The sequence below is a fragment of the Aminobacter aminovorans genome, from assembly GCF_900445235.1.
Classification (GTDB): Bacteria; Pseudomonadota; Alphaproteobacteria; order Rhizobiales; family Rhizobiaceae; genus Aminobacter; species Aminobacter aminovorans.
In genome coordinates this window covers 1568970-1615000 of record NZ_UFSM01000001.1, presented here as the reverse complement: position 1 = coordinate 1615000, position 46031 = coordinate 1568970, and the positions used below count along the sequence as shown (strand labels likewise).

The following is a 46031-nucleotide window of genomic DNA, read 5'->3' as shown; positions in this document are numbered from 1 at the left end:
TCGAGAGCGAGATGAGCCTCAAGACCGTCGACTTCCCGGTCGAGACAGCGGCCTTCGACGAGAGCTCAGCACTTTCCGCCAATGAGGTCGAAAAAGTGGTGCGCGATGCCGGCGGCGACCTGACGGAAGGCGACATCCAGGTTGCCTCTCTGCACTATGTCGATCCGCAGCGCTTCGGCGACGCCTTCGCCGACCAGACGCTCGCCGGCTCCTACGGCATCAAGATCGTGCCCGAGAACGTCTCCGTCACCGCGCGCGCCGACGTCGATCCCGAAACACTCTCCTATGCCGAAGACATCATCGCCTTCGAGAAAGACCGCAAGATCGTCGATGCGCTGGCTGACTCCGGCTATGCCGGCGAGGATGCCCAGGGCATGGCCAATGCTGTCTCGCGGCTCCTCAATGCGACCGCGCTCAAGGCCGGCACCGTTCTGCGCGTCGGCCTCGAGGTCCGCGGCGATGTCGGCAAGATCGTACGCACCAGTGTCTACGATCGCTCGCAGCACATCCTGACGATCGCGCTCGATGACCGCAATCAGTTCGTTCCCGGCGACGAGCCGGAGCCGAACCCCGAAATCGCCACCGCATTCGAGGATACGCCGACGGTGCCGACGACCTCGCGCGGCGCGCTGCCCACCGTCTATGACGGCATCTACCGCGCAGCCTATTCCTACGGCATGTCGCAGGACATGACCAAGAAGCTGGTCCGGCTGCTGTCTTCAGACGTCGACTTCCAGTCGCGGCTCAACCCATCCGACCGGATCGAGGTGTTCTTCTCTCAGCCAGACGGTGACGACAAAGCTTCGGCCGATTCCGAGCTGCTTTATGTCTCGGCGAATTTCGGCGGCAACACGCGCAACTTCTACCGCTTCCAGATGGGCGACGGCGCCATCGACTATTTCGACGAGGATGGCCGAAGCGCCCGCCAGTTCCTGCTGCGCAATCCGCTGCCCAACGGTAAGTTCCGCTCCGGTTTCGGCGGTCGCAAGCACCCGATCCTCGGCTACGTCAAGATGCACACCGGCGTCGACTGGGCCGCTCCCACCGGAACCCCGATCATCGCCTCGGGCAACGGTGTCGTCGAAAAGGCCGGCTGGGCCGGCGGCTATGGCAAGCAGACGATGATCCGCCATACCAACGGCTACGAGACGTCCTACAATCACCAGAGCCGCATCGCACCCGGCGTCGTTCCCGGTGCCCGCGTCCGCCAGGGCCAGGTCATCGGCTATGTCGGCACCACCGGCCTGTCGACCGGCGCGCACCTGCACTACGAGCTGATCGTCAACGGCACCAAGGTCGACCCGATGCGCGTGCGCCTGCCCACCGGCCGCGTGCTGAAGGGCGACGAGCTCGTCGCCTTCAAGCGCGAGCGCGAGCGCATCGACGACCTGCTCAAGGACGAGAACAAGGACGCGCTGAAAGTCGCCAGCACCGCCAAGGTCAGCGGCTAAGCCTTTTCCTTCCTTTTCCACGACGGCTGGGTGACCCAGGCAACGGCTGCGGCAACGAAGCACATCGCAGCCGAGATGGCGGCGATGGCCGTAAAGGCGCTGTTGGTCGCGGCCACCCGCAAGGCTTCTGCCCCGGCATCGAGCGGTGCTGTCACGAAGGCGCCGAACTCCGCACCGGGTGCCGCCGTTCCCAGGACATTTGCAAAGACCACGCCGGCGACGGCGCCGAGCGACGCCACTGCCATCAGGCCGGCGGCACGAGCGAGCGCGTTATTGATGCCGGAGGCGAGCCCGGTGTCCTCTTCCGGTGTCGCCCGCATCACCGCCGCCGAAACCGGCGAGACGACGATCGCCATGCCGAGCCCCTTGAGCAGCAGGATCGGGAAGGTCACCTGCCACAGCATCATCAGCGGCATGGTCAGAGCCAGGCCGACATAAGAAATACCGACGATCGCAGCGCCTGTTGTCAGCGGCCAGCGCGGGCCGATGGCGTCAGACAGCCGGCCCGAATAGCTCGACAGGCCGGCGATGAACAATGACAGCGGCAGAAACAGCAGGCTCGCTTCCCACTCCTTGGCACCCCAGCCCGAGACGACGGTCATCGGCAGGAAGAACAGCACGGCGTTGAAGGCGAAAAACAGGATCAACGTGTAGAGATTGGCACCGGTGAAAGCGCGCGAGGCAAACAGCTCGAGCTTGACCATCGGCGCCCGCGCCCACTTCTCCCATACGATGAAGCCGGCGAAGATTGCAGCCCCGACCGCGATCCACAGCCATGGCGAAACAGTGCGCGCCTCAGTGGGCAGCCCAAAGGCGGTCAGTCCCCAGGCCATCAGGCCAAGGCCGGCGGTTGCCAGCACGGCACCCGTTATGTCGAGCCGGCGCCTGGACGACGGCCGATCCTGCGGCACCTTCCTGAGCAGCATGGCAAGCGCCACGAGCCCGATCGGCACGTTGATGGCGAAGATCAGCCGCCACATCCAATCGGCGCCAAAGGACAACACCATGCCGCCGACGAACGGTCCCATCGCCGTGGTCAGCGATGAGAACGCCGCCCACTGGCCGATGGCCTTGCCGCGCGTCGCACTGGGATAGGACTTGGCGATGAGGGCGAGGCTGCCCGGTACCATGAGCGCGGCACCGATGCCTTGCGCAGAGCGCATGACGATCAGCATCTCGGCGTCGACGGCGAGCGCACAGGCCGCCGAGGTGACCATGAACAGGACAATGCCTGTGGCAAAGATGTTGCGGACGCCAAAGACATCGCCGGCCGCCCCGCCGAGCAGGACCAGCGCCGACAAAAACAGCATGTAGCCGTTGCTGATCCACTGCGCGTCGACGAGCGAAGCGCCAAGGTCGGCGCGGATGACCGGCATGGCCAGCGACACCACCGAGCCGTCGATGAAACCCATGCTCGAGGCAAGGATCGCCGAGACCAGCACATAGCGCCGCGCCTCCGGCGGGCAAAAGACGTGGTTGTTGTTGGCCGGGGTCGGCGTTGTGTCGGAAATGTCCATGAAGGTGAGATTATGTGGGCACGTGTTGGACGGGAAGCGACCAGGGGGACGATTTCTGGAAGCCAGGCGAATGGCTCTTCGCTCTCGCATTCTCCCCGCCGGTTCGGCTTCGCAGGCCGGCGGTGCCCTATGAAGCAAACCTTCCAGGTCGCGATCCTTCGCACCCCCCCTCTGGCCTGCCGGCCATCTCCCCCTTGCGGGGGAGATCACGCCTTCATCCATGCCCCGACTAAGCATCGCAAGGCTACTTCCTGCAACTTTGCAGGATAGGCGACGCCAGCGACGCGACTAATCTCCCTCCTTGCGGGGGAGATGGCCGGCAGGCCGGAGGGGGGTGCGAAGGATCGAGACCGAGGAGTTGCCGCGAGAAAATCGCTCCCGGATTTCGCGCAACGAGAAAAGTCGCCGACCGTCGAAATCTCTCCACGTTCAACGTCGGTGTCCGTCAGGCCAACCAATAGTTTCCACCTACAGAAACTTTCTCTTGCCAACCCCGCCAAGCTCCAATAGTTTCCCCTCAAGGAAACTTTTGGAGCTTCCGCAATGGCGTTGACGCTGTACTCCCACCCTCTCGCCTCGTTCTGTCACAAGGTGCTGATCGCGCTTTACGAGAATGGGACCGAGTTCAACCAGGTGATTGTCGACCTCGGCGACCCCGGCGAGACGGCGGCGCTGACGGCGAAGTGGCCGGTTGGCAAGATCCCGGTGCTGCATGACGGGGCGCGCGACCGTGTGCTGCCGGAGACCAGCATCATCATCGAGTATCTCCAGCAGCATTATCCCGGGCCGGTGACGCTGCTGCCCACTGAGGCCGAGCGCCAGCTCGACGCCAGGCTGTGGGAGCGCTTCTTCGATCTTTATGTCAGCGTGCCGATGCAGAAGATCGTCACCGACAGGATACGCCCCGAAGGCGGCAACGATCCGGTCGGGGTAGCTGATGCGCGGCGCACGCTCGACACCGCCTACCAGATGATCGAGAGCCAACTGGCCGGCAAGAGCTGGGCGACAGGCGAGGACTTCACCATCGCCGACTGCTCAGCCACGCCAGGCCTGTTCTACGCCTCGATCGTGCAGCCCTTCGCCAGCAGCCAGCGCAATCTCGCCGCCTATTTCGAGCGACTGATCGCGCGCCCTTCGGTACAACGCACGCTCGCCGAGGCGCAGCCCTATTTCCACTTCTTCCCCTATCGCGAAGCCATGCCGGAACGATTTGTTCATGGCCAGGGATAAGGCCAGGGATAAGGCCAGGGATAAGGCCAGGGATAAGGCCAGGGATAAGAATGGAACGCGCCGATGATCGAACCGCAACAACTGGATCGCGTCTTCATCGCCCTTTCAGATGCCGGCCGACGCGGCATGGTCGAGCGCCTGAGCATAGGTCCGGCAACAGTCAAGCAACTGGCCGAACCGCACGGCATGCGGCTGCCCTCGGCGCTGAAACATCTGAAGGTGCTCGAGGATGGCGGCATCGTCGCCTCGCGCAAGGTCGGCCGGACCCGCACTTATACGATCGAACCCATGGCATTGGCCGGCATCAACGACTGGGTGCGACAGCGGCAGACTGCGATGAACCAGGCATTCGACCGCCTCGTGCAGGCGATGAAGGATCTTCCCGAGGAGCAGGATCAATGACCGATGTGGCGCACCAGACCTTTGTCATCGAGCGCGAACTGCCGGCGTCTCCGAAACACGCCTTCCGTTTCTGGTCGGACCAAAAACTCAAGCGCGCCTGGAACGACTGCCACCCCGACTGGACCGAACTCGAGGACAGCTTCGATTTCCGAGTCGGCGGCATCGAGGCCAAGCGCTAGCGCATGCCTGATGGCGCGGAGCTTACTTTCCGCGCCGACTATTTCGACATTCTGGCGGAGCGGCGCATCATCTATGGTTTTGAGATGAGCCTTGGCGGCACGCGCATCTCGGCATCGCTGGCGACCATTGAACTTTTGCCCGAAGCCGGCCGGACGCGCATGAGATTTACCGAGCAGCTGGCCTTTCTCGGCACCGCCGAGGCTATGGCGGCGCGCATTGCGGGCACCGAAACCGGCTTCGACCGGCTGGTGGAAATCCTCACCAGGGAAACGGCGAGCGTGCACTGAGCGCTCGCCGCTGCAACTGCAGGCTCAGCTCGCCCCGAAACCGGCATGATAGACGATTTCGCCGCTGGGGACGGCATCGCCGAAGGTCAGCCGCTGGACATATTGCGTCGGCAGGCCGGCATAGGTGACGGCAGGATCGGCGACAAAGCCGAAGCGGCAGTAGTAGGCCGGATCTCCGATGAGGACGCAGCCTTTGCCTTCGATCCGGCGCAGCTCGTCGAGCCCATGGTGGATCAGCGACTGGCCGATGCCCCTGCCCTGGCTGTCGGGCCAGACCGAAACCGGGCCAAGACCATACCAGCCGGCGTCGCCGCCGACAGTTACAGGCGAAAAGGCGACATGCCCGAGTATCTTGCCGGCGTCCTCGGCGACCAGCGACAGGGTCAACGCGCCGGCATCGCGCAAAGCGTCGACGATCGCAGCCTCGGTCTGGCTGGAATGCGGGGCGTTCGCGAAGGCCGCTCGGGTGAGCGCGCGGATCGTTGCGACGTCGGCAGGCTGTTCGGAGCGAATATTCATCTGGCTACCTCAATCTGCGGATATTTGCCGGCAGCCGCGATGCAAATGCAAGACGGCAGTCAGCCCTGAACGTCGCCGCCGGTCAGAGATCGCAGCCCAGCTTCGAGTGCTGCTGCATCGCCATGATCAAGGCCGAAAAGCACGTCGAGCAGCGGAAAGGTGCTGCGATAGAAGGCGATGCGGTCCCGCATCGTAGCGATGCCAGGATAATGCGGCACCATCAGCGCCAGCAAATCGTCGCCCAGGCCGGCAAACAGGCTGGCGAGATCATAGGCGGGGTCACCCTTGCTGCAGCCGGCGAAATCGATGACGCCCGAAACCTAGCCGTTGTCGACCAGGACGTTGCCGGTGCCGAAATCGCCATGGATGATCGCGCGCGGGGTATCATGTCCATTGCCGAGAAACCGGTCGAAGCGCGCGCGGATTGCCGCGCCGGTGTCGGCAGGCAGCAAAGGCAGCGCCTTGGCGTCGAGCTTGTCGCGCAGTTCGCGCCATTCGGCCATGGTGTCGGTGGCAACGGCGGCCGGCAGGAGCTCGACCGGCATCGCGTGAAGGGCCCGCAGGAACGGCGCGAGGTCTCGAGCCAGTTCCAGCTTCTGCTTGTCCGTCATTCCAGCGAGCGACAGCAAGGGCTCGCCCGCCACCTTGCGATGGACCGCAACGACATGCGCGCCGACGCTTCGCAGTTGCGGCGCTGGCACCGGCCAAGGCAGCCTTGGCGCCAGAACGGCAAGAATGCCGGCCTCTCTTGTCAGATCGCGCCGCGCTTCGTCGTGGCGGGGTACCCGCACGATCAGATCGCCCGCATCGAGAACAAGATTGTTCTGCCCGCTGTCGATGAAGGCAGCCGACAACAGCTCAGCCGCCTGCAAGGCTTGAGCGATTTCCTGCACGGTCGGGCGCATCATACCAGCAGATTATTCGCCCGCCGTGCCCCAAAGGCCGGCCGGCCCTATTCCATGAACTCGACCGGGACACCGGCCTTGACGATCTTGGCGAGCTCGCGTGCGTCCCAGTTGGTCAGGCGCACGCAGCCATGGCTTTCAGTCTTGCCGATCTTGGACGGGTCGGGTGTGCCGTGGATGCCGTAGGTCGGTTTATCCAAGGCGATCCAGACCGAGCCGACCGGGCCGTTCGGGCCCGGCGGGATGGTCAGGACCTTGTCGTTTTCGCCCTGCTTGAAATTGAGCTTGGGATTGTAGGTGTAGTTGGGGTCGAGTGCGACGCGCGACACCGCATGGGTGCCGGTCGGCGATGGTGTGTCGCCCGAGCCGATGGTCGCCGGATAGGCGGCGACGAGCTGGCCGGCCTCGTTATAGGCGCGCACCTGCTTAAGCCCCTTGTCGGCGACGATGCGCGACACCGGCTTGTTCACCAGCTTGCCGAAATTGGCGACCTTCACGATGGTGCCCGGGCGGTTAAAATTGAGGTCCGGGTTGAGAGCCTTGAGATAGTTTTCGTCCATGTGGAAACGCTCGGCCAGCATCTCGGTGACCGATGTGAAGGCCATGCGCTCGAGCTTGGCCTTTTCACTGTAGTCGGCGGGAACCGAGGCGACGAAGGGCCCGGCCGCATCTTCCGGGGTGATGGTGTAGGAGCCGAAGGCGTCGCCGCCGGTTTCGGCCAGCGCCTGCTTGATGCCCTCGGCGTCGGTCGATTTCAGGCTGGCGCCGGTCATCTCGTTATAGGCAACAAGCGCCTTGTCGACATTGGAGCCGAAGCGGCCATCAATGACGCCGGGTGATGCGCCAAGACGATCGAGCAGGATCTGCAGCGAAGCGACATCCTCGCGGCCCTTGACGGCAATGGAGGGCTCAAGCGGGCGGTCGGTGATACGTGGGTTGGCCGGCAGTGCCGGCTGGTCGTCGGGGCTCTGCAGCGGCTCGCGCGACACGACGCGCGGCCCGCCGGGCGCCTCAGGAAACGCGTCGAGGTCGTTGTTGTAGTAATCGTCGCCATTGGGATCGGCCGGAACGGCCAGCGCGTCGTCGCTGTAATAGCCGTCATCGGCCGGGCCGATCAGCACATCGCCCTGGCGGTAGTCGCGGCGAAGCTCCTGACGGCGCATTTCGCGGCGCAAGGCCGGTCGGTTGAGGCGCGTCTCCGGTGGCTGCACGGCGATGACCTTGCCGGTGTAGGGATCGACGAGCACGCGGTTGCCTCGGCTGTCGTAGAAGACCTCGACTTCGCTCTGGGCAAGCTGGAGCAAGTTCCTGTCGGCCTGTACGCGTGGCAATGCGGGCTCGCCCGACGGCGCGGCCGCAGCCGCTGCCTGGAGCGCCGACAGGCCGGTGGCCATGGCCGAAAGCACAACGATCTTGCGCAACATGGTCGCCACATCTCTCCGAATCTCGGCCGCTGACAGCAGCCGCGGTGGAATCACCATCTTCCACCGACATCCAATAACGATCTGCTAACCTTTCCAACATGAACGGGGCATGAAAATGACCGCGTTAGGTGGATTTTGAGACCTTGGCCGGGCGACACCCGCCTTAAGTCGAGGTCCCCCCCTCGAATCGAGGTCAGGCAGGAAGGCCGAGCTGCCTGCGCATAGCCTTCGGCAGCTTCACGGCGATCAGCCGGTGGCTTTCGCCGATATAGTCGCGCAGGCCCTGGTCATCCATGGTCTCGCCGTTCTGGCGCTGGATCCACTTCATGCCGCGCGAGGCGAGATAAGGTGCGGGCCTAAGGCCGGGCTGCTCCTTCAGGATGTCGAAGGCCATTTCGGAGACCTTGAAGGTGACCGCGAGCCCGTCGCCGTCGCTCCAGCCAGCGATGGCAAAGACCTTGCCGCCGACCTTCCAGACATGCGCGCCCCCCATTGCACGACATGGGTCGTGTGGGGCAGCGAAGCGCAGAAGCTGTTGTAGTCGCCGAGTGTCATGGTCACGATACCCCCCGCAATTCTTTCAATTACTCCGCAATGGAAGCTAACTTTACTTTCACGATGCCGTGTCAGATTTGCGCATGCTTAGTCCCGGTGCGCACAAAGGAAAATCGTCGATGGAAAACGGCGGCAACATCTGGTCCACGTCGCTACGCATCATGAAGAAGGAGATCATTTACGTCCTGGCGTATTGCGCGATGATCGTGGTTTTCCTGATGATCGAAGAGAAAATGGAGAATACATCCGCGAGCTCCATCGCGCTGACGTTCGCATCCGCGATGTTGGCAATCCCTGCACATTTATCGGTTCTGTCCCGCCTCGGCACGGCAGACGCCATGCGTGAACTGCAAAGCAAGAGCTCAAGATACATCGGCAGCTTCGTGTTCCGCACAATCGTCCTGGGCGTAATTTCCTGCGCACCAATGCTGGCCCTGGTCATATTCCTGTCTGGAAACAACTGGGGAAGGACCAGCCTCATTGCCACGGCAGTTTTGGCACTGCTTTTGTCGGCAGCACTGGTTTTCGCAAAGTGGGGAACCATGCTGCCCGCCATCGTCATGCAGAGCGACAAAACATTTGCAGCCGCCGGGCGCCGCGGCAGAATGAGTTTTTTCTATGCATTCCCTCGGCTGCTCGTGTCGTTCGGCCTCTTGAGCGTTGTACAGATCCTGGCTATCGCAGCCGCAGCCAACATGCTGGGCGCAGGGGACTCCTACTTCCCGGCAGCAGGCGGCTTTGATTTCGGCCTCCTGCTCAGCGCGATGATTGGCACAGCCATCAGCAGCTACCAGATCGTCATGACTGCGGTCATTCTCTCACGCTCCTACCTGCGGGCCGAAAACGCCGCCAACGGTCGTGATCTCGTTGCGGTTGAGACGCGTTGAAACTGGCCCTTGCTGTTTCCAGCAAGGGCCAGTTCATCACATTACGCAGCCGCCTCTTCGCTCACCACCGTCGGCTTTGACCGGAAGTTGAGCCGGTCCGAGCCAGCGGTGATCTTGACGGTCGAGCCGTCGAGAATGTCGCCGAGCAGGATCTTTTCGGCGAGCGGGTCCTGCAACTCCTTCTGGATGACGCGCTTGAGCGGGCGGGCGCCATAGGCCGGGTCGTAACCCTTGTTGGCGAGCCAGTCGATCGCGTCCTTGTCGAGCGACAGCGCAATCTTGCGGTCAGACAGCAGCTTTTCGAGCCGCTTGAGCTGGATCTCGACGATCCGGCCCATATCCTGACGACGCAGGCGATGGAACAGGATGACCTCGTCGATACGGTTCAGGAACTCCGGCCGGAACGACGACTTGACCACCCCCATGACCTCGTCGCGGACCTGGTCGACATCCTCGTCTTCGCCGAGCGCCACAAGGTATTCGGCGCCGAGGTTGGACGTCATGATGATCAGCGTGTTGCGGAAGTCGACGGTGCGGCCCTGACCATCGGTCAGGCGGCCATCGTCGAGCACCTGCAGCAGCACGTTGAAGACATCGGGATGCGCCTTTTCGATCTCGTCGAACAGGATCACCTGGTAGGGCCTGCGGCGCACGGCTTCGGTCAGCGCCCCACCCTCCTCGTAGCCGACATAGCCGGGAGGCGCGCCGATCAGCCGGGCAACGGAGTGCTTCTCCATATACTCGGACATGTCGATGCGCACCAGCGCATGCTCGTCGTCGAACAGGTAGTCGGCAAGCGCCTTGGTGAGCTCGGTCTTGCCGACACCGGTGGGGCCGAGGAACATGAACGAGCCGATCGGCCGGTTGGGGTCCTGCAGGCCGGCACGGGCACGCCTGACAGCCTTGGACACTGCCTGCACCGCTTCGCCCTGGCCGACGACACGGACCCCGATCTCGTCTTCCATGCGCAACAGCTTGTCGCGTTCGCCTTCGAGCATCTTGTCGACCGGAATGCCGGTCCAGCGCGACACGACATGGCCGACATGGTCCGGCGTCACGGTCTCCTCGACCATGGTGCCCCGGCCTTCGAGCGCCTCGGCCTCGACGAGCTTCTTTTCAAGCTCGGGGATGCGGCCATAGGCAAGCTCGCCCGCCTTCTGGAACTCGCCCTTGCGCTGGGCGATGGCGAGTTCGTTGCGGGCCTCTTCGAGCTGGCCCTTGAGGTCGGCGGCAAGGCCGAGCTTTTCCTTCTCGGCCATCCACTGGCTGGTCACGCGGGTCGACTCTTCCTCGAGCCCGGCCAGCTCCTTCTCAAGCCGTTCGAGACGGTCGCGCGAGGCGTCGTCCTTTTCGAGCTTGAGTGCCTCGCGCTCGATCTTGAGCTGCATGATGCGGCGGTCGATCTCGTCAAGCGCCTCGGGCTTGGAATCGATCTGCATGCGCAGCCGCGAACCGGCCTCGTCGACGAGGTCGATCGCCTTGTCGGGCAGGAAGCGGTCGGTGATGTAGCGGTTCGACAGCGTCGCGGCGGCAACCAGTGCCGAATCCGAGATGCGCACCTTGTGGTGCTGCTCGTACTTCTCCTTCAGGCCGCGCAGGATCGAGATGGTGTCCTCGACCGTCGGCTCGGAGACGAACACCGGCTGGAAGCGGCGGGCAAGGGCGGCGTCCTTTTCGACATGTTTGCGGTACTCGTCGAGCGTGGTCGCGCCGACGCAGTGCAGCTCGCCGCGGGCAAGCGCCGGCTTGAGCAGGTTGGACGCATCCATCGCGCCATCGGCCTTGCCGGCGCCGACAAGCGTATGCATCTCGTCGATGAACAGGATGATGCCGCCGGCAGCCGAGGTGACTTCGGACAGCACCGCCTTCAGCCGCTCCTCGAACTCGCCGCGATATTTGGCACCGGCAATCAGCGCACCCATGTCGAGCGCCATGAGCTGCTTGTCCTTGAGGCTTTCCGGCACATCGCCATTGACGATGCGCAGCGCCAGCCCCTCGGCAATCGCCGTCTTGCCAACGCCGGGCTCGCCGATCAGCACCGGATTGTTCTTGGTCCGCCGCGACAGCACCTGGATGGTGCGGCGGATCTCGTCGTCACGGCCGATGACCGGGTCGAGCTTGCCCGCGCGCGCATCGGCGGTGAGATCGCGCGCGTATTTCTTCAAGGCGTCGTAGCCCTGCTCGGCGCTGGCCGAGTCGGCGGTGCGGCCCTTGCGGATGTCGTTGATCGCCGCATTGAGCGCCTGGGCGGTGACGCCGGCCTTGGCGAGGATGTCGGCGGTCTTGGCCGACTTCTCGACGGCAAGTGCCGTCAGCAGGCGCTCGACGGTGACGAAGCTGTCGCCGGCCTTCTTGGCCAGCTCCTCGGCAGTCGAAAACACCTTGGCGAGCGGCTGCGCCAGATAGAGCTGGCCGTTGGCGCCCTCGACTTTCGGCATCGCCTTGAGGGCGGCCTCGACGCCAAGCCTGACGTCGCGGGCATTGCCGCCGGCGCGCTCGATCAGCGACGACGCAAGCCCTTCGTCGTCATCGATCAGCACCTTGAGGATGTGCTCGGGCGTGAACTGCTGGTGATTGTTGGAAAGAGCGTAGGTCTGCGCCGACTGGATGAAGCCGCGGACGCGCTCGGAGTATTTCTCAAGATTCATTCGGTGTCTCCATTTCCGTACCGGCCCGCTTAGCGGCACCGGCCAGGTTCAAGGTGACGGACCCGCCCGACCGGGCCGGATCCAACTGAGGCTGATATGGTGCCTAGGACGATATACCTCAAGGCATGTCAGCAGTGCCGTGCCGCATTTTTTGACACGCAGACGGAACGGGATTTTTTTCGAGTCTGCGCGTCACGGCGGGCGAAATCAAATCAGATTTTCGCGCCGCCCGGTCGATGAGGTCAAAAACAAAAAACGGCGGGATTTTCATCCCGCCGCCCAAATGGCTCTAACTGACCAAATCGTTCTAACTGAAATGGCTTGAAAGCCTTGACTGCTAAAAGCGGTCAGCCTTCGACGATGGCAGGCTCGGCTACCGGCGCTTCGCCTGCGTCGCCGGATGCCTCGGTTACGGCGCGCTCGCCACGGCGAGGACGACGGCCACGACGCGGCGCGGTAGCGACTTCACCCTCGGCGGCTTCGGCGGCAGGTGCCGCCTGAGCAACCACTGCCTCGGCGACGACTGCTTCCGCAACGGCTGCCTGCGGCTGCGGCTGTTCAGCCACGGCGACTTCCGATTGCGATGCCTCGGCCTGCTGCTCGTGCTGGCGCGGACGGCGTTCACGATTGGGGCGGCGCTCGCGGCGGCCTTCACGCGGCTGGCCTTCGGCGGCTTCCGGGTTGAGGGCGACCTCGGCCGGCGTGCCTTCGATGTCAGGCTGCGGACCGGAACCATTGACGACCGGCTGCGGCTGAAACTGAGGCTGCTGGACCTGGGCCTCGGCAACGTTGTTGCCCACACCGTCATCGTCGCGCTCGTCATCCATGTCGGAATCGAAGTCGTCGCGGCTCTGCTGCTGTTGCTGGATGGGCATCTGCGCCATGGCGGCAGCAATGATGCGGTTGTAGTGCTCTGCGTGCTGCAGATAGTTTTCGGCCATCACGCGATCACCAGAGCTGTGCGCGTCGCGCGCCAGGGTGGTGTATTTTTCAGCGATCTGCTGCGCAGAACCACGGATCTTTACGTCGGGTCCGTTGCTCTCATAGTTGCGCGTAAGTGGGTTTGGACCCTTGCGGTTGTTGTTGCCGTTATTGTTATTGTTGTTGTTATTGTTGTTGTTACGACCGCGCATGCGCCTATTCTGCTGTTGTGGCCTCATCAGATTCTCTTTGTGTTGAAGTCTAATCCGAACGGGGGCACTTAGGCGGCCTGCCGTTTCGTACTTTTCCGCCGGTGATCGCCCGCAACTTTCCTGCGTCGGCGCCACATGCCATCCTGTTTCGGTTCATGTCACTTGCCGGACGATCCCCGCACGAAGCTAGAGCGTCGTCTACGCACGAAGGCAGCTAGTTTCGAAGGAAACCGAATCGTTTAACAGCACTGCCTGCTTCGTCTCATCCGGTTGCCGGGAACCTAGCGGCATTCACTTTCCTTGCCAAGCGGTTTTTTGCAATGCCAAAAAGCCTCGCTCAGCGGCGGAATAAGAGCACGCGGTCATTGCCGCCCAAGTCCTTGTTCTGGGCCAACAAATGGTAGCCGGCTTGCTCGAATATCGCTGTCACAGCGCGCCTTTGATCGTGCCCGATTTCAAGCCCGACAAGGCCATCTTTTTCAAGATGGAGCGCAGCACCCGACGCGATCATTCTGTATGGGTCAACACCGTCCGGGCCGCCGTCGAGCGCGCGGCGCGGATCAAATTTGCGAACCTCGTTCTGCAAATTCTCGATCTCTGAAGAAGAGATATAGGGAGGATTTGAGACGATTAAATGGTGCAGGCCAATTATCTCTGCAAACCAGTCGGATTTTTTCGCAGTAAAGCGCGCCGACACGCCAAGCTGGCCGGCATTGGCCACCGCCGTCGTCAGCGCATCGTCGGAAACATCGACGCCGATCGCCACCGCCTTCGGCTCCTGCGTGACGAGCGCCAGCGCAATCGCGCCGGTGCCGGTGCCAAGGTCGAGGATGCGGCAAACGCCCTGGCGCGCCGCCGTCTGATGGACAAAAGGCAGGACGGCATCGACAAGCGTCTCGGTGTCGGGACGGGGTTCGAGCGTCTCCGAGGAGAGGCTGAGCCGCATGCCGTAGAAATCGCGGTAGCCGAGGATGCGGTGGACCGGTTCGCCCGCTATGCGGCGCGCGAGCGCTGCCTCGACCTCGGCTACCTGCCCGACGATCCTGTCGGGCGACGAAATGGCGTCACTGCGTGTGGTGCCGGAGAAATGCTCGACGAGCAGCCGGGAATCGAATGCCGCATCGACAATGCCGGCGTCTGCCAGGCGCTGGCGCGCGTGGCGCAGCAGGTCACCAAGCCGACGCTCAGCCATCCGAGCCCATGTCGGCCAGCAGCTTCGACTGGTGGTCGGAGATCAGCGCCTCGACGACCTCATCGAGTTCGCCCATCATCACCCGGTCGAGCTTGTAGAGCGTCAGGTTGATGCGGTGGTCGGTCAGGCGCCCCTGCGGAAAATTATAGGTGCGGATGCGCTCGGAGCGATCGCCGGAACCCACCTGTGACTTGCGCGACGACGAGCGTTCCTCATCGGCACGGCTGCGCTCCAGGTCATAGAGGCGGGCACGCAGGATCTGCATCGCACGCGCACGGTTCTGGTGCTGCGATTTTTCCGCCTGCACCACCATGATGCCGGTGGGCAGATGGGTGATGCGCACCGCCGAGTCGGTGGTGTTGACGTGCTGGCCGCCGGAGCCCGAGGCACGCATGGTGTCGATGCGGATGTCTTCGGCGCGGATATCGATGTCGACCTCCTCCGCCTCCGGCAGCACCGCGACTGTGGCGGCGGAGGTGTGGATGCGGCCGCTGGCCTCGGTCGCCGGCACGCGCTGGACGCGGTGCACGCCCGACTCGAACTTCAGATGCGCGAACACGCCCTTGCCCGAGACGCCGGCGATGACTTCCTTGAAGCCGCCGGCATCGCCGTCGCTTGCCGACACGACCTCGAACCGCCAGCCCTTGGAGGCAGCATAGCGTTCGTACATGCGGTAGAGGTCGCCGGCAAAAAGCGCTGCCTCGTCGCCGCCGGTGCCGGCGCGGATTTCGAGGATGGCGTTCTTGTCGTCCGCAGCATCCTTGGGCAACAGCAGGATTTGGATTTCGCGCTGCAGCGCCTCGATGCGGTCCTCGACCTCGGGCTTGTCCATCTCGGCCAGCGCCCGCATCTCGGCGTCGGTGCCCTTGTCGGACAGCATCGCATCGAGATCGACCAGCTCCTGCTCGGCCGAGCGCAATTCGCGGATCCTGGCCACAAGGTCCTGGATGTCGGAATATTCGGAGGCCAGCTTGACGTAGACGTCGGGCGCCGGACCGGCGGCCATCTGCGCTTCGAGCATGTCGAAGCGTTTGACGACCTGGTTCATTCTGTCATGGGGCAGGCTGATCATAATGGTATTGAACGGTCGTCCGCAAAGGCCTGGAGCAGCGCGCGCATCGGCAGGCGGGCGGCAGGACCGGCAAGGTTATCGTCGAGGAAGGCGGTAAGTTCGCCAAGCGGCAGTTCGGTCAGCATCGCCTTGACCGGACCGATGGAAGCAGGCGACATCGAGATCGAGCGGTAGCCGAGGCCAAGCAGCGCCATCGCCGAGATCGGCTTGCCGGCAAGCTCGCCGCAAAGGGTCACCGGCGTGTGGTTGCGCAGGCCGGCATCGGCGATCTGCTTCAGCACGCGCAGGAACGGCACCGACAGCGTGTCGAAGCGGTCGGCAAGCTGAGTGTTGCCGCGGTCGGCGGCCATGACGAACTGAAACAGATCGTTGGAGCCGACCGAGACGAAATCGACGGCCTGCATCAGCTCGTCGAGCTGCCACAACAGCGACGGCACCTCTACCATCGCGCCGAGCTTCAGGCTCGTCGGCAAATGGTGCGCGAAGCGGGAGAGGTGGCGGACCTCGCGGTCGATAATCTCCCGCGCCTGGGCGATCTCGCCAAGCTCTGTGACCATCGGCAGCATGACCTTGAGCTCGCGTCCGCCGGCGGCTTTGAGCAGCGCCCGGATCTGGGTACGCAACAGGCCGGGACGGTCGAGCGTGAGGCGGATGGCGCGCCAGCCAAGTGCGGGGTTTTCTTCTTCCTGCGCCGAGCCCTTGAAATAGGGCAGCACCTTGTCGCCGCCAATGTCGATGGTGCGGAAGGTGACGGGACGGCCACGCGCAGTGTCGAGCACGTCGCGGTAGAGCTTTTCCTGCGCTTCGGCGCGCGGGAACGTCGAGGCGACCATGAACTGCAGCTCGGTGCGGAACAGGCCAATGCCGGCCGCACCCGCCTCGGCGAGCTGCGGCAGGTCGACGGCGAGGCCGGCATTCATCAAGAGGTCGACCTTGACGCCGTCCTTTGTTTCGGACGGCTTCTTGCGCAGTTCGCGGTAGAGTTCCTGGCGGCGGGCGCGGAAGCGCACCTTTTCGGCATAGGCTGCTTCGAGATCAGGCTGCGGCCGAAGGTGGACAGCGCCTTCGACACCGTCGACGATGATCGGATCGCCGTTCTCCGACATGGAAACGACGCCCTTCATCTGTCCGGCGACGGGGATGCCCATGGCGCGCGCGACGATGACGACGTGGGACGTCGGCGCACCGTCTTCCAGCACCAGCCCGCGCAAGCGATCGCGCGGATAGTCGAGCAGCTCGGCCGCCCCCATCGAACGCGCAACGATGATGGCGTCCTTGGGCAGGCTCTCGGCGATGGTCTCGGGGCCGCGACCCAGCAGCTGGCGCAAAAGGCGGTTGGCGAGGTCGTCGAAATCGCTCATCCGCTCGCGCAGATAAGGATCGGTCATGTGCATCATGCGCGCGCGCATGTCGCTCTGCACCTTTTCGACCGCGGCTTCCGCCGTCAGGCCGTTGCGGATCGCCTCTTCGAGACGGCGCACCCAGCCACGGTCGTTGGCAAACATCCGGTAGGCTTCGAGAACTTCGCGGTGCTCGCCCTCGAAGGCGACGTCGCGGCGTTCGAGCATGTCGTCGATCGACAAGCGCAGGGAACCGAGCGAATCCTCGAGCCGGCGCAGCTCCTCTTCGCTGTCTTCGTTGAACAGGTTGGTGACGACGATGCGCGGCTCGTGCAGCACGACATGGCCGAGGCCGACACCTTCGTTGAAGGCGATGCCGGTGAAGCTCGCCGGGCGCGACAGATCGAGTTCGAGGCCCGGACGGCTGAGGCGACCGATGTCGCCTGAGGCGATCATCTCGGCAATCACCATGGCGGTGGTTTCGAGCGCCTCGATCTCATCGTCGCGGTAGTGCCGCATGGTCTTGTTCTGGACGACCAGAACGCCGAGCGTGCGCCCTGCCCTGAGCACCGGCACGCCGAGGAAGGAATGGTAGATCTCCTCGCCTGTCTCCGGCAGGTAGGCGAAGGCGGGATGTTCCTGGGCGTTGGAGAGGTTGAGCGCGCGGGCGCTGGCAGCAATCGTGCCGACCAGACCCTGGCCGAGACGCAACTGCGCCAGGTGGACGGCGTTGGGATTGAGACCGACAGTCGCATAGAGCTCGAGCACCGAGTCGGCGCGAAGCACGTAGAGCGAGCAGACTTCGGCCACCATGTTGGCGGCTATATCGCGCACGATCCTGTCGAGCCGTTCCTGTGGCTCGAGGGGCTCCGCCATCAATTCGCGGAGCCGTTTCAGAAGTACGCGCGGCCCGGCGGCCATGTCACGTATCATTCACCGTCTCCAATGGTTGGACCCGGCGCGGCACGTGCTTGCCACGCCGGCAACGCGGTGACGCTCGACTCCTAATACTACTGCTTATCCAGACCGTAGACGGAATGCAAAGTCCGAACCGCAAGTTCAGTATAAGGCCCGTCGATAAGGATCGAAATCTTGATCTCGGAGGTGGTGATGGCGCGGATGTTGATACCCTTGGCGGCCAGTGCCTGGAAAGCTGTGGCCGCGACGCCTGCATGGCTGCGCATGCCGATGCCGATGACCGACACCTTGGACATGCCCTCATCGTGTTGGACGGCATCATACCCGATGTCGGGGCGGATCTTCTCGAGCACGGCAAGCGCCTTGTTGACGTCGCCCGATGGCACGGTGAAGGTCATGTCGGTGAACTTGCCGTCCTCGGAAATGTTCTGGACGATCATGTCGACATTGATGTTGGCCTCGGCCAATGGGCCGAAGATCCCGCCTGCAACACCCGGCCGGTCGGCGACACGGCGCAGCGAGACCTGGGCTTCGTCCTTGGCGTAGGCAATTCCGGTGACGACCTGCTGTTCCACGATTTCATCCTCGTCACAAATGAGAGTACCAGGCGGGTTGAGGAAATCGCCCATGCCGGGCGCATCGGGATCCTCGAAGGAAGAACGCACGAAGGTGCGGACCTTGTGCACCATGGCCAGTTCGACCGAGCGGACCTGCAGCACCTTGGCGCCGAGCGAAGCCATTTCGAGCATTTCCTCGAACGAGATGCGCGACAGGCGCCGCGCCTTGGGCTCGATGCGCGGATCCGTCGTGTAGACGCCGTCGACATCGGTGTAGATATCGCAGCGATCGGCCTTCACGGCTGCTGCGATTGCGACAGCCGAGGTGTCGGAGCCGCCGCGCCCGAGCGTGGCGATGCGGTTGTCGGGGCCGATGCCCTGAAAACCTGCAACCACAGCGACCTGGCCCTCCTGGAAGCGCTTGATCAGGAACGAGCCGTCAATGTCGAGGATGCGGGCCGCGCCATGTGCGTTGTCGGTCTTGATCGGGATCTGCCAGCCCTGCCAGGAGCGGGCGTTGATTCCCATCGCCTGCAGCGCAAGCGACAGCAGTCCCGACGTCACCTGCTCGCCCGAGGCGACCACGGCGTCATATTCGCGGGCGTCGTAAATGTTGAAATTGGCGCCTTCGGCCTTCGAGGCCTCCTGCACCCAACCGACCAGCTCGTTGGTCTTGCCGGACATCGCCGATACGACCACGGCGACTTCGTGGCCGGCGTCAACCTCACGTTTGACATGGCGCGCCACGTTGCGGATTCGGGCGATGTCGGCGACGGATGTCCCGCCGAATTTCATCACGATGCGCGCCATAGAAGCGAAATGCCCTTGCCATATGCGCCGGCCCCGACGGGGCCGGAAAATGAGTGAAAACACCGATGAATTGAACGGTGTCGAATGCGCGGCCTGCATAGCCAAAACACGCGCATTCCGCAAGGACGCCCGGCCAGACAAATCACCGCGGCATTTCTTGCCGGCGCGTGAGAGCAGACGGAGGGTTTGGGGACGCGTCCAGCGGTTCGCGGAAATGTCGCCTTGACAATCGGGACGCCAGACCCGACTTCCTTGCGCTCGCCCAACTTCCTTGCGCCCGACGGAGACCACAGCAATGCCAGACCCCCGCCCATCGACCATCGATGCCGGAGAAGTCGAGCGGTTCTCGGCTCTGTCTGCCGAATGGTGGAACCCAAACGGCAAGTTCCGCCCGCTGCACAAGTTCAACCCTGTCCGCCTGGGCTACATCCGCGACCAGGTCGCCCAGCGCTTCGGCCGCGACACCCACGCCGCCAGGCCCTTCGAAGGCCTGCGGATCCTCGACATCGGCTGCGGCGGCGGCCTTTTGTGCGAGCCTATGGCACGCCTGGGCGCTGAAGTCGTCGGCGCCGACGCCTCGTCCACCAACATCGAGGTAGCCAAGATCCATGCTGCCGAAAGCGGTGTGAAGGTGGACTACCGCGCCACGACAGCCGAGGATCTCGCCGACGCCGGCGAGAAATTCGACATCATCCTCAATATGGAAGTTGTCGAGCACGTTGCCGACGTCGAACTGTTCGTCAGGAAATGCGGCGAGATGGTCAAGCCTGGTGGCATCATGTTCGTCGCCACCATAAACCGCACCTTCAAGGCGCTGGGTCTCGCCATCGTCGGCGCTGAGTATGTGTTGCGCTGGCTGCCGCGCGGCACCCACCAGTATGGCAAGCTGGTGCGCCCCGAGGAACTTGACAAGGCGCTCATCGGCGCCGGCCTCGCCACCATCGACCGCACCGGCGTGATCTACAATCCGCTTGCCGACCGCTGGCAGAAATCGCGCGACATGGACGTCAACTACATGGTGCTGGCGGAAAAGGCGGCCTGAGGCCGCCTCTCCCGTCGGTCCGACGTCAGGCGTCTAGCGGCCGGTAGCCGCCGCGCCAGTAGAGCAGCGCCTGACCGGCATCCTGCGTCCTGACCGCCTCGACCGAGCCGATGATGATCGAATGCGTGCCGCGATCAATCATCTCGTCGAGGCTGCAATCGAAAGCGGCGACCGCATCCGACAGCACCGACGCCCCGGTCTTCAGCGTGAGCCAGTCAGCAACTTCGTAGCGTTCATTGCCCTTGATGCCGCCGAAGCCGGAAAAACGCTCGGCGACCTGCTGATGCTGCGGCCCAAGCGAATTGACGGCGAAATGGCCATGCCGCTCGATGACCGACCAGGTCGACGACGACCGGTTGACGCAGGCGATGACCTTGGGTGGCTCGGCCGACAGTGAAACGACCGAAATCACCACCAGTCCTGAGCGGTCATCGCCGACGCCGGCGGTGATGACGCTGACATTGCCGACGATGAGCCGCATGGCGGCGCGGAAATCAGCGCCCCCCACGGGGACGAGAGGAACGGAAATGGGGATCGTCATGACCTCGTCGCCCTTCACGCCGCCGAACGCTGCGCCAGAGGCGGGATGCGTATGCCTCGCGCCTCCAGGATCGGCAGGACGTTGTCACGGAAATAGGGGAATTCCTCGGCGTAATCGACGAACGACAAGGTGGTTCCGCGGAAGCCTGTTTCATGAAGCGCGGTGATGCCATCCGCCACCTGCTCAGGCGTGCCGACAAGCGGGAAGCCGCCATGACCCGCCGCCATGCGGTCGCGGATGAGTGCGAGCAGATCGTGCGGGAAGGACTGTGCATGGGCGAACTGTAGCCGGACGAGATTGTCGGCGGCCTCCCAATCGGCGTTCTCCCGGGCCGAATAGTTGAGGAAGTCGAGCGCCTCCCTTTCGGTCGGACGGCAGACGACATGCGAGAAGGTCAGCACATCGACGGCGCGGCTGGCCTGCTTCGACTGCGCCTTCAGCGCGGCGATCTCGTCCTTCGAGCGGGCCAGGTCGATCGCCGGGGTGAACAGGAAGTCGGCGTTCTGGATCGCGAACTTGCGGCCATGATCGGAGCCGGCAGCGTTGAGGATCGGCAGGCGCGCCGAAGGCCTTGGATCGCCAAGGACCTGCTTGAGCTTGAAATAGGTGCCGTCCCAGTCGAAGGCCTCGGCGCGGCTCCACAATGCCCTGACCACGTCGAACCATTCCTGGGCATAGCCATAGCGGGTGACGTGATCGTCGGGCAGCGTCAGGCCAAGCGCTTCATATTCGGGCTTGTTCCAGCCCGCAACGATGTTGAGGCCGACGCGTCCGCCGCTGATCTGGTCGATCGTTGCCAGTTGCTTGGCAACGACAACAGGATGGTTGGCGACAGTGTGGATGGTGGCGAAGACCGTGATGTTGCGGGTGTGGGCTAGAAGCGCCGTCGCCCAGGTCATCGTCTCCAGCACGTTGCCGTGGAAATTGGTCTCGCCGCCATAACCGATCCAGCGGGCGATCGGCAGCATGAAGTCGATGCCGGCGTCGTCGAGAAGCTTGCCGAGGCGCAGATTGTTGCCCCATGAATTGTCCCAGCGATCCGGGATCTTGGTGACGGTCATGCCGCTGGAACAGTTGGACGCAAAGGTGCCGAGAAAGAAGGGTTGCACTGCGGATGCAGTGGCGCCGAGCATGCTCATGTTTGGGTCTCCTCCCCATAAAATGAATTTTATAATAGAAAGTCTATCATAAATTCATGTAGACGCAACGTGCCGCGGCAAGGCATGGTCCGAAGGTTCAGGAGGGCGAAGAATGAGCAAGGAAAACAAACCTGTACCAGGCTCCGAACTGCTTGATCGCGGCTGGCATCTCGCCCGGACGCCGCTCGAAATCGACGTCACCGAAGTGGAATATGCGTTGATGCGCTCCTACGAAGCGTTCGGACGCTGGCAGGCGGAATGCCTCGCCACGGTGATCGAATTTTCGGCGACGGGTGCAGAGAACGCCTTGCTGCACGTCATCCGAATGAACGATCGGCCAAAGACCATCCATGACCTCGCCCACATGACCAATCGCGAGGATATTCCCAACATCCAGTACAGCCTGCGCAAGCTGATCAAGGGCGGTTTCGTCAAGCGCACCGGCAGCGGCAGGACCGGCGTGACCTATGAGGTGACGCCGCTCGGCCATCGCGTCACAGAGCGCTACGCTGATATCCGCTCGGTGCTGCTCATCGATGCGGTGACCCGCGTGCCCGACCTGGCCGCCAAGCTGGCCGACGCAGCACACACGCTGGAATTGGTGACAGGTATCTACGAACAGGCCGCCCGCGCCGCCGCCACCCACCGCCGCCGCCATCCGCAGCTCGATCCCGAGGCCGAAGGTGACTGAGGACGTCCTGGGCAGCGATTTGGTCGTGAAGCGCCCCTGCGCAACTTGCGCTGTCCGCGGCAACTCTCGACATTAAGGGCAGACAATTACGGGTTCGAATACCATGACACCTGAAGATGTCAGACGCATCGCCCTGGAACTGCCAGGGGCGACCGAGAAATCGCATTTCGGCAAGCCCGACTTCCGTGTCCGCGACCGTGTCTTCGCCACCCTGCCCGAGGACGGCAATGCCGTGATCAAGCTGACGCGCGACCAGCAGGAAGTGATGTGCGGAGCGGAGACCACGGTGTTCCGGCCGGTCGAAGGCGGCTGGGGCAAGCAGGGCTGGACGCGGGTGATGCTTCAAGCTGCCGACGAGCCGACGCTGCGCAGCGCGCTGGTCGCCGCCTGGCGCAACACCGCACCAGTCACCTTGCGCAAGGCCTTCGACCTGGCGGGTGGCTGAGGACGATCGCACCTGAGGTGCGACGGGTCTTCCCTCATGTCCGTTTCCATGCGAGCTTGCCCGCAGGACACCGCTCCTCACCTGGTATGCGCATCGCCGCCCCTGCCTTTTCGCCATCAGGAGCACATTATGAGTCCATCCCCCATTCATTCGATCACCTTCGGCCGGGCGGCCCCAGGCCTTGCCGTCCGTGACATCCAGGCGGCATTCCGCTTCTACTCCGAAATCCTCGGCATGCAGAAAGTGTTCGAGAACGGTAGTCCCGTGGGTTTCATGGTGCTGAAGAAGGACGCCGCCGAGATCCATCTGAGCCAGAGCCGCGACCACGCGCCTTCAACCGTCAACGCGTTCCACATGTTCGTCGACGACATCGACGCGCTCTACGCCATCTGCGAGGCCGCCGGCGTTCGGATCATCAAATCGCTGAAAGACAAGGACTACGGCCAGCGGGCCTTCGTGTTTGCCGACCCCGACGGCAACAGGATCGACGTGGGACAGCGTATCTAGCTCGGCGCCGAGGACGCGGCAGACCTTTTCGGGGAGAAGAGGAACGTCTCCGGCTCAGTTCCGGTCTTCGGGGAACACCGGAAGCGGCATGAATTCGATACCGTCTTCGGCAAGGCCTTTGGCCTCCTCGATGGTCGCGGCGCCGTAGATGCCGCGCGCCTCGGTCTCGCCGAAATGGATCTTGCGCGCCTCCTCTGCGAACTTGTCACCGACATTCTCGGCGTTCTCACGAACCTTTTCGGACAGCTCCTTGAGTGCGGCCATCATCTTGCGCTGCTGCTCGCCCATGGCGAGTGCCACCTTTTCCTGCTTGCGCGAGGTCGAGACCGCCGGCGCCATCAGCGCTTTTTCGACCTTCTGCGAGCCGCATTCCGGGCAGGACACGAAACCGCGCTTGCGCTGGGTTTCGAAATCGTCGTTGCTGCGGAACCAGCCCTCAAAGTCATGCGCGTGGTCGCAATGCAGCGAAAATCGGATCAAGACGCGGCTCCCCGGAGCGCTCCCTGGCCAGCGCGAAGCGCCACTCCGAATTCGCGCGCATTCTTGAGATTGGGGATCTTCTTGCGTGCATCGACCGAATGTTGGGTGTCGATCTCGGCAACGACGACGCCCGGCTCGTCATGGTCGGCTTCGGCCAGGATACGGCCCCACGGATCGATGATCAGGGAATGGCCGAAAGTCTCACGGCCGTCCTCATGCTTGCCGCCCTGGGCAGAGGCGATGACGAAAGCGCCATTTTCGATGGCACGCGCCCGCAGCAAGGGATGCCAGTGGGCAAGGCCGGTCTGGCGCGTGAAGGCGGCGGGAACTGTCAGCACGTCAGCGCCGGCAAGTGCCTCGGCGCGGAACAACTGCGGGAAGCGCAGGTCGTAGCAGATGGCAAAGCCGATCTTTGCGAGCGCAGTGTCGGCGACGGCGGCTTCCGTGCCCGGCTCGTAAGCGGAGGATTCGCGCCAGCTCTCGCCATTGTCGAGGTCGACGTCGAACATGTGGATCTTGTCGTAGGTGGCGAGCGTGCCGCCATCAGGCCCGAACAGGAAGGCCCGGTTGGCAAGCTTGCCATCGGCGCGCACGATGGCCGTCGAGCCGACATGAAGATGAATGCCGAGCTCCGCCGCAAGCTTGCGGCCGCTGGCTACGATAAGGTCGCGGTCTTCGGAGGTGAAGGCCGCCGCGCGCGCATCCTTGTCGCCGACGATGGCACCGGTCATCTCGGGTGTCTGGACATAGGTCGCACCGAGGTCGGCGGCCTCGCGGACCAGCGCCTCGAAATCCCGCGCATTACGCTCCGGCTCCTTGCCCGAACGCATCTGCACCGCTGCCGCCTTGAAAATCGCCATAGTCAGTCCTCGGGTCTACGCGCCGGTTGCAAGAAGTTGGTCGAGCCTGCCTTGGGCGTCGAGGTCATGCAGGTCGTCGCAACCGCCGACATGGGTGTTGCCAATGAATATCTGCGGGAAGGTCGCACGGCCATTGGCGCGCGTGACCATTTCCTGCCGAAGCTCGGGCGAGAAGCTAGCGTCATGCTCGGTGAATGCAACGCCCTTGCGCTCGAGAAGGCGCTTGGCCGCAGTACAGTAGCCACACATCATGCGCGTATAGATAGTCACATCAACCATGACGAAAATCCGTTGCCCTTGGTCGACTATATAGTGTCCGTATCGTCGGGCCGGAAGTCCCCCGGCAAAACCCGCGCAAAGGTAAGCACGTCGACGGCACCGGCGCCGCCCTTCCTGAGGGCGCGCGTCACCGCCGCGACCGTGGCGCCTGTCGTGTAGACGTCGTCGATTACCAGCACCCGCCTGCCCCTGACATCGATCTCGGCTTCGGGCGGGACGACGAAGGCAGCGCGCACATTGTCCTCGCGTTCGCGCAGGCCAAGCCCGATCTGCTGGCGCACAGCCATCGGCGCAAACGGCACGCCGGAAAGCGACGCTATGGCACGGGCGAGTTCCGCCGACTGGTTGTACTGGCGCCAGAAGAAACGCCGCCAGTGCAGAGGCACGGGCACGACGACCTCGGCATCGGCAACGAGTTCGGCACCCGCTCGCAGCATCCAGCGCGCCATCCACGGTGCAAGGTCGGTGCGGTCATGGAACTTGAGGCCCTGGACCATGCGCCGGGCGATGCCGGTGTAGGCGACGGCGGCGCGGGCCCTGTTGAAGGGCGGCGGGTTGGCGATCGCTTCGGCGGACAGAAAGCCGGCGCCGAAATCATGGCTGAACGGCGTGCCCATCACCTCGCACCAGGGCATTTCGAGGAAGGGCAGTTTGGGCCAGCAGGCGCCGCACAAGGCACCTGTTTGCGTTACTTGGCGGCGGCAGCCGGCGCATACCGGCGGAAAAAGGATCCGCGCCGGCCAAGCGGCAACTGATAAGGCGAGGCTCTTGATCTCCGGCATCGGATCGGCCACGACGGTTCTGGGTCGGGCGACCATAGCAGAAACCCGGCAAACAAGGACATCTCGACGTGCAAGCCATTTTCGACGCCAGCCTCGTGATCGCGCACCGGCGCCGTGCCCTGGCGCAGGGCGTAGCCGGCGCCGACTTCCTGATGGCGCGCGCCGCCGAAGACCTCGGAGAACGGCTGTCCACTGTCGAGCGGACCTTCGATCGCGGTGCTGCGATCTTTTCGGTCAGCCCGGCGGCATCGGCTGTTCTGGCGGCCAGCGGCAAGGTCACCGAGCTTGTGCGCGTCGAAGCCGACGAGGCTTTCCTTGGCGGCGGGCCGGGCATCATCTCCGATCCTGAGACCATTGCGCTGGAGCCGGCGAGCGTCGACCTGGCCGTGTCACTGCTTGCGTTGCAGGAAGCCAACGACATTCCCGGCCAGTTGATCCAGATCCGCCGGGCGCTGAAGCCGGACGGGCTGTTCCTCGGTGTATTGGCGGGAGCCGGCACGCTGGTCGAATTGCGTGAAAGCCTGCTTGCCGCCGAGACGGAGATTTCGGGTGGGGCGAGCCCGCGAGTCATCCCCTTCACCGACGTGCGCGATGCCGGCGGATTGTTACAGCGGGCAGGTTTTGCGCTGCCGGTCGCCGATGTCGAAACGGTGACTGTGCGCTACGACACGATGTTTGGGCTGATGCAGGACCTGCGCGCGATGGGCGTGACGAGCGCACTAGCCGACCGGACGCGGAAACCTGCGACGCGCAGGCTTTTCCAGCGTGCAGCCGAAATCTACGCCGAGCGCTTCTCCGATCCGGACGGACGCGTGCGGGCGAGCTTTTCGTTTGTCTGGCTGTCGGGTTGGGCGCCGGATCCGTCGCAGCAGAAGCCGCTCAAGCCGGGGTCGGCACAGGTGTCGCTGGCCAAGGTGCTGGGGGATGAGGGGAAGAGCTAGGCTCTGACGCCTCAGGGCGTCGCGATCTTGGTGCCGATGTTTTCCCAATATGCCTGAAGTGCCGTGCCGAACTGTCCCAGGCCGCCGATGATTCCCATCGCGATCAGCGTTGCGATCAGGCTGTATTCGATCGCTGTGGCGCCTCTTTTGTCCCTGAGAAATCGCCTGATCATCGGTCGCGCCCACCCGTCTTTGTTGCGTGAGACCATAAGGCCGACATCTTAAGAAAGGTTAACGGCGCAGGCTTAACGGGCGGTGAAGCCTGAAGTCAGCACTCGCCGCTGCGCTGGCCATTGTCTTTGATGACGCAAACCGACTGGGGCGTATCCTGCAGCACGCTGCGACGAAGCGTGTAGCTGGCATTGCGGCTGACCGAACCGGTGGCGGTGTAATCGAGACCGTCGAAGCGGACCTGGTTGAGCAGCGGACGCGTCTTTTCTTCGAGGAAGGGCGTCGCAAACAGCGTCAGCGCTATCGCCACGAAACCGAACAACAGCGCGACTCGCAGGATACCGGCCCGCGCCCTGGCAGCAGAGGACGATCGCTCGGGGCGGATGAGATCCCACTCGTTGTCAGCTTGCATTGGCAACGTCCCTCGCAAAAAGCCGCGTCGATGCGCAGCCGAGACAGGCGGCGGCCATTCAATTTTTCACGATTGGATAAACTTTGGCTTAACGCTGCCGCAAAGGCCGCGTCAGAGCAGGTCGATGAGGAACGGGATCAGCGGCTCGTCGGCGGGCGGCATGGGGTAGTCGCGCATCTGCTTTGGCCGCACCCACTTCAGCACCTGGCCCTCCCTTGGTTCCGGAATGCCCCAGAAGCGGCGGCAGACATAGAGCGGCATCAGGAGATGGAAGTCGTCATAGGTGTGGCTGGCGAAGGTCAGCGGTGCAAGGCACGCCGTCTTGGTCTCGATACCGATCTCTTCGCGCAGTTCGCGGATGAGGGTTTCCTCCGGCGTCTCGCCCTGCTCGACCTTGCCGCCGGGAAACTCCCACAGGCCTGCAAGCGACTTGCCCTCGGGGCGCTGGGCCAGAAGCACGCGGCCGTCGGTATCGACGAGCGCGCAGGCGGCCACCAGCAGCAGGCGTTTTCCCTGTTGGGTCAAGTCAGGCCTCCGGTGGGCGGCGGTAGTGGTAACGATAGACTTCCTTGAAGCCCATCTTCTTGTACAGGCGTATGGCGCCCGCATTGTCGGCCTCGACCTGCAGCCAGGCCTGACGCGCACCGCGCAGGCGGGCCCATTTCAGCGCCGACAGGATCAGCCGGTGGCCAAAACCCTTGCCGCGCTCGGCCTCGGTGGTGGCGATCTCGAACAGCCCGGCAAGATCGGTGTCGTGGACACAGATCGCGGCCGTCACCGGCTTCTCGTCCTGTTCGAGCACGAACATGCCGGCTTCCGGCTGGATGGCGCCGATGATCTCGGACAGGCCGGGGCGCAGTGACGGGTCGAGCCCATGCACCGCCATCGAGGCGCTGACGAAGCGGCCGATGTCCTTGAGCGGGATCTGGTCCATGGCGTGTTCGACGACGCCGTCGTCGAGCGACAGCCGCATCACCATCGATTCCGAAAACGTGCTCCAGCCCTCGCGGTCGAGATGGGCGGCGATCGCCGGCCCCGACAGAGGCGACATGCGGAAGGTGAGCGGCCGGCCATAAGCCTCGAAGCGGCGGCTGGCGCGGGCGATGCGATCGGGAATGTTGCGGATGTCGGCGGGGTCGAGCGGATTGACCGAGTTGAGCCGCTTGGCCGGATGGCCCGCCGTGAGGCGAACCAGCCAGGTGCCGTCATAATGCACCGCCGCCGCCGGCCAGGCACGAAAACCCGCCGCCTCGTAGCGGCGGACGATCGCGAGTTCGTGCGACGGGCGGTTCTGGTTCACGTGTTCTATCAGCTCCTGTAGTCACCGTTGATGGCGACATATTCCTTGGTCAGGTCGCAGGTCCAAACCGTCGCTTTGCCGCGGCCAATGCCGATATCGGCGCGGATGACGATGTTGTCGCCCTTCATATAGGCCGAGGTCGCGGCTTCCGAATAGCCCGGATCGCGCTCGCCATTGTGGGCGAGACGGTTGTCACCGAACCAGATCGACAAAAGATCGCGGTCGGCCGGCTCGCCGGCCTTGCCGACGGCCATGACAACGCGGCCCCAATTGGCGTCCTCGCCGGCGACCGCCGTCTTGACCAGCGGCGAATTGGCGATCGACAGCGCGATGCGCTTGGCCGAGCGCGCCGACTTGGCACCGGTGACAGTGACTTCGACCTGCTTGCGTGCCCCCTCGCCGTCGCGCACGACCTGAAGCGCGAGGGTCTTCAGCATCTTGTTGAGCGCCCGGCGGAAAGCGCCGAGGCGCGCATCCTTGGGATCGGTGATCTTTGGCGCGCCGCGTTTGGCGGCAGCACCCGTGGCAAACAGCATCAGCGTGTCGGAGGTCGAGGTGTCGCTGTCGACTGTGACGGCATTGAAGGTCTTGGCGGTGCCGCGCGACAGCATGTCCTGCAAGACGTCGGCAGATATCGGCGCGTCGGTGGCAACGAAAGACAGCATCGTTGCCATGTCGGGCGCGATCATGCCGGCACCCTTGGCGATGCCGTTGATCGTGACGTCGGTATGACCGAGCTTGACGGTCGCGGTGACCACCTTGGGATAGGTGTCTGTGGTCATGATCGCCTTGGCGGCTTCGGTCCAGTGGTCGGGCCTGGCGTCCTTGACCATGCCGGAGAGCAGGTGGCTGAACTTGCCGGCGTCGAGCGGCTCGCCGATCACCCCGGTCGAGGCCAAGAACACGTCGCCGGGGGTGCAGCCGGCAGCCTTGGCCGCGGCCTCGCCGGTCAGCGAGGTCGTCTCGCGCCCCTTCTTGCCGGTGAATGCGTTGGCGTTACCGGAATTGACGATCAGGATGCGTGCCCTGCCGCCGGTCAGATTCTGGCGGCAGAAATCGACCGGAGCCGAGGGGCATTTCGAGCGGGTGAATACGCCAGCGGCCGCGGTGCCCTCATCGAACACCATGGCCAGCACGTCTGTGCGGCCCTTGTACTTGATGCCCGCTTCGGCGGTGGCGATGCGCACGCCATCGATGGCGGGCATCTTGGGGTATTTCTTGGGTGCAAGCGGGGAGACGGCAGTCGACATGAGGGAACCTCTGCGGGCTCGGGAAACGGTTGAAGTTGGCACCGTTTGCCCGATAGCGCGAGGCTTCGCAAGGCGTTTTAACCTCACGAAGATGTGGGCCAGCCTCAGCCGACGACCGGATTGAGGAAACCGCGGAAGACGCGCTGAACCGTGGGGATCAAGCCCCAGATCATCGCTGATACCATCAATGGCGCAATCAGCAATGTGCGCTGCCAGATCGTCCAGCCGTCGGTCAGAGGCACGATGATGTAGAGAAGCGCTGTGATCAGTGGGTATACCCCGAGCAGAACCATGAGGGCGAAACGCGGGCGGGAAAAGCGAGTTTGGGAGGCAGTCATACTCAACTCCATCGGAACGAAACGTTTCGTTATATAAAACGGGCCGTTTCGTTTCGTCAATAGCTGGTGTAGAGATTATTGAAATGGAGGTTGGAATGAGCACTGAAGCCGAAGCCGCGCGCAAGTCGATCGGCGCCAAACGCAGCCTGGAAAGTGCCGAGGCGATCCTCGAAGCGGCGGAGGCAGTGCTGATCGAAAACGGCCATTCCGGCTTTTCGATCGAGGCGGTGGCGCGCCGGGCGCGCGCCGGCAAGCCGACGATCTACCGCTGGTGGCCGAGCAAGACAGCCCTTCTGCTCGAGGTCTACCAACGCCAGAAGCGCGACATCATCTACTCCGACACCGGCAACATCGAGGAAGACCTGTTCATCTTCGCCAGAAGCCTGTTTGCGCAGTGGCGCGAAACGCCGGCTGGCGACATCTTTCGCTCGCTGATCGCCGAAGCGCAGCAGGACCCAGCAGCCGCGGAGGCGTTGGCCACCTATTCCGCCGGCCGCCGCGCCCATACCGGCAAGCTGATCGAGCGGGCCAAGGCGCGCGGCGAAGTGGCTGGCGATGTCGACCCCAGCCAGATCGCCGACATGGTCTCGTCCTATGCCTGGGTGCACCTGCTGACCGGGCGGCTTGACGAAGACGAGGCTATACTGAGGCAGGCCATCCGGCATATCGTCTACGGCATAGCCGTAAGGAGGTAGCTCCCATGGATCACATCGGGCCGCCGGTCTTGCCGATAAGCCTGATCGTGGTTTCAGACTATCTGTCGGTCGACGGCGATGGCGAGCTGCGCCAGTCGTTGCAAGCTTATCTGCACGACCGGGCGGGCGTACCGGCCGAAATCATCGTCATGCTGCCGGCGGGCAGCGCTTTTTTCCATGGCGCGGGCCAGGACGATCCATCAGTCGTCATCGTCACCCACGACAGCGACGAATCCTCCCAACTCAAGGATGCGGCCCTGCCCTATTGCCGCCAACCGCTGATCGCCGTCGTCGAGGCCGACTGCCTGCCGCAACCGGGTTGGATGGCCACGCTACACAGAGCTCTCGACGAGAACCCCGCCGTTGCGGCGGTCTCCGGGCGGACTTCCTATGGCGATGGCAGCATGCTGAAGCGAGTGATGTCGCTGCTCGACCGCGGCTTCATCGAGTGCCGCGACCGTCACGGCAAGGTGATCCACGTCTCCAGCAACGGCGCGATCTATCGTCGCGCGCTGCTCGAACGCTATCGCTTTCAACCCGGACAGGGACCTTTCGTCAGTGCCCATATCAGGCAGGACGCGATGAACGAGGACGGCATCGCATTGGCGGTGGACCCGCGCGCGGTCTCGATCCACGCTTATGAAGGGCTCGGCTTCATCTGGGACGTGCGCCGCAACAAGGGCTTTCAGTTCGCCCTGATGAAACTGCGCAAACGCAGCGATCGCTCGCGGCTGGGGCTGGCGGTCAGCGCGGTGATGGCCTCGTTCAGGGAAAACCACCGGACCATCAAGGCCGTCGGCGACCAGTTCTGCCAGCCCGCCGACTGGCCCCTGCTGTGGCTGATGATGCTGGCGGTCCGCGTGCCGGAATTCGTCGGCGCGCTGGCTGCCGGCGACCCTGCCGACTTCAAGGCCTCGACCCGTTATCGCTGACGTTCGCCTGCATTGACGCAACATCATGCAACATAAACAAAAAAGGACGGCGCCATCGGCACCGCCCTTCTTAGGATACGTCGAAGATTACTTCGAGGCGTCGATGGCGTCGATCGCCTTTTTCAGCGCCGGATCGGTGATCTCGACCTTGCCGGCGGTGCGGACCTGCTTGACCAGATCGATGTACTTTTCGCGGATCAAAAGCGAGCGGACCTGGTCCTTGACCGTATCGAATGCCGGCGGCTGCTGGCTGCGCTTGTCCTCGACCTTGATGATGTGCCAGCCGAACTGCGTCTGCACCGGCTCCTTGGAATAGGCGCCGACTTCAAGGGCGAGTGCCGCCTTCTCGAATTCCGGCACCATCTGGCCGGGGCCGAAGAAGCCGAGATCGCCGCCCGAGGTCTTGCCCGACGGGTCGGTGGTGTTTTCGTTGGCGAGCTTCTGGAAGTCTTCGCCGCCTTCCAGCTTCTTGATGATCGCGTCGGCCTCTTCCTTGGTCTTGACCAGGATGTGGCGGGCGTGGACCTCGTTGACCGGCTTCTGGGCCGCGATTTCCTTGTCGTAGCGGGCGCGGATCTCGTCGTCGGTGATCTTGCCGGCGACTTCCTTCTCCACCAGTTCACCATGCAGGGCGCGCTGGTCGAGGAAGGCGACGCGACGCTGGAAGTCGGCGTCCTTGTCGAGGCCCTTCTCGACGGCCTGGGCAGCCATCAGGCGGATCTCGATGATCGACGACAGGGCGGCGGCGCGGCGCTGCTCCGGCGGCAGATTGCCGAACTGCTGACCAAGGTCCTGCTCGGCAAGCGTGATATCCGCTTCGGTGACATTCTCGCCGTTGATCGTCGCCACGATCGCATTCGGATCGACGGCAGCGGCTGCGGGGGCAGCGGCCTGGGGTGCAGGTGCTGTTTCCTGTGCAACCAGCGGCAGCGACGACAGCGCCACAAGTCCGGCGGCAAGCCCGACGCGGGCAAGCGAGGCGCTACGGAACGAAAAAGACATCTAAACTCTCCGGTGGGGTGATGACCGCACTTCCAAATCAACCTGAATGTGGCGGAATTTGGCGTCTCCGGCAGGCTCGCTGCAACGTTGACATAAGTTGTGCCCCCTCTTATCTGTCCATCGTCTTCGCGTCCAGAAGGGTTTTTCCGGGCGCTTTTCGTGTTGAGTCTGCCACCTTACGTTCCCCGGCAGGTTCGGCCGGCGGACAGTCGGCTTCATTCGAATTGAAAGGACCACTTGATGGTCAGTCTCGGCGGTCTCGCCCGTAAGATTTTCGGTTCCTCCAACGACCGCCGCGTCAAGTCGACCCGGCCCCGGGTGGAAGCGATCAACGCTCTGGAAAATGAACTGCAGGCGCTGACCGACGACCAGCTTCGGGCGCGGACCGAGCAGTTCCGCCAGGAGATCGCCAACGGCGCCTCGCTCGACGATCTTTTGGTCCCGGCTTTCGCCACGGTGCGCGAAGGCGCCAAGCGCGCGCTCGGCATGCGTCCCTTCGACGTCCAGATGATCGGCGGCATGGTGCTGCACGGTCGCGGCATCGCCGAGATGCGCACCGGCGAAGGCAAGACGCTCGTCGCCACCCTGCCCGTCTACCTCAACGCTCTGACCGGCAAGGGCGTGCATGTCGTTACCGTCAACGACTACCTGGCCCGCCGCGACGCCGAATGGATGGGCCGTCTCTACAGGTTCCTAGGCCTGTCGGTCGGCATCATCGTGCACGGCCTGTCCGACGAAGAGCGCCGCGCGGCTTACGCCTGCGACATCACCTACGCCACCAACAACGAACTGGGCTTCGACTACCTGCGCGACAACATGAAGTACGAGCGCGCCCAGATGGTGCAGCGCGGTCACTTCTTTGCGATCGTCGACGAAGTCGACTCGATCCTGGTCGACGAGGCGCGCACGCCTCTGATCATTTCCGGTCCGCTCGAGGACCGTTCGGAAATGTACAACACTGTCGATGCCTTCATGCAGCAGATGGTTCCGTCCGACTACGAGGTCGACGAGAAGCAGAAGACCGCCATCTTCACCGAAGAGGGCACCGAGAAGATGGAGAACCTGCTGCGCGCGGCGGGGCTGCTCAAGGGCGAGTCGCTCTACGACATCGAAAACGTCGCGCTGGTCCACCACGTCAACAATGCGCTCAAGGCGCATCGCCTGTTCCAGAAAGACAAGGACTACATCGTCAAGGACAACGAAATCGTCATCATCGACGAGTTCACCGGCCGCATGATGCCGGGCCGCCGCTTCTCGGAAGGCTTGCATCAGGCGCTGGAAGCCAAGGAACACGTGGCGATCCAGCCCGAGAACCAGACGCTGGCCTCTGTCACTTTCCAGAACTACTTCCGTATGTATGAAAAGCTCGCCGGCATGACCGGTACGGCACTGACGGAAGCCGAAGAGTTCGGCAACATCTACAATCTCGACGTCACCGAGGTTCCGACCAACCTGCCCGTCAAGCGCATCGACGAGGACGACGAGGTCTACCGGACGGTCGAGGAGAAGTACAAGGCAATCGTCCGCGAGATCAAGGAAGCCAACGCCAAGGGCCAGCCGACGCTGGTTGGCACGACCTCGATCGAGAAATCCGAGCAGCTGGCAGAACGGCTGCGCAAGGATGGCTTCAAGAATTTCGAGGTGCTGAACGCCCGTCACCACGAGCGCGAAGCCTCGATCGTCGCCCAGGCCGGCAAGCCGGGCTCGATCACCATTGCCACCAATATGGCCGGCCGCGGCACCGACATCCAGCTCGGCGGCAACGCCGACATGCGTATTGCCGAGGAACTGGCCGACATGCCGGCCGGCCCTGAGCGCGACGCCAAGGAGAAGGCGATCCGCGAGGACGTCGCCCGTCTCAAGGAAAAGGCGCTGGCTGCCGGCGGCCTCTACGTGCTTGCCACCGAACGCCATGAAAGCCGCCGTATCGACAACCAGCTGCGTGGCCGCTCCGGCCGCCAGGGCGATCCGGGCCGCTCGAAGTTCTTCCTGTCGCTGCAGGACGACCTGATGCGCATCTTCGGTTCCGAGCGCATGGACGGCATGCTCCAGAAGCTGGGCCTCAAGGAAGACGAGGCGATCGTCCACCCCTGGATCAACAAGGCACTGGAAAAGGCGCAGAAAAAAGTCGAGGCGCGCAACTTCGACATCCGCAAGAACCTGCTCAAATATGACGACGTGTCGAACGACCAGCGCAAGGTGGTGTTCGAGCAGCGCATCGAGCTGATGGATGCGACCAGCCTGACCGATACCGTCGCCGAGATGCGCCATGACGTGATCGAGGATCTCGTCTCCAAGCACATTCCCGAAAACGCCTATGCCGAACAGTGGGATGTCGCAGGCCTCAAGGAAGGCGTGATCCAGTATCTCAACCTCGACCTGCCGATCGAAGAGTGGGCAAAGGAAGAGGGCATCGCCGAAGAGGAAGTGCGCGACCGCATCACCGCCGAAGCCGACAAGGCGGCTGCCGACCGCGCCGAGCGCTTCGGCCCCGAGGTGATGACCTATGTCGAGCGCTCCGTGGTGCTGCAGACCATCGACCATCTCTGGCGCGAGCATCTGGTCAATCTCGACCATTTGCGTTCGGTCGTCGGCTTCCGCGGCTACGCCCAGCGCGACCCGCTGAACGAGTACAAGGGCGAGGCCTTCGAGCTGTTCCAGGCAATGCTCGGCAACCTGCGCCAGGCAGTGACCGCGCAGTTGATGCGCGTCGAACTCGTGCGCCAGGCCGCCGACGCGCCGCCGCCGGAAGCACCCGAGATGCATGGCCACCACATTGACGGCACAACCGGCGAGGACGATTTCGGCGAAGGCTCCGTTGCCGTCCTGCAGGACAGCCGCGTGGTCGCCGCCGAGGATCGCGACCCTAACGACCAATCGACCTGGGGCCGCGTCGGCCGCAACGAAGCCTGCCCCTGCGGTTCGGGCAAGAAGTACAAGCACTGCCACGGCACCTTCGCCTGATAGGCAGATTGATCGGAGAATGAAAACGGCGGCCCAGTGGGCCGCCGTTTTGATTTGTGCTGTCAGCTACAGCAGCGTGCCGTGAAGTATCAGCAGAGCGATGCTGAAATAGATCACCAGTCCGGTGACATCGACGAGCGTCGCGACGAACGGCGCCGAGGCGGTTGCCGGGTCGAAACCGAGGCGCTTCAGGACAAACGGCAGCATCGAGCCGGTCATCGAGCCGAAGGTCACGATGCCGACGAGGGTCGCCCCAATGGTCAGCGCGACAAGGTGCCAGTACGGGCCGTAGTCGTAGAGGCCGAGCACCTGCCAGATGACGATGCGGACTATGCCGATGACACCCAGGATCGACCCCAGCGTGATGCCGGCCGGCAACTCGCGCAGCGCCACCTTCCACCAATCGCTCACGCGCACTTCGTGCAGCGCCAGTGCCCGGATCAGCAACGAGCTTGCCTGACTGCCTGAATTGCCGCCCGAGCTCATGATCAGTGGAATGAACAGCGTCAGCACGATGGCCTTTTCGAGCTCGCCTTCGAAACTCTGCATGGCCGAGGCCGTCAGCATTTCGGACAGGAACAGCACGCTCAGCCAGCCGGCCCGCTTGTGGATCATCCTGAAGAAGCCGATGTCCATATAGTGCTCGTCCAGCGCCTCCATGCCGCCCATGCGATGAACCTGCTCAGTGTCGCGCCTGACCATGGTGTCGATGACGTCGTCGACGGTGACGATACCTATGAGGTGGTTCCTGGCATCGACCACCGGCACGGCAAGCAGGTCGTATTTGGCGATCAGGCGCACGGCCTCTTCGAGCGGCGCCAGCGCCGTCGTCTTGATCAGCCGACGCTTCGGCATGGCCGACAGGATTCCGGCGCGCGGATCGGCCGCTATGACGCGCCGCAACGGCACGGCATGGACCAGGGTTTGCCTTGAGGGGTCGACAACGAACACCGCATAGACGGTTTCCCGCGTGCTTTCGACTGCCCGCACATGGCGAAGCACCTCCGACACCGTCCAGTTGGACGGCACCGAGACGAACTCCGTGGTCATCATGGCGCCGACACATTCCTGCGGATAGTCCAGAAGCCTCTCCAGTGCCGCCCGCGTATCGCCATCGAGTATGGCCAGCAAATCGCGCTGCGCGACGGGATCGATCTCCCGCAGTGCATCGGCTGCACGGTCGGCGGACATGCCGGAGAGCAGGCACGCGGCCGTGTTCCCCGGCAGAACCGAAAGCAGTTCGGCCGTATGATCGAAGGCAGGCTGGTCGAGCACCTCGACAGCGCGCTCCACCGGCATCAACTCAAGCAGTTGTGCCGTTTGCCCGATATCGCATGTGTTGAGCACCTCGACGATGTCGGGTGCGGTTTCCTCCGCAAGACGCGAAGCGATTGCCGCATTGTCGCGGACGGCTGCGTCGCCGCGCAGCTCTTCGATGATGGTGGTGTAGCTCATTTCGCACCCCTTCAGTCGCGCCGAAAGCCATCGGCGGCGACCCAGGGGGAACGATCAACTGCGATCAGTCCCTTCGGTCGGCGCCGACGGCTTTGTCGTTCGACTATGACTGTCGCTGTTCATGGTTGTTTCCTTGGGTTCATGCGACGCAATGCGTTGGATAGACTGCCCCGCGCCGCCTAGATGGCGCGCGCAAACCAGCCAGTCAACCCCTGGCGTCAGGGTCGGCCGATCAAGCCTTGGTGTTCGCCAGTTCGATGAGGTTTCGGAGCGCCGCAACGCCCAGGCTGTTCATGCGCCCGCCAGCGATGTCGATGCGCATGGCAATCTGGAGCGGGTCGGCACCTTTAAGGTCGGCGAGGCGTTCGACGCCGATCTCCTCAAGATAGCCGAGCATCCTCGGGCCGATCGAATGCGCTCGCAGCATCGATTTGCGCTCGTCTTCGGAGATCATGCCGCCTCGCCCCGGTTGTTTTGTCCACCCAACCGTTTCTTAATCGCTATCCACTACATGCTGTGAGCGAAATCGCGGAAGATGGAGTGTATCGAGTTGCGTTTTTCCGCAGCGATGACGGCCGAACGGTGGCTGCCGGGGCAGATCGCCTCGCGCATCGCGCCGTTATTGCGCCGCGTCGACGCGGTGTTGTTCAGCAGCGACGAGCGCGGCGAAGCCGGCCGCATGTCGCTTTTTGCCTTTGCCGTGCGGATCGTAAGTGCTGCCATTGCCTTCGTCAGCCAGGTGCTGCTGGCGCGCTGGATGGGCAGCTTCGAATACGGCATCTTCGTGCTTGTATGGGTGGCGATGATCATCGTCGGCTCGCTGTCCTGTTTCGGTTTCCACACCTCGATCATCCGCTTCATTTCGGAGTACCGCGAAAAGGGCATGCTGGACGATCTGCGCGGCGTGCTTGTCGCCAGTCGCCTGTTCGTGATCATCGCCTCGACAATTATTGCAGCGCTGGGAATCGTCGGTGTCTGGGGATTTTCCGGACGCATCCAGAGCTACTACGTCGTGCCGTTCTCTCTTGGCATGATCTGCCTGCCGATGCTGGCGCTGTCCGACGTACTGCAGGGCCTGGCGCGGGCAAACTCCTGGGCGTTCGCGGCACTCGTGCCGACCTACATCACCCGGCCGGTGCTGATCCTGGTGTTCATGGCCGTGGCCGTGGCTGCAGGTCTTGCGCCGACGGCGGAGACCGCCGTCTTGGCATCCATCGTCGCCACTTATGTGACCACGATCAGCCAGCTCGTCCGCGTCACGTCGCGTGCCGAAAAGCGCATCCCCACCGGCCCGCGCAACTACCGGCTCGGCTACTGGCTCAAGATCTCGCTGCCGATATTCCTGGTCGAGAGCTTCTTCTTCCTGCTCACCAACGCCGACGTGCTGATGGTCGGCTTCTACATGGAGCCGGACAAGGTCGCCGTCTATTTCGCCACCGTGAAGACGCTGGCGCTGGTGCATTTCGTCTATTTCGCGGTCAAGGCGGGCGTCGCCCAGCGCTACGCGCAGTTTGCCCATAGCGAAGTTGACAAGCTCGCCGGCTTCGCCCGCGAGACGGTGTCGTGGACGTTCTGGCCATCGCTGGCAATGGGCGTGGTGGTGCTGCTGCTCGGCGAGCCGCTGCTCTCCATGTTCGGCCCCGGCTTCAGCGACGGTTATCCGCTGCTGTTCCTGCTGGTCTCGGCTGTCGTCGCGCGTTCGGCAGTCGGCCCGTGCGAAAGCTTGCTGACGATGAGCGGCTACCAGAATGTCTGCGCCTTGGTCTATGCTGCCACGCTGGCCCTCAACATTGGCCTCAACGTGCTGTTGATCCCGACGCTCGGCCTGTGGGGCGCGGCGATCGCCACCTCGGCGGCGATGATCTTCGAGGCAACCGCACTGTCCTTCACCGTCTGGCGCAAGCTCGGCATAGTCATGGTCCTGTTCATCCCCACGAAACGCACGGTAGAAAACGCCTGATGGCAGCCATCCCGCTTCTCGAGGAAACCAGTGGCGGCCCAGCGGGCTCGCTGATCGCCGGTATTGCCGGTGTGCCGGCCGACGCCGCCGAAGCAGCCCATCTCGAACTGACATCGGCCGAAAGGCCGCTGCGCAGGCTGGCGATCTATCCCGCCTCGGCCGGCTTCGACCTTGTCGAGGAGCTCGACCATCTCTGCGCCCGCACCATCGAGCCCAACGTCTTCTTCAACCCGCGCTTCCTGGCGCCCGCAATGCCGCGCCTCGAGGACCGCGAGGTGCGCCTCGCCGTCATCCGTGACGGCACCGAGTACCGCAGCCGCCTGCGGCTGCTCGTGCCCTATTCGGTCGAAAAACCGGCGGTGCCACTGGGCGTACCCGTGATGCGGACATGGTCGAGCCCGTTCGGCCCACTCGGCACGCCGCTGCTCGACCGTGACGACCCTGAGGGCGTGATCGCCGATTTCTTCGCCATGCTGGCGCGACCGCATCTCAAGCTGCCGAAAGTGTTCGTCATGCCCGACATGCGCCTCGACGGCGCCGTGGCTCGAATGCTGAGCGCGACGGCCGAATCGCGCAACCTGCCGCTCGTCGTGACCGGCCAGTTCGAACGGCCTTTCCTCGAAAGCGACGCCGAGGGCGAGGACTATCTCAAGCAAGCGCTCGGCAGCCGCCACTACAAGGAATTCCGCCGGCTCGGCCGCCGACTGGCCGACCAGGGTGTTGTCGAACACAAGGTCGCCCGTACCCAGGAGGACGTGCGCCACGCCATCGAGCAGTTCCTGACATTGGAGGCCTCCGGCTGGAAGGGACGCCAGCGCACCGCCATGGCTATCGACCGCTACCGCGCCGCCTTTGCCCGCGAGGCGGTGCACCGCATGTCGGAGCAGGACATGTGCCGAATTCATTCACTCACGCTCGACGGCCGCGCCATTGCCAGCCTCGTCGTCTTCGTCGAGGCCGGCATCGCCTATACTTGGAAGACCGCCTATGACGAGACGCTGTCAGCGTTTTCGCCCGGCGCACTGCTGATGATGGCGGTGACCGGCCAGCATCTCGACGACCCCAACATCATGATGACCGACAGCTGCGCCGTGCCCGACCATCCGATGGTTGGAAAGATGTGGAGCGAGCGCAAGCCGATGGGCACCTTCGTCGTCGGGCTGACGCCGGACGCCGACCGGGTCACCCGTCAGGCCGCCTCGCAATTGCACCTCTATCGCGAGACACGCAAGCTCGCCGTCAAGCTGCGCGACCGCGTGCGCAGCCTGCTCAAGAAGCGCTAAGGCAGGCCCGTCCCGGTTCAACCAGCCGGATCACGCTCAGCTTGTCTTCACCTCGCGTTTCGCCCGGTCGCGAAAGATGCGGCGGATGACCTTGCCGGTGGTGGTCAGCGGCATTGAATCGACGAACTCGACCTCGCGCGGATATTCATGCGCCGAAAGGCGTTCGCGCACCCAGAGCTTGATCTCCTCGGCCAGCGCCGCGTCGCCCGCAACCCCGTCCTTAAGCACGACATAGGCCTTGACGATCTCGGTGCGCAGCGCGTCGGGCTTGCCGACGGCAGCCGCCAGCGCAACTGCCGGGTGGCCGGTCAGGCAATCCTCGATCTCGCCGGGACCGATGCGGAAGCCGGCCGAGGTGATGACGTCGTCGTCGCGGCCGAAGAAGGCGACATAGCCGTCCTTGTCCTCGATGCCCTGGTCGCCCGTGGTCATCCACTCGCCGACGAACTTTTTCTCCGTCGCCTCGGGGCTTTGCCAGTATTCGAGAAACATCACCGGGTTGGGCCGAGCAATGGCGATCTGGCCCGGCTCGCCCACCGGCACGCGCCGGCCTTCGCCGTCGATAATAGCGACGCGATGGCCAGGCACCGCCTTGCCGATGAAGCCGCCACGGCTGATACCGAGTCCAGCGCAGGACGCCAGCACCGCGTTGCATTCGGTCTGGCCGTAGAACTCGTTGACGACGAGGCCCAGTTCCGCGGCGGCCCAGTCATAGGTCTCGCGCCCGAGCGCCTCGCCGGCGGATCCGACGCTGCGCAGGCTCAGGCGGAAGCGCTTGCCGATGTCGGGCACGACCTTCAGCATGCGCAGCGCCGTCGGCGGGATGAAGGCGTTGCGCACAGCCATCTTTTCCATCAGCAGCAGGGCTGCTTCGGGGGCAAACTTGTCGAAGCGGGCGGCGACAACGGGCAGGCCGAAATAGAGCCCGGGCAGCAACAGGTTGAGCAGGCCGCCGGCCCAGGCCCAGTCTGCCGGCGTCCACATCAGATCGCCTGATTGCGGCAGGAACTCCTGCGCCATCTGGATACCCGGCAGGTGACCGAGCAGGACGCGGTGGCCGTGCAAGGCGCCCTTGGGTGGGCCTGTCGTGCCTGAGGTGAAGATCATCATCGCCGGATCGTCGGGCCCGGTGTCTTCGGCGGCAAAGTCAGGCGAATGCGCGGCGAGCAGGCGGTGGAAATCATCGACATCGCCGCCATCGACAACGACGACGGTTTCGAGTTCGGGCAGCCGGCCGCTGACCTGGCTGACTTTGGCGAAGCCGGCCTCGTTGGTAACGATCGCCCTGACGCCCGCCGTCTGCAGGCGGTATTCGAGCGCCTCGACGCCGAACAGCAGTGCAAGCGGCACGGCAATCGCGCCGAGCTTGTAGATCGCGACATGGGCGATCGCTGTTTCGAAGCTCTGCGGCAACAGCAGGGCCACCCGATCGCCCCGGCGCACGCCCCTGGCCCGCAGTGCATTGGCGAAAGCGTTGGACCGACGCGCCAGCTCCCCGAAGGAGAGTTGTTCTGCTGCCCCGTCCGTGCGGTAGTCGAGCAGTGCCGTGCGTTCGGCATCGATGGATGCCCAGCGGTCAGAAACTGCGGTGCCGATGTTGAACTTTTGCGGAATATGCCAGCGGAAATCGCGATAGAGGGCGTCGTAAGTGTCGCGCCGTTCGAGCATGGACGGTCGTCTCCGCTCCTCCGCGAGGGATTTCGTTGTGGCTGGATCGGAGTTGACCTACCAACCAACAGAAAGCCTGCCTAATATCGGAAGCTGCTGACGTCAAGAAACGGTCCAGAACGTGACGTCGAGATAGCATTCCATCGTGTCAGCCGACTGTCCAGCGGCCAGTGCAGCATCATCCAGGGGTCGAAATGCCAAAACTACGCCCTCTGCACTCTCTCAAGAAGCGTATCGCCAAGTTTCGTTACCACGATCTTGAAGTCATCAGGGCCAAGTTCAATCGCCGCTTCGGTAGGGAAGAGCCATATCAGGTTCATCAGGGTGAGCGGCATCACCCCGGCGGCGTATACGCCATATTCTTGATCTGGCAGCCCAAAGAGACGCCATGGTATGTCGACAATGCGCTCGCATCATTGGACGACGTTCAGGCCAACGTGATCCTGGTCGTAAATCACGACCTGAGTGCCGAGCGGCTGCTTGATCTCAAGCAGCGCTGTTCGAAGATCGTCATTCGCAACAACGCCGGCTTCGACATCGGCGGATACCGGGACGCGACGCTTCATCTGCTCGAGAATGCCGAGCCTGTGCGCCTGCTCTATCTCAACGACAGCGTGTACTTTTTCAAGAAGGGACTTACTCCGCTTTTTCAGGAGCTGGTGAATTCGAGGGCCGATGTCGCAGGTTCGTTCGAAAACTGGGAGTATACTTACCACATCCAGTCTTTCTGCTTCTCCGTAGGGCACGACATCATCGCAAGTTCGGAGTTTGCAAGGTTCTGGGAAGAGTATCTGCCGGTCAATTCGCGCCTTTGGGCAATCCGAAGGGGAGAGATCGCTTTCTCCGAGGCGATCTTGCCAATCGCGAAATCGGTCACGTCCATCTACACCCCAAACAAAATTCGACACCATGTGTCCGAGATCGACCTCAACAAAGTCGAGTCGACAAACATCTACATTTGCCGGGGCCAACGGCTTCCATCCTCAAGCTTCAAGGAAGAAAGCCACACCGGCCTAGTCTCGAAAATCTGCGAGCACATAGCCATGCGCTCTCAAATACACACTGCAGGGTTCTTGTACAAAAAGTACCTCGACTGCCCTCTGATGAAGCGCGATCTGTTGTATCGCCTGCAGTTTGATATCTACGAAATCGAGCACAATCTGGTGGATGTCGGCCATGAAGGTCACCTCGTCGAAATTCTGAGCGACATGAAAAGGAAAGGCCCCGGCTATCAGCTGCGTTCGACGAAAAAGCGGCTCTTTGAGCAAGGCATCATATAAAGGCACGCCACCCTGACGCCCACCTACTCACCCGACCGGGACAACATCCGCCGCAGTGCGCTTCCGACATTGTCTCGTGCGACCTTGAAGCTGAAATTCAATCGCGCCGAGAAGGGCGGACCGCGTAGCTGTCTCGCAAATGCATATCTGTCATTGAAGTCGGCATATCCGAAAGGATCGGCACTCGAGGCGATGCGGCGGCGGAGCGCGACGGCACCCAGGCCCAGGCAGCGTTCGAATGCGTGCGCCATCGTCCCGTCGATCTGGTTGGCTTCCGCCTCGAAGTCGCCGGCCGTAAAGCCGAGATCGACAAGCGGCGCGATGACGTCGGTGCGTGCCATGAACATGGTTCCGGCACAGTAGCCGGCATCGAGCAGTTGTGGCCGCTCCAGGCCAAGACGCCGGGCAATGGCAAGGACGCGTGCCTCGTTTCCGCCCATGTATCGGGCGAGCGAGAGGAAATGCCCCTCGGGGCCGACAATGCCCAGCGAAGGATCCGCTGCGAAGGCCGAAGTCAGGCGCTGCAGCGCCTGAGGCTGAAGCAATGCCGAGACCAGCATCCGGCGCCAGCTGTCCCCATCCCTCAGATGCGGCGACTTCTTGGTATGAACCTTGACCACGACGTCAAACCCCTCGGCGCGAATGTCTCGAAACATGCGAAGGAAAGGCAGCACGTCGCGACCCCGGTTCTCGAACACGCCAAGGCTGTAGTCTCGCCCGGCAGCATCGAGCCGCGCGCGCACCACGGCCTCATGACGCGGAACGGTCGTTACGAAGAGCTTGTATTGCGTGGGGAGAGCTTGGGAGAGGTCGAGGATTTCATCAAACGCGTCCATGTAGAACCCATGGATGGCAATCGCGACTCGAAGCTCTCCGTGCATATGCGATGCCTGTTCATGGACGATAAGTGCTTTTATGCGGCCAGATTCATACACCAGTCCCTAATGTTGTGACGAACGCGCGGGCGATTTATTTCTGGTAATATTGAAATGACCAACCCAGCATCCTGGCACCGCAGGCACGGCATGATCATCAAGGCGGCCGCTTTCCGCACTATCGCACAAAGGCGAATGGTGCCCCTAGCCGGGATCGAACCAGCACTCCTTGCGGAACTCGATTTTGAGTCGAGCGCGTCTACCAATTCCGCCATAGGGGCCTGCCCTAAACGGACAGAATGGTCGCGGACTATACGGTCGGGCGGCCCTTCGTCAACTGGGCAGGGACGCCTTTGCGCAACTTCATGTTGGAACAACGTCCACCGCCGCTGTGAAAGCATGGCCGTTGAGCGGGCAAGCCAATCGCGCAAGCTGGGCCGATGTAATGGGCGGCGATTTGTGAAGCGGCTTCGACGCTGTCGGCAGCGCAGCTATCTACCTTTGGCGAAACGCACAGGCAGCCGCTCGCGAAAGCAGCGCACGGCGGGGTCTGGCGGTTGGTCGATGCGCCAGAGCAGGTAGGCGGCAGCGCCGTCTCGGACTGCGTGCCAAGGGCGGTTGCGGCGATCCGCACGAGGGTGCCGTGGGCAAGGTCGGCATCGACCATCCACTGCGGGAGATTGCCCCAGCCGACGCCGGCCTGGATCAGCGCCAGCTTGCTGGCGAGGTCGCTGACGCGCCAGGTGCCGGGCGGCAGCACGCGAAACCCAGCCCTTCGCTCATCGGCGAGGGATCGCTGACGACGATCTGAAGATGATCGGACAATTCGACCGCCGACCAGCCGGCGGCAGGTACCGCCGCAAGCGAATGGTGGTCCGCGCAGACGGCGACGAAGGGCTGCACCAGGCCAAGGCACTCAGCCTCGACGAGCCTGTCGCGCTGCCTTTCGGTGGTGATGGCAAGTGTGAACTGCCGGTTGACGAGTGCGTGCAGTGCCGAACGCATCGGCACGGTCGTCAGTGCGACGCCGACCGAGGGGTGCTCGGCGCTGAGGTCGAAAAGCGTGTCTGCCAGGATGCTGGCCGGGATGACCGGATCGACAGCCACCGCAAGCAAGAGCTCCAGCCCCTGCCCCAGCCCGCGCGCTTTGGCGCGCATGGCGTCGACCTTGATCAGGATCGCCCTGGCGTCCGCAAGCCCGAACTGACCGTCGAGGGGCTGGCGCTGCAGCCAGCCGAGCAGCATAGCATGGGGACGAGACGATCGGCCGCCTTTGGTCGCCGGTTGTCTGCTCATCGCGCTGAACCATGCAAGGCGTTCCCCAACAAGGATGTGCTGCAAGCCATCACGCGACAGAATGTAACGGTTGCCCTGGCTTTCATATTCGTGAAGACCCCGAGCATTGTGCGCCACAGCAATTCTTCCTAAACAGGCAGCGCACATCTCAAGGGGGCCAGATGCTTCGCCGACTCTACGACTGGACCTTGTCGCTCGCGGCAAGGAAATCCGCCGAATGGTGGCTGGCCTTCATCGCCTTCGTCGAAAGCTCGGTTTTCCTGGTGCCGGCCGACGTGCTCTACCTGCCTATGGCGCTGTCACGGCCGGACAAAGCCTATCGTTATGCGATCATCGCCACCGTGGCCTCGGTGCTCGGCGGCATCGCCGGCTGGTACATCGGCCACTACGCCTTCGAGGCGGTGGCAAAGCCGGTG

At 63.4% G+C, this 46031-nt stretch carries 45 protein-coding genes, 1 tRNA gene and 3 pseudogenes (2 of these 49 cut by a window edge); 18 read left to right on the top strand and 31 right to left on the bottom strand.

The features are described from left to right. Positions 1-1451, top strand: the 3' portion of a protein-coding gene (locus DY201_RS08010; protein WP_115730743.1) for a M23 family metallopeptidase. The gene continues 517 nt to the left of window position 1, outside the view; only the last 1451 of its 1968 coding nucleotides appear in the window; the start codon falls outside the window, past its left edge; it ends in the stop codon at positions 1449-1451. Here DY201_RS08010 and DY201_RS08005 read toward each other — a convergent pair. Continuing rightward, positions 1448-2968 (bottom strand): MFS transporter, encoded by a 1521-nt coding sequence (locus DY201_RS08005; RefSeq protein ID WP_115730742.1) that lies wholly within the window; start codon positions 2966-2968, stop codon positions 1448-1450. The two genes, DY201_RS08010 and DY201_RS08005, sit on opposite strands and share 4 nt — an antisense overlap. Before the next feature lie 543 nt (positions 2969-3511). On the opposite strand from DY201_RS08005, the gene DY201_RS08000 reads away from it, so the two are divergent. The 4 genes from DY201_RS08000 (at position 3512) to DY201_RS29410 (ending at position 5067) form a co-directional block, all read left to right on the top strand. Beyond that, the gene (locus DY201_RS08000) at positions 3512-4198 is read left to right on the top strand and encodes a glutathione S-transferase family protein (RefSeq protein ID WP_115730741.1); all 687 of its coding nucleotides are present in this window, start codon (positions 3512-3514) and stop codon (positions 4196-4198) included. A 63-nt stretch (positions 4199-4261) separates the two neighbouring features. Next, positions 4262-4600, top strand: a complete 339-nt coding sequence (locus DY201_RS07995; RefSeq protein WP_115730740.1) for an ArsR/SmtB family transcription factor — start codon at positions 4262-4264, stop codon at positions 4598-4600. Continuing rightward, positions 4597-4779, top strand: a complete 183-nt coding sequence (locus tag DY201_RS29415) for an SRPBCC family protein (protein WP_245431927.1) — start codon at positions 4597-4599, stop codon at positions 4777-4779. The genes DY201_RS07995 and DY201_RS29415 overlap by 4 nt, the downstream gene beginning before the upstream one ends. A 3-nt stretch (positions 4780-4782) precedes the next feature. Further along, positions 4783-5067, top strand: a complete 285-nt coding sequence (locus DY201_RS29410; RefSeq protein WP_245431926.1) for an SRPBCC domain-containing protein — start codon at positions 4783-4785, stop codon at positions 5065-5067. Between the two features lie 24 nt (positions 5068-5091). Here the strand turns inward: DY201_RS29410 and DY201_RS07985 are convergent, their stop codons facing one another. The 5 genes and pseudogenes from DY201_RS07985 to DY201_RS07970 form a co-directional block, all read right to left on the bottom strand. Further along, positions 5092-5586, bottom strand: coding sequence for a GNAT family N-acetyltransferase (locus DY201_RS07985; protein ID WP_115730739.1), 495 nt, complete (start codon positions 5584-5586; stop codon positions 5092-5094). A gap of 59 nt (positions 5587-5645) precedes the next feature. Further along, positions 5646-5819, bottom strand: coding sequence for a hypothetical protein (locus DY201_RS29815; protein WP_165915897.1), 174 nt, complete (start codon positions 5817-5819; stop codon positions 5646-5648). After that, positions 5820-6491 (bottom strand): annotated as a pseudogene (locus tag DY201_RS07980) (phosphotransferase family protein); the annotation flags it as partial. A gap of 47 nt (positions 6492-6538) precedes the next feature. After that, entirely contained in the window at positions 6539-7915 is a 1377-nt protein-coding gene (locus DY201_RS07975) for a L,D-transpeptidase family protein (protein ID WP_115733666.1), read from the bottom strand. Positions 7916-8108: 193 nt separating this feature from the next. Beyond that, positions 8109-8470, bottom strand: a pseudogene (locus DY201_RS07970) (MmcQ/YjbR family DNA-binding protein). A 119-nt stretch (positions 8471-8589) separates the two neighbouring features. Between DY201_RS07970 and DY201_RS07965 the strand changes: the two are divergent. Continuing rightward, positions 8590-9357 (top strand): hypothetical protein, encoded by a 768-nt coding sequence (locus DY201_RS07965; protein WP_115730737.1) that lies wholly within the window; start codon positions 8590-8592, stop codon positions 9355-9357. Between the two features lie 41 nt (positions 9358-9398). On the opposite strand, the gene clpB is transcribed toward DY201_RS07965, so the two are convergent. The 6 genes from clpB to DY201_RS07935 all read right to left on the bottom strand — a co-directional run bounded on the left by clpB (position 9399) and on the right by DY201_RS07935 (position 19027). Next, a complete protein-coding gene (gene clpB / locus DY201_RS07960) occupies positions 9399-12005 on the bottom strand; it encodes an ATP-dependent chaperone ClpB (RefSeq protein WP_115730736.1) in 2607 nt (868 codons plus the stop codon). A gap of 347 nt (positions 12006-12352) precedes the next feature. After that, positions 12353-13165: a DUF4167 domain-containing protein gene (locus tag DY201_RS07955; protein ID WP_115730735.1), complete on the bottom strand. Its 813-nt coding sequence runs from the start codon at positions 13163-13165 to the stop codon at positions 12353-12355. 310 nt (positions 13166-13475) lie between these two features. Beyond that, positions 13476-14330 (bottom strand): peptide chain release factor N(5)-glutamine methyltransferase, encoded by an 855-nt coding sequence (gene prmC, locus DY201_RS07950; protein ID WP_115730734.1) that lies wholly within the window; start codon positions 14328-14330, stop codon positions 13476-13478. Continuing rightward, positions 14323-15402 carry a peptide chain release factor 1 gene (gene prfA, locus DY201_RS07945; protein ID WP_115730733.1) on the bottom strand — a complete coding sequence of 360 codons (1080 nt, stop codon included), beginning with the start codon at positions 15400-15402 and terminating at the stop codon, positions 14323-14325. The genes prmC and prfA overlap by 8 nt, the downstream gene beginning before the upstream one ends. Then, positions 15399-17675 (bottom strand): phosphoenolpyruvate--protein phosphotransferase, encoded by a 2277-nt coding sequence (gene ptsP, locus DY201_RS07940; protein WP_425358717.1) that lies wholly within the window; start codon positions 17673-17675, stop codon positions 15399-15401. The genes prfA and ptsP overlap by 4 nt, the downstream gene beginning before the upstream one ends. A 77-nt stretch (positions 17676-17752) precedes the next feature. Then, the gene (locus tag DY201_RS07935; RefSeq protein ID WP_115730732.1) at positions 17753-19027 is read right to left on the bottom strand and encodes an aspartate kinase; all 1275 of its coding nucleotides are present in this window, start codon (positions 19025-19027) and stop codon (positions 17753-17755) included. Positions 19028-19322: 295 nt separating this feature from the next. On the opposite strand from DY201_RS07935, the gene ubiG reads away from it, so the two are divergent. Beyond that, positions 19323-20069, top strand: a complete 747-nt coding sequence (ubiG, locus tag DY201_RS07930) for a bifunctional 2-polyprenyl-6-hydroxyphenol methylase/3-demethylubiquinol 3-O-methyltransferase UbiG (RefSeq protein ID WP_115730731.1) — start codon at positions 19323-19325, stop codon at positions 20067-20069. Between the two features lie 25 nt (positions 20070-20094). On the opposite strand, the gene DY201_RS07925 is transcribed toward ubiG, so the two are convergent. Then, complete coding sequence (locus tag DY201_RS07925; protein ID WP_115733664.1) at positions 20095-20610, bottom strand: flavin reductase family protein; 516 nt, start codon at positions 20608-20610, stop codon at positions 20095-20097. Positions 20611-20624: 14 nt separating this feature from the next. Further along, positions 20625-21749: an LLM class flavin-dependent oxidoreductase gene (locus tag DY201_RS07920; protein WP_115730730.1), complete on the bottom strand. Its 1125-nt coding sequence runs from the start codon at positions 21747-21749 to the stop codon at positions 20625-20627. 112 nt (positions 21750-21861) lie between these two features. Between DY201_RS07920 and DY201_RS07915 the strand changes: the two genes are divergently transcribed. The 3 genes from DY201_RS07915 to DY201_RS07905 all read left to right on the top strand — a co-directional run bounded on the left by DY201_RS07915 (position 21862) and on the right by DY201_RS07905 (position 23392). Next, positions 21862-22440 (top strand): winged helix DNA-binding protein, encoded by a 579-nt coding sequence (locus DY201_RS07915; protein ID WP_067957790.1) that lies wholly within the window; start codon positions 21862-21864, stop codon positions 22438-22440. A 103-nt stretch (positions 22441-22543) separates the two neighbouring features. After that, on the top strand, positions 22544-22885 hold the full coding sequence (locus DY201_RS07910) for an MmcQ/YjbR family DNA-binding protein (RefSeq protein ID WP_067957787.1): 342 nt from the start codon (positions 22544-22546) through the stop codon (positions 22883-22885). Between the two features lie 129 nt (positions 22886-23014). Further along, positions 23015-23392 carry a VOC family protein gene (locus tag DY201_RS07905; RefSeq protein ID WP_115730729.1) on the top strand — a complete coding sequence of 126 codons (378 nt, stop codon included), beginning with the start codon at positions 23015-23017 and terminating at the stop codon, positions 23390-23392. A gap of 54 nt (positions 23393-23446) precedes the next feature. Here the strand turns inward: DY201_RS07905 and DY201_RS07900 are convergent, their stop codons facing one another. Genes DY201_RS07900 through DY201_RS07885 form a run of 4 tightly spaced genes read right to left on the bottom strand, consistent with a single transcriptional unit; the run spans position 23447 to position 25805 of the window. Further along, the gene (locus tag DY201_RS07900) at positions 23447-23872 is read right to left on the bottom strand and encodes a DUF1178 family protein (protein ID WP_115730728.1); all 426 of its coding nucleotides are present in this window, start codon (positions 23870-23872) and stop codon (positions 23447-23449) included. Beyond that, entirely contained in the window at positions 23869-24732 is an 864-nt protein-coding gene (locus DY201_RS07895) for a carbon-nitrogen hydrolase family protein (protein ID WP_115730727.1), read from the bottom strand. Before DY201_RS07895 ends, DY201_RS07900 begins: the two co-directional genes overlap by 4 nt. A 15-nt stretch (positions 24733-24747) precedes the next feature. After that, positions 24748-25011, bottom strand: coding sequence for a glutaredoxin 3 (gene grxC, locus DY201_RS07890; RefSeq protein WP_115730726.1), 264 nt, complete (start codon positions 25009-25011; stop codon positions 24748-24750). A gap of 26 nt (positions 25012-25037) precedes the next feature. Then, positions 25038-25805 carry a ComF family protein gene (locus DY201_RS07885; protein WP_115733662.1) on the bottom strand — a complete coding sequence of 256 codons (768 nt, stop codon included), beginning with the start codon at positions 25803-25805 and terminating at the stop codon, positions 25038-25040. A gap of 56 nt (positions 25806-25861) precedes the next feature. On the opposite strand from DY201_RS07885, the gene DY201_RS07880 reads away from it, so the two are divergent. Continuing rightward, complete coding sequence (locus DY201_RS07880) at positions 25862-26734, top strand: methyltransferase domain-containing protein (RefSeq protein WP_115730725.1); 873 nt, start codon at positions 25862-25864, stop codon at positions 26732-26734. Between the two features lie 11 nt (positions 26735-26745). On the opposite strand, the gene DY201_RS07875 is transcribed toward DY201_RS07880, so the two are convergent. From DY201_RS07875 to DY201_RS07850, 6 genes are all read right to left on the bottom strand, one after another. Then, positions 26746-26907, bottom strand: a complete 162-nt coding sequence (locus DY201_RS07875) for a Flp family type IVb pilin (protein WP_115733663.1) — start codon at positions 26905-26907, stop codon at positions 26746-26748. Positions 26908-27002: 95 nt separating this feature from the next. After that, positions 27003-27317 carry a hypothetical protein gene (locus DY201_RS07870; RefSeq protein WP_115730724.1) on the bottom strand — a complete coding sequence of 105 codons (315 nt, stop codon included), beginning with the start codon at positions 27315-27317 and terminating at the stop codon, positions 27003-27005. Positions 27318-27428: 111 nt separating this feature from the next. Further along, entirely contained in the window at positions 27429-27842 is a 414-nt protein-coding gene (locus DY201_RS07865) for a (deoxy)nucleoside triphosphate pyrophosphohydrolase (RefSeq protein ID WP_115730723.1), read from the bottom strand. A gap of 1 nt (position 27843) precedes the next feature. Beyond that, entirely contained in the window at positions 27844-28617 is a 774-nt protein-coding gene (locus tag DY201_RS07860; protein ID WP_115730722.1) for a GNAT family N-acetyltransferase, read from the bottom strand. An 8-nt stretch (positions 28618-28625) separates the two neighbouring features. Next, positions 28626-29867: a bifunctional glutamate N-acetyltransferase/amino-acid acetyltransferase ArgJ gene (argJ, locus tag DY201_RS07855; protein WP_115730721.1), complete on the bottom strand. Its 1242-nt coding sequence runs from the start codon at positions 29865-29867 to the stop codon at positions 28626-28628. A gap of 104 nt (positions 29868-29971) precedes the next feature. Then, entirely contained in the window at positions 29972-30205 is a 234-nt protein-coding gene (locus tag DY201_RS07850; RefSeq protein WP_245431925.1) for a putative antibiotic biosynthesis monooxygenase, read from the bottom strand. Between the two features lie 95 nt (positions 30206-30300). On the opposite strand from DY201_RS07850, the gene DY201_RS07845 reads away from it, so the two are divergent. Next, entirely contained in the window at positions 30301-30900 is a 600-nt protein-coding gene (locus DY201_RS07845; protein ID WP_115730719.1) for a TetR/AcrR family transcriptional regulator, read from the top strand. Between the two features lie 5 nt (positions 30901-30905). Further along, positions 30906-31832: a glycosyltransferase gene (locus tag DY201_RS07840; RefSeq protein ID WP_115730718.1), complete on the top strand. Its 927-nt coding sequence runs from the start codon at positions 30906-30908 to the stop codon at positions 31830-31832. A gap of 87 nt (positions 31833-31919) precedes the next feature. On the opposite strand, the gene DY201_RS07835 is transcribed toward DY201_RS07840, so the two are convergent. Next, complete coding sequence (locus DY201_RS07835) at positions 31920-32834, bottom strand: peptidylprolyl isomerase (RefSeq protein WP_115730717.1); 915 nt, start codon at positions 32832-32834, stop codon at positions 31920-31922. A gap of 240 nt (positions 32835-33074) precedes the next feature. Between DY201_RS07835 and secA the strand changes: the two genes are divergently transcribed. Then, positions 33075-35798 carry a preprotein translocase subunit SecA gene (secA, locus tag DY201_RS07830; RefSeq protein WP_115730716.1) on the top strand — a complete coding sequence of 908 codons (2724 nt, stop codon included), beginning with the start codon at positions 33075-33077 and terminating at the stop codon, positions 35796-35798. A gap of 66 nt (positions 35799-35864) precedes the next feature. Here the strand turns inward: secA and mgtE are convergent, their stop codons facing one another. After that, the gene (gene mgtE / locus DY201_RS07825) at positions 35865-37253 is read right to left on the bottom strand and encodes a magnesium transporter (protein WP_115730715.1); all 1389 of its coding nucleotides are present in this window, start codon (positions 37251-37253) and stop codon (positions 35865-35867) included. A 232-nt stretch (positions 37254-37485) separates the two neighbouring features. Next, the gene (locus tag DY201_RS07820; RefSeq protein ID WP_115730714.1) at positions 37486-37707 is read right to left on the bottom strand and encodes a helix-hairpin-helix domain-containing protein; all 222 of its coding nucleotides are present in this window, start codon (positions 37705-37707) and stop codon (positions 37486-37488) included. Positions 37708-37803: 96 nt separating this feature from the next. Between DY201_RS07820 and DY201_RS07815 the strand changes: the two genes are divergently transcribed. Further along, positions 37804-39213 carry an oligosaccharide flippase family protein gene (locus DY201_RS07815; RefSeq protein ID WP_165915898.1) on the top strand — a complete coding sequence of 470 codons (1410 nt, stop codon included), beginning with the start codon at positions 37804-37806 and terminating at the stop codon, positions 39211-39213. Beyond that, a complete protein-coding gene (locus DY201_RS07810) occupies positions 39213-40496 on the top strand; it encodes a GNAT family N-acetyltransferase (protein ID WP_115730713.1) in 1284 nt (427 codons plus the stop codon). The genes DY201_RS07815 and DY201_RS07810 overlap by 1 nt, the downstream gene beginning before the upstream one ends. A gap of 36 nt (positions 40497-40532) precedes the next feature. On the opposite strand, the gene DY201_RS07805 is transcribed toward DY201_RS07810, so the two are convergent. Continuing rightward, positions 40533-42164, bottom strand: a complete 1632-nt coding sequence (locus DY201_RS07805) for an AMP-binding protein (protein ID WP_115730712.1) — start codon at positions 42162-42164, stop codon at positions 40533-40535. Positions 42165-42358: 194 nt separating this feature from the next. Between DY201_RS07805 and DY201_RS07800 the strand changes: the two genes are divergently transcribed. Continuing rightward, on the top strand, positions 42359-43444 hold the full coding sequence (locus tag DY201_RS07800) for a rhamnan synthesis F family protein (RefSeq protein WP_115730711.1): 1086 nt from the start codon (positions 42359-42361) through the stop codon (positions 43442-43444). A gap of 23 nt (positions 43445-43467) precedes the next feature. Here DY201_RS07800 and DY201_RS07795 read toward each other — a convergent pair whose 3' ends face one another. From DY201_RS07795 to DY201_RS29810, 3 genes and pseudogenes are all read right to left on the bottom strand, one after another. Next, positions 43468-44379 carry a rhamnan synthesis F family protein gene (locus DY201_RS07795; RefSeq protein WP_280959924.1) on the bottom strand — a complete coding sequence of 304 codons (912 nt, stop codon included), beginning with the start codon at positions 44377-44379 and terminating at the stop codon, positions 43468-43470. A 136-nt stretch (positions 44380-44515) separates the two neighbouring features. Next, positions 44516-44600 (bottom strand) — tRNA-Leu (locus DY201_RS07790). A 29-nt stretch (positions 44601-44629) separates the two neighbouring features. Beyond that, a pseudogene (locus DY201_RS29810) lies at positions 44630-45477 on the bottom strand (substrate-binding domain-containing protein). 299 nt (positions 45478-45776) lie between these two features. Between DY201_RS29810 and DY201_RS07775 the strand changes: the two are divergent. Beyond that, positions 45777-46031, top strand: partial view of a YqaA family protein gene (locus DY201_RS07775; RefSeq protein ID WP_115730707.1) — the beginning only. The gene runs 333 nt beyond the window's last position; the window shows 255 of its 588 coding nt (coding positions 1-255); it begins with the start codon at positions 45777-45779; its stop codon lies beyond the right edge, outside the window.

What these genes read in the sequence shown, in the direction of transcription:
- DY201_RS08005 (WP_115730742.1), bottom strand. Translation starts at nt 2,968, where the DNA reads ATGGACATTTCCGACACAACGCCGACCCCGGCCAACAACAACCACGTC.
- DY201_RS08000 (WP_115730741.1), top strand. Translation starts at nt 3,512, where the DNA reads ATGGCGTTGACGCTGTACTCCCACCCTCTCGCCTCGTTCTGTCACAAG.
- DY201_RS07995 (WP_115730740.1), top strand. Translation starts at nt 4,262, where the DNA reads ATGATCGAACCGCAACAACTGGATCGCGTCTTCATCGCCCTTTCAGAT.
- DY201_RS29415 (WP_245431927.1), top strand. Translation starts at nt 4,597, where the DNA reads ATGACCGATGTGGCGCACCAGACCTTTGTCATCGAGCGCGAACTGCCG.
- DY201_RS29410 (WP_245431926.1), top strand. Translation starts at nt 4,783, where the DNA reads ATGCCTGATGGCGCGGAGCTTACTTTCCGCGCCGACTATTTCGACATT.
- DY201_RS07985 (WP_115730739.1), bottom strand. Translation starts at nt 5,586, where the DNA reads ATGAATATTCGCTCCGAACAGCCTGCCGACGTCGCAACGATCCGCGCG.
- DY201_RS07975 (WP_115733666.1), bottom strand. Translation starts at nt 7,915, where the DNA reads ATGTTGCGCAAGATCGTTGTGCTTTCGGCCATGGCCACCGGCCTGTCG.
- DY201_RS07965 (WP_115730737.1), top strand. Translation starts at nt 8,590, where the DNA reads ATGGAAAACGGCGGCAACATCTGGTCCACGTCGCTACGCATCATGAAG.
- clpB (WP_115730736.1), bottom strand. Translation starts at nt 12,005, where the DNA reads ATGAATCTTGAGAAATACTCCGAGCGCGTCCGCGGCTTCATCCAGTCG.
- DY201_RS07955 (WP_115730735.1), bottom strand. Translation starts at nt 13,165, where the DNA reads ATGAGGCCACAACAGCAGAATAGGCGCATGCGCGGTCGTAACAACAAC.
- prmC (WP_115730734.1), bottom strand. Translation starts at nt 14,330, where the DNA reads ATGGCTGAGCGTCGGCTTGGTGACCTGCTGCGCCACGCGCGCCAGCGC.
- prfA (WP_115730733.1), bottom strand. Translation starts at nt 15,402, where the DNA reads ATGATCAGCCTGCCCCATGACAGAATGAACCAGGTCGTCAAACGCTTC.
- ptsP (WP_425358717.1), bottom strand. Translation starts at nt 17,675, where the DNA reads ATGATACGTGACATGGCCGCCGGGCCGCGCGTACTTCTGAAACGGCTC.
- DY201_RS07935 (WP_115730732.1), bottom strand. Translation starts at nt 19,027, where the DNA reads ATGGCGCGCATCGTGATGAAATTCGGCGGGACATCCGTCGCCGACATC.
- ubiG (WP_115730731.1), top strand. Translation starts at nt 19,323, where the DNA reads ATGCCAGACCCCCGCCCATCGACCATCGATGCCGGAGAAGTCGAGCGG.
- DY201_RS07925 (WP_115733664.1), bottom strand. Translation starts at nt 20,610, where the DNA reads ATGACGATCCCCATTTCCGTTCCTCTCGTCCCCGTGGGGGGCGCTGAT.
- DY201_RS07920 (WP_115730730.1), bottom strand. Translation starts at nt 21,749, where the DNA reads ATGAGCATGCTCGGCGCCACTGCATCCGCAGTGCAACCCTTCTTTCTC.
- DY201_RS07915 (WP_067957790.1), top strand. Translation starts at nt 21,862, where the DNA reads ATGAGCAAGGAAAACAAACCTGTACCAGGCTCCGAACTGCTTGATCGC.
- DY201_RS07910 (WP_067957787.1), top strand. Translation starts at nt 22,544, where the DNA reads ATGACACCTGAAGATGTCAGACGCATCGCCCTGGAACTGCCAGGGGCG.
- DY201_RS07905 (WP_115730729.1), top strand. Translation starts at nt 23,015, where the DNA reads ATGAGTCCATCCCCCATTCATTCGATCACCTTCGGCCGGGCGGCCCCA.
- DY201_RS07895 (WP_115730727.1), bottom strand. Translation starts at nt 24,732, where the DNA reads ATGGCGATTTTCAAGGCGGCAGCGGTGCAGATGCGTTCGGGCAAGGAG.
- grxC (WP_115730726.1), bottom strand. Translation starts at nt 25,011, where the DNA reads ATGGTTGATGTGACTATCTATACGCGCATGATGTGTGGCTACTGTACT.
- DY201_RS07875 (WP_115733663.1), bottom strand. Translation starts at nt 26,907, where the DNA reads ATGATCAGGCGATTTCTCAGGGACAAAAGAGGCGCCACAGCGATCGAA.
- DY201_RS07870 (WP_115730724.1), bottom strand. Translation starts at nt 27,317, where the DNA reads ATGCAAGCTGACAACGAGTGGGATCTCATCCGCCCCGAGCGATCGTCC.
- argJ (WP_115730721.1), bottom strand. Translation starts at nt 29,867, where the DNA reads ATGTCGACTGCCGTCTCCCCGCTTGCACCCAAGAAATACCCCAAGATG.
- DY201_RS07850 (WP_245431925.1), bottom strand. Translation starts at nt 30,205, where the DNA reads ATGACTGCCTCCCAAACTCGCTTTTCCCGCCCGCGTTTCGCCCTCATG.
- DY201_RS07845 (WP_115730719.1), top strand. Translation starts at nt 30,301, where the DNA reads ATGAGCACTGAAGCCGAAGCCGCGCGCAAGTCGATCGGCGCCAAACGC.
- DY201_RS07840 (WP_115730718.1), top strand. Translation starts at nt 30,906, where the DNA reads ATGGATCACATCGGGCCGCCGGTCTTGCCGATAAGCCTGATCGTGGTT.
- DY201_RS07835 (WP_115730717.1), bottom strand. Translation starts at nt 32,834, where the DNA reads ATGTCTTTTTCGTTCCGTAGCGCCTCGCTTGCCCGCGTCGGGCTTGCC.
- secA (WP_115730716.1), top strand. Translation starts at nt 33,075, where the DNA reads ATGGTCAGTCTCGGCGGTCTCGCCCGTAAGATTTTCGGTTCCTCCAAC.
- mgtE (WP_115730715.1), bottom strand. Translation starts at nt 37,253, where the DNA reads ATGAGCTACACCACCATCATCGAAGAGCTGCGCGGCGACGCAGCCGTC.
- DY201_RS07820 (WP_115730714.1), bottom strand. Translation starts at nt 37,707, where the DNA reads ATGATCTCCGAAGACGAGCGCAAATCGATGCTGCGAGCGCATTCGATC.
- DY201_RS07810 (WP_115730713.1), top strand. Translation starts at nt 39,213, where the DNA reads ATGGCAGCCATCCCGCTTCTCGAGGAAACCAGTGGCGGCCCAGCGGGC.
- DY201_RS07805 (WP_115730712.1), bottom strand. Translation starts at nt 42,164, where the DNA reads ATGCTCGAACGGCGCGACACTTACGACGCCCTCTATCGCGATTTCCGC.
- DY201_RS07800 (WP_115730711.1), top strand. Translation starts at nt 42,359, where the DNA reads ATGCCAAAACTACGCCCTCTGCACTCTCTCAAGAAGCGTATCGCCAAG.